Consider the following 55164-nt stretch of genomic DNA (forward strand, 5'->3'; position numbering starts at 1 on the left):
CGCACTTCCCCTGTCTCACCCTTATATTATTGGGGAAAATCTCCAGGACGATATCTTCCTCCTCTTCCTCAAGCTCCTTCTGCACGCAGTCAGTAAACTGGTTAATGTACCGCACAGGAATCCACTCCGTAAAGAACACCCAGACATGATATCCTCTGAATCCTGTATCCTCCACATAGCATGTCAGCCCTATCCTCCTGAGTACTTTGCATAACTGTCGGGCAAAGCCGGCCGCTTTTTGCTTGTATGCTGTGAATTCAGCGCTTCCATAGCTGTACTGCAGCAGTATCCTTTTAGAAATATCAATGTCAAAGACTGTGTATTTTGCTGTACTGTTTGGCCGCTGGACATAAGACTCTACTGTCATCTCTCCCGCCAGATGTCGCCTGATCACTTCTTCCGTAAGGGGCTCCATCACCTGTTCCGCAATCCTCTTTCCTCCCGGGCCAGGCATCTCTACCGCATAGGTATCTTCTCTCCCTGCAAAGAGCTCCGTGTATTCCTGTATATCAATTTTCGCCTTGCTATTGTCTGTTAAATTCGTCATATCCAGGGCTTTTCTGTCGTCCGCCCAGGAGTCCACAGATGATTTCTGTGAATATCTGACCTTCATCTCCCAAAAACAGGATGCCTTTTCATATTCGCCCATATCTGAGTACAGCTGCACAATGTCCGCACAGAGCTCATCGGAGGGCTCTGTCAGAAGTCTCTCATAACATTTTGCCAGTTCTCCGGAAAATCTTACATACTTTTGGTCATGCTCCTTATCCGTCCCCGATTTCCCCGGCTCCTCCGGAACCTGATAAAACTGCTCATATTCTCTCAGCGCAAAGCTAAGCTTCTCTCTTCCAATCCAGTAATCCGCCATATATTTTGCGATATCCTTATAGTAATTAACCTGTGCAAATCTCTGTTCCTCTATTTTTTCACGTATCTCCTTCTCTTTGTTTTGAACCATGGAGAGAATAATCACATATTCAATCATACTGTCCGGTTTCCTCTCGCCGCGATAGTACTGCTCCCATCCTCCAAGGATTTCCTGGCCTTTCTTTATTTTTTTATCCAGTTCAAGTCCGGACGTAAGCCACATAGTCTCCAGCCGTGATGTCAGTGAAGACACTGCTTTTGCAGGCACAGCTTTTCCATTGACAGTAAAGCGATAACCGAGATACGTAAATCCCTCTCTCCCGAGACGCTGGAGTCTGGTCTTGCTTTCTTTTAGCTCCAGCCCCATTTTCCCAAGATAAAGTCTGGAATATTCAAAGAGCCGGCCTGCATTTTCTTCGCTGGGCTCCAGGACGAGAATATCGTCAGAATAACGTATATAAAAGCTGCTCCTCTTTTCCATTTCCCTGTCATAATCCATAAGATAAATGTTCGACAGCAGCGGCGCACAGGAAGACCCCTGGTAAATTCCAATCTGATTCTCACTGAGATCTCCTGTGTTTTCATCTAGTACCTTTGCTTTTAAAATTGCTTTCACCACTTCCAGCACATCGTTTTCCCTGATTTGTCTGCTTAGTATACGAAGCAGCTCCTCATGTGGGATATGGTCGAAGAAAGCGGAGATATCCATCTGAAGAACCCACAGATCATCCCGTCCCTTTGTCTTCTCTTCGATGACGTTTATGGCTTCCAGCGCCGACTGCCCAGGCCGGTATGCATAGGTGCTCGATGAGAAGAGAGGCTCATATCACGATCACAGGCTCTGTCGCTTGCTCTGTCATGGAAGCGACCTGCCCTATTGTAAGGATCTTATCCTCACAATTTCCGCATATAGAATAAAAGCGTATACTCCCCTCCTTTGCGCCTGCCATCAGCTCCAGCAATTTTCCATACAGCTCTTTATACTTCTTTTCTGTCAGCCTGCACTCAAATACGCTGTACTGTATCCGTATTCCATAGCCTTCCAGTATTTTGGCCGCTTTGCCTCGCAGACGGTCCGAAGAAATGTCATAGCTTACCACGTACATCATGCACCCCCAGTCTGAACGGGATATACCGAACGTCTTTCTGAATACACTGCTTTAAAAGTCCGACCTGCCTGCGTATGGCGCCCCGAAATCCAGACGCATTTTCACCTCCTGCTTTTCCGGACATCCACTTCTCATATTCCGCACAGAATTTTCGAAAGCCCTCTGTGTTCAGAATTACTCTGTCCTCCTCCATATCAAAATCATACTTTGAGAGCATCCTCTTATTGAAAAGCTTCAAGGTCATACGGTCAATGACCGGCTGGCGGAATTCCTCAATAATATCCAGAGCAAGCGATTTCCGACCATAGCGTATGCCGTGAAGCAGACCCAGGTACGGTTCAAATGACTCCGCCTCCAGAGCAGCACAGATTTCCTTTGTGAGGAACGTATATCCCAGACTGATGATCACATTGACCGGGTCCCTGGGAGGGCGCCGGTTTCTTCCGTGAAACTCAAATTCACAGCAGAACATATGGCCAAATGCGCGAAAATAAATGTTACTGCACATTCCCTCTATGCCCAGCAATTCATTTGCCGTCTCTGCAGAACAGACCTTCTCTTTCATTTTGCGGATCCGGGCAGCATCTTCCTTCCACTCCGGATACCCCTCCCAGCGATGACTGCGGAGCATTTCAAGCTGGTTCTCTATTTTATTCGCCACAATGTCTTTCGCAAACTCCAGCCTCTTTATCTCATTGTTGTAAAGCTCATATTGGGAAAATCGTAAGAATATATTTTTTGAAGATTCTGCCGCGGTCTGGCCCAGATACTGACCGCCGTACGTATAATGGCTGATGTCAATGCCTTGCTGAAGAAGAAAATGAAGTGCCTGTGCGGTAATCTGCACATTGCCCATGAGAGCAATCCCCTCTATATTTGAAACCGGAAATTCCATGAGAGGCTGCGAATTCTTGCTCACCGCGATCCGTCCGCCCTTTTTCTGAACAAAGCTTCCCTGCTCTTTCATGTAGATCACCGCCATGGCTCCGCCTCCTCCATACGCACATAATTCTTCGAGTGCAGCGGATTCAGCCACTCCATATCCCGGGAATAGCTGTCAAAGTCAATCTTCTCAACCTCGCAGAACTCCCTGAATATTTCAAGCACAAAGCCTCTGAATTTCAGAAAATCCTCTTCCGATACCGGCCCCAGCCCATGTGCGAAAATACTGTTGTTCCGCAAATACACCATGGAGCGGACACGCCTGAGCTTATCAATTGGCTGTCCGGCTCTCGCCTCCGATATCTCGTCATTCAGCGCCAGAAGAAGGATAAAGCCCTCCAGAAGTGATATCTGATCCAGAAGATAGCGATTGACATTTCTCTTGAAAAGCTGCCGCCTGATATCGTACACCGTCTTCTCCAGCAACCGCTTTCTTTCATCGGCGTCTTTTCCCTCCATCTCGGGGCAGCGCTCCGTATTATAAATAATGTCCCTGTAATTCATCTGAGAAATATAAAGGTTGTAGACAGCCAGTCGTCTTTGCTCTATCATTTCCAGAAGCCTGTACAGCAGCAATGTAGCCATATCGTACTTCTTCTGCTTTCTCCGGATTTCAGCGTTTTCATACATCGTAAACATAAGCGGGACAATATATTCTGTTCCCCTTAAAATGTCCATATTCTTCTTTTCTTTCAGCAAACCGGACAGCTCATCAAGCTGCTTCAGCACTGCCTCCTGTCTCTTCAGCGCCGGCAGGAAATCCATCATAAGGAAGTCAGGGTTGAGCCGGGAATCCCGCTCCAAATCCTTTGTCAATGAACACATCGCCTTGTAAGCCTGCGGAAACTCCAGCGCATCCCAATATTCATAAACCATTGCAAGATCATGTACAAATGAAAGCTGCTGCCTGATATCGGGGGCGGGCACTGTTTCCTTCAGCTCTCTCAGCTTTTCTCTGGCTCCCGCATAATTATATTTGTCGAACAGCTCTAACGCCTTCTCTATCTCCAGGTCTCCAAATATCTCTATTGGATTGGAAATATAGTACAGTCTCTCTGAGCCCGGCTCCGGCTTCCTGAAATCTGTGAGATACTGCTCAGATCCGATATAGATAAGCTGAACCTTGATAACCGAGCCCGCCATCGCAGCTGCTGCGGACATGGCCTTTGTGCCGCCTGTAAAGTCGATGTACAGCTTGTCCGGACGATTCCACTTTAAATACGCGGCTTTGATTTCCCTGTAGACATCCAGCGGATCCGTCTCATTGACCTGTCTTTTGGAATAGCGCACCGGATCCAGCTGGCAGTATTTCGCTATCTTGTTCAAGACACTCTCCGTTGTCTCTGTATAGAGAAAAAGAATCCGCCTGGGCTGCAATAATTGGATATCCAGCACAAGCGGTTCGTATGACGTCCCCACGGACATGATCAAATATTCAACTTTCTCATAGACCTTTTCGCTATTGTTTGCTATAAATTCTTCTTCGATAAGCTTCATGAGCTTTGTCTCATAAAAATTATCAGCCTTTTCCCTCTGCTTTACGGTCTTTCGCTCTAATCCCTTCCACTTCTCTGTCATAGTAATCAGTTCCTGTTTCATATATTACCTCCTTAGAATAATGATTATGCATTGCTTTCATCCCGCACCTCCTCTCCGCTCTGCATATTGTGAAGAGCTGGCAATACAACGCCCTGGACGGGCTCTTCTCATTTCTACGGTCCTAGCTGCAACTAGAACCTTACATAAAGGGGTGTGTCAATGCCCTAAACGGGCTTCTTTCATTTCTACTTATACATTGACCTATGATGAATCTTTTGTATATTCTGTGTCAACGCCCTAAACGGGCTTCTTTCATTTCTACAGAGGAAATCGGATGATGAAATAGAAGACACATATTGTGGTGTCAACGCCCTAAACGGGCTCTCTTCATTTCCACTGGGGAATCTGTCCGCCTGAAGGTGACAGGGTATGGGTGTGTCAACGCCCTAAACGGGCTCTCTTCATTTCCACGGCAATGACAGCAACAAATGCCGCAGCGCAGGGGCTGTGTGTCAACGCCCTAAACGGGCTCTCTTCATTTCCACTGTAAAATACACCCTTGATGATGGGTACGAAATGGAGTGTCAACGCCCTAAACGGGCTCTCTTCATTTCCACTCGACCAAATAAGCTTTATGGATATGGCAATGATGTGTCAACGCCCTAAACGGGCTCTCTTCATTTCCACAGTACCCTTCTGAACCCCGCATAAACACTGGCTTCCCAGGCTCATTTTTGCAGGGATTTATCAGAATATTCTGATATCAACTGTTTTTCCAACATTTTTTGGCATGTTTACAATTTGTTCATATTTGCAGTTGCTTTTGCGCTGCCTCCTTACAGGTATTATACCTCTTCGCTTTCCGGAAAGTCAGCTCCCTTTTTGTTTCTTTACGCACATTTCAATGCCTTGTATGATGGTTTGCCGGCAGGCCAGAAATGGCCTGCTGCCAAACCACATACATCTATAGCTGCACTATCGCTTCAGGTTAAAAATCCCATCTTTAAACTTCACTGCTTCCACCTCATCTCCCGGCTTCAGAAATATTTTCTTCTTTGCAGTAATAATATTACTTTTCTTGTTTAGAGCCGGTTCACTCAGAACTTCTATATCATACTCATAGAAATATTCATTTCTTGCCGGTCGGCTCTGAGAGGTAATCCGCACTCTATAGGTTTTCTTTGGCTCCCATGCAGTACGATCCTTTTCCTTCTTCCTGTTGTCATTTCTGCCTTTATCCGGCTTTTTTTCACTCACCGCCTGAGGATCAGACGGAAGCCAGGGCACCTCGCCTCCATCCAGTGTGGGCAGGCTGGTTTTTACCTCCATCTGAATTCTGGCCGCCGCAACTCCTCCTGGGTCCACAAAGCCAACTTGTCTTGTCTTTTTATCATACTTATGATACACCTTATTCTTCATAAACCATTGGAAGCCCTCTTCGTCCTCCTTATCGCCTGTTCTCGGATAGTGGATGCATGCCATCTCCTCGGCCCTGAGGTATCTTGTGATCAGCTCAAAGGGCTTCTCCGTCCTGGTATCCATTCCAAGCTCCTCAAAGGTACTTTGATGGATCTTTTCCAGATCATCCATGTGCGTGCAGTGATAGCCCTTCTCGTCAAACATGCGGATTGAGACGTCCCGTGCATTATCTATAGACAGCTCCACGCTTCCAAGGCCGAGCGGCTTACCGGTTCCCAGCTTGTACCCGTGTTTTCCATCGGACGTATACATCAGGATATAGAGCAGCTGATCCAGCTGTCTTTTACTGATACCATCAAAATATATGGTTCCTGTAAATTCCACTCCCGGGCGGACTGTCCTCACTGTTCTGTTAAGAGCCGTCTTCTTCCCACAGTCTCTCGCCGGGGTCAAATTATTCCAGTAAAACTTTCTGCCTGATATCTGAGGCTGGTACGACTTGACAATGACCTGGTTGTTCCTGTTTTTCACCGTGTAGTAGTCATAGGTCCAGAACCATACCTCTCCGTCCGGATCAATTGGCTTTGCTTCCGGTTTTTTGAGATAGAACTCTGTGTTTTCCGGGTGGGGAACCGCCAGCGGATCCAGCGTCAGCAGCTTTTTGTCATAGTATTCCCGACAATCTCTTTTCGCAGACGGGTGCAGATCCGAGAACCGGATCCTGCTGCCCTGCGCGACATCGGAATTCACAATACCAAAGAGCCGGCATGCGGGACACAGCTCTCTCTCCCTGGAATTGCACCTTCTGTATTCATCTACCAGTGTATTTACTGTATTTTTATAGACCTCTCTTGTAATGCAGGCGGGAGAGAGCATGACATAGTCCGTGTCATCCAGCCTGGAATAATATACGGGAAGGCCGTCCGCTTTACCTGCCATAAACTCCTTATAGGAGATCTCATACTCCCTGTAGGAATCCGGATCCTCCTTCATATACTGCTCCAGCACGAGGCGCAGCGTCTCCATGCTTGCCGTGTTCAGGCGGAAAGAACTGTCTGTGTCGGGTGGTATATAGAACACATGGGCGCAGTGCTTTTCAGCCAGAAAGCAGTGCTCCACTTTGCTGTCCCTGTTTCCCGGACATTTTCCCCTCTGGCGCATCACGCATGAACCGCATTTACTGTTCTTGTTCGGCACGATCTCCGGGCTGTGCTTTTTCCCCTGGTTCCCCTTCAGGATATACCCTTCATGAGGATATTTCCCCGGCGTCTCCGAGATCTCCTCCACATCCGGTTTGGCAAAGGCATTGCCACTTTCCTTTTTAGCCAGCGAGAAGCTCACCTTCATACCGTCCCGTATCTGACAAGAAAGATGCTTTTTGTCGGAGAAATCCGACCGGTCCCTGTACAGAGCCTCCCCCTTTGGCCTGCCCCTTTTATCCAGCACATCATGCAGATAGATATGGCCGTGCTCCCACTTCAGCACTGCGGGCTTAAAATGCTCCACTGTCCTTTTCCCGATCCTCTTTTCTCCGTCCATCACAGGCAGGCAGGAATTGGTCAGCGTCTCATAGATGCTCCGGAGCATCCCCCTGACCTCGCTTCCCGGAATGACAGGCTCAAAACACTTCCCGTCATACACCTTGTCCGGGTCGAGGATCTCATAGGAGAAAAAGTCATACAGCCCGTGCTCGTTTCTCGGATCATCCTCCTTGTCAGGAGTGTAGGAAAAGGCTTTGTTGCTGCTGGTGTTTGGTATAAAAAGGCTGGAGCGGGTGCGCAGCCTGTATGTGACAGAGCCGGTGTACTTTTGTCCCTCAGCCTCCTGCTGCCGCTGGGGCTTATCTGAGAGTGATATAAAATTATATGGATTTATGAACCTCTGCATTGTTACACCTCCCTGTCGTCCTTCCATTCGCCAAATCCGGCCAGCCGCCAGTCCTCCACGTACAGCTCACCGGTGTCCGGATCCTCCCCGAGATAATTTCTTATCCGTATCTTTGCGTCAGTCCCCGCTTCTATGGGCAGAGGATATTTGCCTCCGCCTGTGGCATAGACACAGCCAGCCTCAAGCGCTCCGCTTTTCCTCGCATCCTCTGTTCTTTGCGTGTCAATATCCAGATACTGGGACTCATCCCAGTGATGAAGCCTGTCTTTTTCTGTCTCCTCGCCGTCCCGCCTCTTGCGGAAGCGAAACGGTCTGTCTATGCCTGTGCGGAACCACTTTGCCTCGCTTTTTTCGTCAAAGATCCGGATCTCCAGTCCACTGTCAAAAAGCTCCTTTCTGTCAAAGGACTCTCTTTGGGCCTCACAGAAGCCGATTTCCTCGGTTGTCATGACAAATATATACCTTGTACCGGCCGCGGCGTCCTGTCCCGCAAGCACTTTGCTGTCGAAATCAGCACAGAACATCTCCTCGTCGCCCGGGCCGTATTTCTTTATCTCCACGCTCATTTACCTTTCCTCCTCCCCTGCTATCGCCTTCACAAGCTCGGCGAAGATTTCCTCTGGCTCCGGGCTCTGTCCGGCCTTTCTGTCCAAGATCAGCTTTTCATCCACAGCGATCTGCTCCACGCGGAACATTCCTCTTCCCACTGCTGTCAGTCCACCGACTGCCATATAGCCGGCGTCCAGATCCAGAACTGCGGCGGACAGCACCCTGGCCAGATGTCTTCTGTCTTGTTCCTCGACCTTTCCCTCTCCCCTGTCACTGAAATCACAGGTGATGGTCAGCTCCGTCTCCCCGTTGTAATATGTCTTTTCTGAGTAAAGCGCTCCCTCTACGGTTCCTCCGGTAAACCGGTCAATGGCATTTCGGGTATACGCAACCCATTTGCCCCCGGTGATCCGGCTCTCTGAAAATCCGATCCGGCTCTTGCCGCTCTTTTCCTGCCGCTGTCCCCTGGCCTTGCCAAAGAACAGCTCCGCAGACGGCTGTCCCTTCCCGAACCCGGGATCCAGCCGTCCCATCTGGGCACGGAAGGCTCCCGCCCAGGATGTGCCGGGAACAACCGGCGTCCCCTCTGCTCCATTCTCACGCTCTTCACCGGAGACCGGTCTGGTCGTGAGCTGCCGGTAATCCTCCTCGTCCACATTCGTTGTATACTGGCGTATCGAAATTCCGCCCCGCTGGGCAAGACGCAGCCTGACTGTGCGCTTCTCCTCCTCTGCCAGAAAAATCTTCATGGCAAGGCAGGCGCCTTTTATCCTGTCATATTCCGGGGAGGATGGCTCCGCCGCACCAAGACAGCTGTCGTCGCAATCCACCGCTGTGCAGCCGCCTTCCCATTCATCCGCATACATGTCAAAGGCAAGCCAGTCCTCCAACTGCTCCGGACTGTCAAGCTCATACATCGCTGACTCCGCCCTGATGCCCTTTGTGTGTCCGTAGCCTCTCTCTGTCTTTGCGCCGACGGCAATCCGTCCCCGCATCCAGGCATGGGCGATCTCATTGATCACATACTGCTGATCCGGGCTGTCCATATTCTGTTCGATATATGTGACGAACCTTACGCCCGGCTCCAGAACCTCAAAATCAAACTTTGCCCCCGGGATGGCCGTCTTATATTCATCCAGCGCGACCATATCTCTCTTTGCTGTTTCTTTTCCATATTTTGTCTGCGAAGGCATCTCCATCTGAGCATCGTATACGACAATCCTGCTCTCTGTCAGCACGTTTTTCCCTCCGGCGGAAGACTCCTCTATCTTCTTAGATGTGAGCTCCGCTCCGAAATAGAGTCCGTCAGTCGGGGATGAGAACAGACTCCTGTATATCCCCGCCAGCGAGCTCCCCGGAATATAGGGAACTCCCCTGCTGTCTCTGACGATATCCCGGTCTGTCACATAGCTTTCCCCGTTTCCCACAGTCAGGGGAGAGGTCAGCTCAAAGGTGATCCTGTAATATTTTTTTATCAGCTTTTTCTTGTTCCAATCATCTCTCTGTCCCATGGCTGCCCTCCTTCTGCTTCAGACTGTATTTTTCCTGCACAAATGCTGCCATGAGATAGGTGCTCCACAGCCTGTACATTTCTTTGTCAAACGCATCCTCCGAATGTCCGTCCCTGAGGAGGCCGTCATACAGCTCTCTTAAATCCTCCACATACTCTGCATATTTCAGGCCGCCTTCGTAGCCCTCCGGGCCGCAGATCCACTCCCGCAGGGCGCCATCTGCCTTATCTCTCGGATCAGTGGATTTGATAGAGGAGATCCGCCGGGAGAAATCCTCATACTGACCCCGGGAATCATCCGGCCAGGCATTGACACTCTCCGAGAGCATCAGCATGATCCTCCCAAGAGCCGCCGGGTTGGCAAGCTCCAGTCTCTTCTGGGACGCCTGGAGCAGCAGCCGCTCCCTGGCCTCTTCGACAATGATCCGTCGGAAAAGCTCGGCGGCTCGCTCTGGAGGCTCTGCTGTCGTTCTCTCCCCTTCCTCCGAGAGCTCCACGCGGCAGTCCCCGGCATTGTTGTCCACAATACGCAGCCTTCCGAAGCCCTCTCCGTTATTTCCCCCTGTCCACAGGGCGTCCTCTTCTACAGACAACTCCTCCTCCAGCTTAAACTCAAAGGTACTTCCCGCCTTCACGACCGGCACGGCCGGCCTTTGCAGATTCCATTTGGAATAGTAGCCGGAGAGAAGCCCTGTCTCGATCTCCGCATAGATCTCCTCGTCTGTCTCTGTGCAGGCTTTCTCTTTCACGCCAAGGCTCTCTTTTATCTGTTCCCTGACCTCATCACACCTGACTGTATAGCCGTATGGGCCGGTAAAGATCGCATCGCTCTCCAGCACCGCCAGGATCCGGTTCCCGCCCTTATATGTCCTCTTCTCTCCCTTTGCCCTCAGGATCACAGGCCTGTCTGCCAGCACACAGGTCCCGTACTGGGCGCTTTTTGACTTGCCAAATCGAAGCGTGCTTCCCTCCAGAAGCTCTGCCAGAAGCCTGATATACCTTCCGCTGCCTCTGATCTCACCTGCAAATAGCTGGCCTGCCCGGAGCACCTCGGCTGTATAGAGCAAATTGCCGTCTGAAGACCTCTGTTTTTTTGACTTCTTTGTATGGTGATACACGATATCAGTGTCCGGCTCCTTTACAAGGATCTTCGCCGCTCCCTGCCCCGTTTCCTTAAGGCAGATAAATTTCCCCTTCAGCCTCTTAGGCTGATTTCCATTGCCTGAGGCACAGGCCGCTTCCACCCCAAGGCGGTCTGCCTCCTCCTCTGTGCGGGGGATTTTCTTGCTGACATTTACATATCTTTTTGTCTTCTTCAGCTGGTTTATGTATGAGGGAGCCGGATAAAAAATGTCCGCTTTCTCTCCCTGCGGCTTTCCGGCAGGATAAAGTCCGCCAAACTTCACTTTACTCCTCAGGAAAATATCTCTGAACTCCTCATCCTCCGCGCTTTTCCCATCCAGGCGCAGGTAGGCGCCTGCAAAAAAACCGAGAACGCTGCGCCCGCTGATATATTTCTCAGTTTTCAGATCACTTGCCGCGCTCATGGCCAGGGGGGCCGTATTTCTGACGCAGTATTTCAGGATGTAGTCTCCATCTTCCTCTACGTTCACAGGACCTGCGCCCGCAGCAGAGCTGCCTTCACAGGGCAGAAGCCTGCAGCTTACGCTTCCCAGCCCTCTGTTTCTGTTCATTCCTATGTGGCGAAGCGCCTTCGCGATCCTCTCCATCGGCTGCAGCCACTGCTCCTCCCGGCCCTCCGGCAGCGTCACTCTGGCATAAAACCGCATCTCCTTGTCCCGATCTGACGGTGAATAATGGTTGACTGTACGGATATACCGAAGGGATCCATCCTTCGCAACGCCGTTCTTCTCAATCCTTGTCTGCGCTTTTACTGTCGTAAACTGCGCCAGTATGCTCTGGGGCGTGATATACCTCCGGTATTTTTCTTCCAGCATTTCATAATCTCTGCGCAGCTCTCCATAATTCTCTATATATGCGTTGTCAATATGTATGCCTTTGACAGCATCTTCCCCTGGGTTTCCGAAAAGCTCTCCTGTTTCACGGCTCTTTAGCCCGATCAGCTCCGCCGCCTCTCTGAGGCATCCCTTCAGCCATCTTGCCGCAATGTACGGAAACCCATATGCGTCATAGCAGACATCGCTGTCGATAATCCCGGCATAGGCGTAGCCGGACCCGGCACACAGGTCTGATTTCAATGTGATAACCAGCTCATACTCTCTGCCGCTCATCCTGTTCTCCCCCTTCTTTCGTACTTTCTTTTACGTTCGTATCATCAAACCACAGGTCGTAGACAAGCACCATGTCATAGATCAGCTTCCGCTGCATCTCATCGTCCAGCCTTCCCCCCAGCGTGAAATCAATCTGCTTCTCCTGCTGGTGAGCCCGGATCCTCTCCACCTCAGACTTGAACTCTGCCCGGCTCCTCTTTGCGCTCAGAGCCAGATTTTTTATATTGCTTCTCCCTGCCCGGCTCAGCATCTCACGCATCATCTCAACGATCCTGCTGGAAACACAGACTCCTTTTACAGGGAAGTCGTCCGTTATCTCCCTGCCATCCTCATAACAGTTTACAAACCAGGGCCTGCTGCTCTGCTCCGTGTCTTCCGCGCGCCGGATCTCCTCCAGAGAGGTTCCGAAGGCGCCCTGGCAGTAGTGGAAATCGATCAGGGACGCGTTCTCAATCCCCTCCGCTTTCAGCAGCTTCTTGCCCGACTCACAGCACTCCTCCGCGATCCTGTAGGCCTCACGGAAGGGCGCATGGCTGTGGAAGATCGCAATTCCGGCGCAGGAGGTTCTGGGCTGCCCCTCAGGCGCCTCCTCTGCCAGCCTTGTCAGGTATTCCACCGCCACGTCATATGCGTTTCTCGCATTGCAGATAAAGGTCACCTCGTCCCCGGCATAGACTACGAACCGCCTTCTCCCGTTCTCCTTCTGCTCCAGAAGAGCGTCCACATCCTGGATCCGCCTGTCAATATAGTGCTCCTGGATCTCATCCGAGAATTTCCTGAGAGCCCTTACGCAGGAGACATAGGATCGGTCCTCCTCGCCGTCCGCTGTCCGGAGTTGCTTCAGACAGCTCTCCACCCGGGCTCCCATGCTGTTGCCGTCTATATAGACGACCGCCAGGAGACTCTCCTCCCCTTTCTCTGTTATCAGCTTGTCCAGTATCTCGCTTCCCTCCATCTGGATCTGTATCTCATAGCTTCTGGAATCCTTTTTGACCTTCTCGTATTTTTCATATTTCTTCTTGCTCTCATAGCTTACCTTTTCCATGCGCTCTCCGATCCTCTGGAGAGCCTCCAGGGGCATGGATGTCCCGTAATCCGTCTGGACGACGGGCAGCGTATTCACCGGACCTGTCATACTCTCCCTCTGCTCTCTTCTTCTGTGCTTTTCGTACAGGCTCCTCTGATCATACCGGTAATCGTCAAAGTGGACTTCATCAATACAGGTAGTCAGAACACGCAGAGAATAGGTTCCATCCAGAAGCCTGTGATAGAAGCGCCTGTTCACCTCTCGGTAAACCTCCCTGTCTCTGTACAGTACAAAGAAATTGCCGCCCCCGTCATAGATCACTTCCCCGATGTAGCCTCGGCGGATGCGGTCCGCAAAATTCTCAGGGGTAAATTCTGCCGGCTCCCCGGTATCCCCCGTCCCTCTGTAGCTGAATATCCCTTTTCCCTGGCCGCTTCCCAGCTCTTCCTCAGACGCCTCCCTGGCCGCCGGGAAAAGGAAGTCGTCAAAGCAGTCCTTAATAATATAGGATCCCCCGACAATCTCCTTGATCCTGCTGCTCCTGTAAATGTAATCCTGTTTTCCCCGAATGTCATACATTGCAAGGATATAGCTGTTACTCATGTCCTCTGTGCTCCTTTCCCTCTCTGCTGATCGTATATTTTCCAAATCCAAAGCTCGTATTTCTTCCAATGTGGGTCAGCTCGCCGGCGATCAGATAGTCCAGACATTCCTCCGGCATATCACGGAATGACACTGCTCCGACAATCCCCCACAGCGTCATATGCATGTCCTTTGTGGCGGAGTAGCGCTTCACCGTCTCCCAGGCAGCTGTCTGCCCCACAATGTCCGGATAATGTGGAAGCTCCGGCACGGCTGCCTCTGTCCCCATATAGAAGTCAAGCATCTGCACTCTTCTGGCCGCTCCCTTTACCAGCGCTTCGCTGTAAAAGCAGCTCATATATTCCTGCTGATATTTCATACACAGCGGCGTTGTGAACGTCAGCCACCATTCTCCGTCACCGCCCAGCAGCTCTTTCCTTCTGTCTCTGATATAATCGCTGATTTTCCCTACCCGGTAGCGGCTCATATCGACCTCATTCTCCTTTACGACCAGCTCTCCCTGGGTATTGCGCACCTCTTTGATATGGAAACGGGCCTTTTCTCTTCCCAGTCCGGTCATGCCAAGCTGACAGAAGGCCTGCAGATATATGTTAAAGAAGACAATGCTCTCTCCAAACAGGACCAGGTCGAATACAAAACAGCTGCCCCTCCTGAATTTCGTGCGGTTATCTGTACACTCGATCAGATACCCCACGCTTTCCGGCCCTGTCACATAGGCCGGCTTTTTTTCCATATAAGAATAAAAGGTGTGCCTTACGACACAGGCTTTGCTGAATTGGCAGTCCTCGCATTTTCTGTCCATCACGCAATTCTGTCTGAGGAGCATCTCCCCCATTCCACCCCGCAGAGCCGCCGTCTTGGCTGCGGGCATACCTGTGTCAGCCAGGATTTCCGACCGAAAGCAAAGCCTGATATATGGTATATCAAATGATATCTTTTGTTCCATTGCGGTTCCTCCCCGGGATCTGTCAGTACCTTCTGAATCTTTCAAAGCAAAAGAGCACCTCCTTTCGCGTGCTTCCGTCCGGATTCACAGTCTCCACAGCCTTCCGACTGCTGCAGGCCGCAAAAACAGGAATTCCTCTCTCCTTCAGCCTGCTGACAATGGCGTAGGAGAGGGTGAATTCCCCCTGACACATGACTGCCGCCACATTGTACTGACAGATTTTCCTGCATATATTCTCAGCCTCTTCGCCTATCCTCTCCTCCGGCCATGCCGGATCCACCTCCGGGAACGGAACATCTACAATTTCCCCGTATTTTTCCGCCTCTTCCCTTTGCCTTTCTCCCCATCTCTTTGAAGGATGGTTCGAGCAGTTGATAAAAACCACTGCCCCGTCCCGGCAATACTCTCCTGTCTTTTTCCGCTGCTGGATTCCGCTCATTTTCCCTCCCTCTGGTTTTTCTGTATTTCACCATAAGCTGTATTGTAAATATTATACAATCCACAACCTGTTCTTTCCAGTATAATTGTCACTTTTTTATAATCTGACTGCCATTTTTGTTCAAAAAGATCCACGGCGCTCCCAGACGGAGCCCCGTGGATCTTCACAGGCCTTATGATATTCATTGTAAAACTGTATCTTACAGTATTTTTCAGTACTACAGCTGCAGTACCCCGAAGATCACTGCCGTCAGCACGACGATGGCGTTGGTCACCGTCTGGATGGGCACAGCCTTTTTACAGTAGTGCTGCACATCCGTCTCTGTCAGGGCGCAGCCTGTGTAAGTGGATGAGTTGGTGGGCGTGGAGCTGGTAGCCAGTGACAGGTTGCAGACAAAAGGCGCGATGACTGCCACAGCCGGAATGCCAAATCCTGCCCCGATGGAAATGAAGATCGGGTACAGTGCGTTGAAGATCTGGAAGGGGATCACGTAGATGATCACAACACACAGAAGCAGCAGGATGATATGGATGTAGCGGAGCAGGAACTCGGGACAGAACTGCATGAGAGCGTCCGAGATGGCTCCCACCATTCCGGTGTTGTTGAACACCGCCTGGTACACGTTGATGGCGATCAGCATAACAAGGATGTTCAGGTACATGGGGCCCACCTTGGCAAAGATCTCGCCGAAATTCTTCGGGTAGTTGATCATGGCTGTCACAACCGTCGCCACGATGAACACGAAGTAGGGGTCAACGCCAAACACGCCCAGTGCCGCCAGTGCAATCACAAAGATAAAAAGATTGACCCAGAAAAGTTTTGGCCGAAGATTGGGATTCTCCTCTTTCTTTTCCATTGCCGTCTCCACCTCTGCCACAGCCTGGAAAGTGCCCACACGCTTTTTGTGCTTCCATCCAAAGTACACCCACTGCAGGATGATGGCCGGGATGAAGCAAAGGCCCCATGGCATGGAAGCCGCAGCCAGCTCATTGGCGTCCAGGCCGGCAGAAGAAGCCGTGTAGGCCATACCAATTCCCCAGGGAATAAAGCACAGGGCGGACATGGCTGTCTGGGCGATAATGAAGGCCGCCTCCCTGTCAAAGTCAAACTTCTTGTACAATGGTACAAGGATGGGGAATGTGATCAGATAGGCAGGGGTAAAGTTACCTGTCAGAATGCTGAAACCTCCGATCACGGTTGTCAAAACCATGATCACGATAACATTCATCTTATTTCCCAGTTTTGTCGTCACGGCGGTCACAATGGTGTCAAATACACCGGCTTCCGTTAGCATCTGGAAATACAAAAAGGCAAACAAAAGCATAAATCCTGCCGACTGCATCATGGAGGAAAGCTGTTCCACAACAAAGGTGCTTGTCTCCTCCACGCTGTATCCCAAAAGCAAGGCACAGACAATGGGCACAATGAGAAGCACAAAGTTAAAGGGAACTTTCTTTGTGATAACCGTGGCCACCACGATCAGGATCAGAACGATAGCCATTAATAAAACCGTATTCATATCTGCCGCTCCTCCCCTTTATCTGCTGATATGTTTCCGGATAAATCCGTCTACAATATCCATATTTTTCTCTGTCCAGAATGCAACGTCCCCGTGGGAGGCATTTTCTACAAGATAGAATTCCACATCCTTTCCCTCCTCAAGAAATTTCTTGTACAGGCGGATACTCTGGTTGCAGGAAACCGTGTCGTCGGCCGTACCGTGCATCATGAGAACCGGCGGGATCTCTTTCTCCGCTTTCACATAGTTTGAAAGGATAACCGGGCCGGAAAGCTCCGGATGCTCATACACATTGTTGCCGCCGATCAGCATACCTTCCGGGCTGTCCGCCTCCCCCTGGTTTGGCGTGGTGGGGAAATCTCCCTTCTGGCAGATGTCCGTCACACCGTACAGGTCCACAATGGCTTTTACGGCGCAGGACACATCCTGGTACACATCGGTATCCATGCAGTCATCTCCTGCAGTCATGCCTGCTGCCAGAGCTGTATGTCCGCCGCTGGAGTCTCCCATGATAACAATGTTGTCCGGGTCAATGTGGTATTCCTCTGCGTGCTTTCTCAGGAAACGTACGCCCGTCTTGGCATCCTCCACCGGTGCCGGATAGGAGGCAAGGGCGCTCTCCCTGTACTGGAGGATGGCTGTCACATATCCTCTCTGAGCCAGCCTTGCCATCACACCCAGGCGCTTGTAATTGTCCTGCTTCATCCAGGCAGAACCCTGGACATACAGGATAGCCGGGTAAGTATACTTTTTGTCCGGCTTCATCTCCGGCACGATCATCTGCAGCGTGCGCTGTATGCCGTCTCTTTCCACATAACACACATCATGCTTGTAAAGGCCGTACACCTCTGTGCCGTCGGCTTTCAGAACATGCACTTCTCCCATCGATGGAAGCGCTGCCTTGAACACTTCAAAATCCATGCTTTTTACCTCTTCACGCGTCATGTCTCTTCCTTCCTTTCTTCGTGATCACCTGTGGATCCTTTCAATCGTTTTTTGATATTGTTAATTTTATAACTATCTATCGCTTTCATGTCAATCTTCTACTCATTCTCAAAATCTATATTTTCATCCGCTTTTTGCATTATTATATTTGCATTTTCTATGGTTTCGGACTGATTTCTTCTCTCACACAACCGATTAAGGCGCAAAAAAACTGCAACCTGTAAGCAGCTTACAGGTTGCAGTCTGTATTTCTTTTTCGGAATTCTTTTTTCTGATCAATCCAGCGGAATAAATATTTTAAAATAGTTCCAGTCGTTTTCTTCCTTGTCGTAGGTGATCTTCAGCCTTACGCCGAAGGCCTCCGGCGGCGTGCCGGGGCGGAACATGCGATAAGCCTCTGCTATCTCCCTTGCCATGGAACCGTCCGACACATAGGGGCCTGTGATCTTCAGGCAGAGCACAAACGCCCGCCCGGCAGGGACGTGCCTGTATCCTTTTTTCTCTCTGATCCAGTCCCTGTCCTCCCCGGGGAAAATACCCATTCCCCAGGAGTAGCCGCTTCTTCCTCCGGACAGATACTCACGGTCCATCCACACAGTGGTCTTGCTGACAGGCAGGCGGTCGGCAAGGTTGAGGCCGTCGGCCTCCAGGTAGTCCCCGCCGTCATAATTCAGTTCTTTTGTCTGGGAGCGGAAATAAAAATCGTCGTATTCCTCGATATACCATTTCCCGATCCTCTTTTCCAGATCCCGGATCTCGCGGCTGAAGATTTCCAGCCTCTTTTTCTGCTCCGTCAACGCCCGGATCTCCTCTTCTATCTGAAGTCTCCGCTCTTCCAGAAGCTCCTCCAGCCTCCTGTCGTCCGCCTCTTTTACCAGTTCCTTCGTCTCTTTCAGCGGAAATCCCATATTTCTGTACTTGACGCACTCGTAGATATCCGTGCAGATACGCATGTCATAGGACCGGTAATTGGAGTGTTCATTCCGGCTGGACTCAAGGAGCCCGATCTTTTCATAGTATTTGATTGTGTGGGCCGGGATGCCGGTAAATTTTGACAGCGTCCCGATGGTTTTCTCACTCATTGTCTCTTCCTCTTACGAAATCCCCTTCATGGTAAGCTGGATCCGCTTTTTCTTCAGATCCACGCTCATCACTTTCACATCCACGACATCTCCCACACTCACCACTTCCAGGGGATGTTTGATAAACTTTTTATCCGTGATCTGGGAAATATGCACAAGCCCGTCCTGGTGTACGCCGATATCCACGAACACACCGAAGTCAATGACATTTCGCACAGTTCCCTTCAAGATCATGCCCTCTTTCAGATCTTTCATTTCCAGCACGTCGGTGCGCAGGATGGGCCTTGGCATCTCATCTCTCGGGTCTCTGGCCGGTTTCTCCAGCTCCTTCACGATGTCATGCAGGGTGATCTCCCCGATGCCCAGCTCCTGTGCCAGCCCCTTCTCATTTTTGATGGTAAGGGACAGGCCTGCCAGTCTTCCCTTGGACACATCTTCCGGGGTAAATCCCTGCTTCGCAAGAAGGCTCTGCGCCGCCTCGTATGTCTCCGGGTGGACGCTTGTGGCATCCAGAGGGTTCGTCCCTCCCGTGATCCGCATAAATCCTGCGCTCTGCTCAAAAGCTTTCGGCCCCAGCCCCCGCACCTTGAGAAGCTGCCTTCTGTCCGTGAATTTTCCGTTCTCCTCACGGTAGGCCACAATGTTTTTTGCGATGGTCCCGCTGATGCCGGATATGTAGGACAAAAGCGGAGCGGAGGCTGTATTCAGATCCACACCCACTTTATTGACGCAGTCCTCCACCACGCCGGAGAGGGTGTCGTTTAATTTCTTCTGGTTCATATCGTGCTGGTACTGACCCACGCCGATGGATTTTGGATCGATCTTCACCAGTTCCGCCAGGGGATCCTGCAGTCTTCTGGCGATGGACGCGGCGCTTCTCTGTCCCACATCAAACTTGGGGAACTCTTCCGATGCCAGCTTGCTGGCTGAATACACGGAAGCTCCCGCCTCGTTGACAATCACATACTCCACCTTCTGGGGAATTTCCTTTAACAGCTCCACGATGAACTGCTCTGACTCTCTGGAGGCTGTTCCGTTTCCAAGAGAGATCAGAGAAATGTTATACTTCGAAATGATCTTTTTCAGCAGATCCTTGGACGCCTGGATCTTGGCAGGCGTGGTGGGCGCTGTGGGGTAGATCACCGTGGTTCCGATGACCTTTCCTGTAGGATCCACTACCGCCAGCTTGCATCCTGTACGGAAAGCAGGATCCCACCCAAGGACCGTCCGCCCTGCGATAGGCGGCTGCATGAGAAGCTGCTGCAGATTTTTGCCGAACACCTTAATGGCGCCGTCCTCTGCGCTCTCTGTCAGCTCGCTGCGGATCTCCCGCTCAATAGCCGGAGCAATGAGCCTTTTATAGCTGTCCTCCACTGCCTCTTTAAGAACCGGGGAGGTGTAGGGGTTATTCCTGTGGATGGTCTTCTTCTCCAGGTACCTCAGGATATCCTCCTGGGGCGCCTCGATCTTCACTGTCAGGAATTTTTCTTTCTCCCCTCTGTTGACAGCCAGGATCCGATGCCCTGCCAGCTTCGTCACCGGCTCCTCAAAGTCATAGTACATCTCATACACGGACTCCGCCTCTTCATCCTTTGCTTTGGATACCATTTTCCCCTTCTGCCTTGTCAGCTTCCGGATATGGCTTCTGTAGTCCGCATCGTCGGAAATACTCTCCGCGATAATGTCCCTCGCTCCGGCGATGGCGTCCTCCGGCGTCTGTACATCCTTCCCAGGATCCACATACTTCTGTGCCTCCATCTCCAACGGCTCCTTAGCGCTCTGCAGCATGATAAATACAGCCAGCGGCTCCAGTCCCTTCTCCTTTGCAATGATGGCCCTTGTCCTTCGCTTCGGACGGTAAGGGCGGTAGAGATCCTCCACCTCCACCAGGGTTTGTGAGGCCAGGATCTGTTTTTTCAGTTCCTCCGTCAGTTTTCCCTGTTCCTCTATGGTAGAGAGCACCTGCTCCTTCTTCTCCTCCAGTCCCCGCAGATACTGAAGCCTCTCATGCAGCGTCCTAAGCTGCGCGTCGTTCAGCGTCCCGGTGGCTTCCTTTCTGTATCTGGCAATAAAGGGGATGGTATTTCCCTCATCGATGAGCTTGACTGCTGCATCCACCTGCCATCTTTTCACCCCAAGCTCATCTGTAATCTTCTGATTAATATCCATTCTGTCTTTTAACCTCATTTCATAAATCCGCCTCACCGCCGCATGAGCCGCAGACGCTCCCGGGGGCAGGCATGTATCAGAGTTTATTATATAGGAAATCCCCTTGATACGCAACGCGCAGCACAATACCGAGTTCACTCTGTTTTCTTGAAAGTACCCGGGAAATGTGCTATGATACAAGAAAATACACTGGAACGTAAAAGGGGATTTATTCATATGGAAGAAACACAGGAATTATCCAGACAACAGCAGAAATCAAAGGAGACAAAGGACCGGATCTTCCAGGCGGCCAAGACGATTCTGCGAAAAAAAGGATATGAGGGACTGTCCATCAAAAATATATGCGAGGAGGCCGGGGTCTCCAACGGAAGCTTCTACCACCATTTTAAGACAAAGGATGATCTTTTGTCCTACTATATCGAGGAGCAGCCCAGCGTGGATGCTGACTGTCTGGAGCTTCCGGCCAATGCGGAGGAGGCCAAAACTGCCATCATCCACGTATATCTGAACTATGTGAAATACTGCCGGGAGCTGGGGCTGGACTTCGTGTCCAACTACTACACCCCCAAGAACCAGTCACTGAACCCGGATATCCGAACCGAGCGCCCCTACCCCATCGTCACTGTGCAGAATTATCTGCAGCGCGCCCTGGACGCAGGCGTGATCCAGATGAAATACCCGCTGGAGGAAGTGACAAGCGACATCCGCACCATTGTCATCGGCGTTGTGTTTGACTGGTGTCTGAAGATCGGTAAGTCAGATTTCGAGGGAAATATGCGCCGTCTTCTCACCACTTATCTGGACGGACTTTTTTGATCTTAAAGCAAAAAGCTGCCGGGCCACAGACCTGTATCTGTGACCCGGCAGTTTTTTTGTAAAAATTTCTATCATGCGTCTTCCTCAAGAAGCGCTTTTTGCTCCTCCGGCGTCAGCCGTATGATACCGATATTCAGATAGCCGAATATGGTGAGCATAATCGGCGGTACCCAGCACATAAACGCATAGGGCAGGTATTCCGCGGCAGATACTCCGATCATACCGAACATAACGATACCGCATGTATTCCACGGAATCAGCGGGGATGTGATAGCCGCACTTTCCGCCAGGCATTTTGAGAGATTCAGAGGATGCAGTCCTCTCTGAATATAGGCTTTGCGGAACATATTTCCAGTGATTACCGCCGTCACATAATTATCCACAGCAATCATATTCAGAATAATGGAGCTGACGATCGTAGTAAAAATAAGGGAACCATCTTTTTTCACAATACCAAGGATCTTTCCGATCAGAATTCTCAGCGTGCCTGTAGCCTCCAGAACACCGCCGTAGGAAATCGCGCAGAAGATCAGGGAAGCCGTGCCAAGCATGGACGAAAGGCCGCCTCTGGTCAGAAGCGAGTCCACAGACTCCACACCTGTATTTCCCACATAGCCTGTATGGATGGAAGTGATCACGGAGCCAAGGTCCGCACCCTGCACGAAAACTCCGCACAGAGCGCCCACAAGCGCCATGAGAAAGATACCCGGAATCGCAGGGATCTTAAAGACGATCATTGCCACTACCATCAATACCGGCAGTATTAGCAGAGGACTGATCACAAAGGTTTCATCCAGTGTGGTGGTGATGGTCTCAATGGACTCCATGCTGACCCTGTCACTGGCAGAATATCTCATGCCCACGATGGCTGTAAGGATCACTGCGACGATATACATAGGGATGGTTGTCTTTAAAATATTTTTAAAGTTGTCAAACAGATTTACACGGCAGATCGCACAGTGCAGATTGGGCGTGTCAGAAAGAGGGGAGAACTTGTCTCCAAAATAGCCGGCTCCCACTGCAGCGCCTGCGGTGATCGGCGCCGGAATCCCCAGGCCCTCGCCTATTCCCATGGCTGCCACACCTAACGTTCCCACGATTGTCCAGGATGATCCGGTGGCCACTGAACAGATACTCATTACCACAAAGATGGTCACAAGAAAAATATTGGGATTGATCAGTTCCAGTCCGTAATAAATCAGAGAAGGTACGATACCTCCCTGTATCCATGAACCAATTACCATACCTACCATCATCAGGATAATGACCGCCTGAAAAATGGAGGCGATGGAATCGAGAATTTTCTTTTCCAGGTCTGCCCACGTATGTCCCATCCGTATTGCCATCAAAGATGTCAGGGCAATGACCACTACAAAAGGAATATGGGCTTCCACTCCTAAAACAAGCAGGGAAAAGGAAAGCACCACGATCAGAATTGCCAGGATAACCACGATCTCCCACATATAAGGATCTCGTATTTCTCTTTTTTTCACTTCTTTATTTTCCATAGAACCCTTCTCCTCATTTTGTTCCCGGGGCCGCCGCGTACAGGATCCTTTATCCCTGCACACAGCAGCCCCGGCCAGTTCTTATTTATTTAATCCAGCATGGAAAGCTCAAACGGAACACATGCTCTCTCATGGTTTCTTGCACACTCGTCGTCCACTACCTGTCCATGTAAGGTACAGATAGATTTTTTCAGGCACGGATCATCTTCAAAGGCTTTCTTCAGTCCCTTGTTGGCAATAGCCTGGATATACGGACCGGATACGATCAGCAGAGCCTTTGTGGAAGTCTTGGGACAGAGAGCCGGCATGTTGGCCACATTGTAGTGAAGGATGCCTTCCTCATAGTAGATCGGATCTTCCAGGGAAGTATAGTGCACAGTCTCAATAACGCCTACACCTACGATATCCACGATCACTGCGTCCTTCTTCATCTGCTGTACAACGCTTCTTGGAACCAGACAGGGCTGATTCGGCTGCGGATAGATCGTGTTCAGCAGAACATCTGCCTCTTTAATGTAGTTGAATGCAGTCTCATCTTCCCACGCAACCACTTCTGCGCCCGGGATCATATAGCGGAGCTCTGCAATCCTCTTCCAGTAGTTCTCGATGATCGTTACGCGAAGTCCAAGTCCCAGCGCGATCTCAGCAGCATTTAAGCCAGCATGTCCGCCGCCGATGATGACCACTCTCGGAGCCGGCAGTCCGGATAATTTTCTGAACAGATTTCCTTTTCCGCCACGGTCAACCAGACCATATTTCACTGCCTCCAGCATAGCCAGACTTCCTGCGATCTCACTCATAGGTTTGATGGTTGGTCTTGTGCCGTCTGGGAGTTTGATCAGCTCCATGCCAAGTCCGATCGTTCCGTGCTCCAGCATGGCATTGAGCATATCGTGATCCACATCCTCTGCCAGATGGAACCAGGCCATAACGATCTGATCCTTCTGCAGCAGGTCGAATTCTTCCGGCATTAACTCTTTTACTTTTGCTACAAATTCCGCGTTTTTATATACGTCCTCAATTGTAGGAACGATCTTTCCGCCGACGGCCACGTACTCCTCATCCGGGAATCCGCTGGCAAGTCCTGCGTTTGTCTGAATCAGCACTTCATGGCCGTCACTCACCAGATTCCGCACCCATTCCGGTGTGAGCGCCACTCTTGTTTCTCCAATTTTCATTTCTTTTGGACATCCGATAATCATAATTTTTTTCTCCTTTCATAAAGAAAAATTTTTTGTTTTATTTTGCTCATATATAGAGCAAGTTCTGTGCCAATTCGGTTTCACCCTATTTTCCGCAAAAAATGTATGATTTCCTCAAAAAAAGCGCAAAAAAATTGCAGTAAACACTGCAATTTTTTGCACTTTCTATATTTTATGCATTTTTTTCATCTGCTTCACATCAATACCGTATTCTTTCAGTTTATAGAAAAGCTGTCTCTCACCGATCCCTAACTGCTCCGCTGTCTCTTTGATCCTGTAATCATTTTCTCTCAGTGCGTTCTGTATCGCCTCTTTTTCTGCCTGAGCTCTGATCTCCTTCAGCGAGCCGCCTGTACTCTTTTTCTGAACAGGCTGTGAGAAAAACTGTTCCGGCAGGTCTTCCGCCAGTATTTCCCCGTTCTCCGACAGTACCACCAGTCTCTCTATAATATTTCTCAGCTCTCTCACATTTCCTTTGTAGGAGTAGGACAGCAGCGCATCCCATACTTCCTGTGACGGCTCCTGCATCTCTTTTTGCTGCTCCTCCCCATATTTTTCCAGGAAAAACCGGATCAGGGACGGAAGGTCTTCTTTTCGCTCCCGCAGCGGAGGAACCACCACGGTAATGGTGCAGAGACGGTAATACAGATCGCTGCGGAACCTTTCCTCTTCAATGGCGTTTTCTATATCCACATTGGTGGCGCTGACCAGCCGGAAGTCCACCGGTATGCTTCTGGTGCTTCCCACCCGCTCAATGGTCCTGGTCTCCAGAACACGGAGAAGTTTTGACTGTACATGCAGGGGGATGTCCCCGATCTCATCCAGAAACAGGGTGCCTCCCTCCACAGCCTCAAAGCGGCCCTTGTATGTCCCCACCGCGCCTGTAAACGCTCCCTTCTCGTGTCCGAACAGTTCCGATTCCATCAATGAATCAGACAGTGCATGACAGTTGACTCCGATAAACTTTTTATCCGGTCTGCTGATCTGATGTACATAGTCCGCCAGAACTTCTTTGCCGACCCCCGACTCTCCCAGGATCAGAATATTGGCCGAGCTTTTTGCAGCCCGCTCAAGGATCCGTATGACTTTCTGAAACTTCTCGTTCCGGGTCTCCAGCATGTATTTCTTCCCTTTGAAACCTTCTTTCATCTGGCCTTTATACTTTGCTTCGTGGGCTTTCTGAAGCTTTCGCAGTTCCTCCAGAAGCTTTTCCGGACCCTGGCCTTTTATAAAATAGAACCATGCACCTTTTTTCATGGCTTCCACAGCATTTTCAATGCTTCCGTACCCGGTAAGCAGAATCACCTTACAGGCTTTATATTTCTCCAGAACAGATTCCAGAAGTTCTATCCCGTCTTTCTCTCCCATCCGCAGATCCGTGATTACAATATCTGCCTCTTCTTCATCCATTCTTTTTAATGCTTCGTCTGCACTGTTGGCTGTCCTGACATAATATCCCTCGCTGGTCAGAAGGATCTTCAGAATCTTACACTGCTTTTCTTCATCGTCCACCACCAGGATATTCAGCCTGCTTTTATCTGTATTCATCTATCCCTTCTCCCTCCTCCTTTGATAATGGAAAGTAAATGCGAAAAAGGCTGCCTTCTCCTTCCCTGCTGGATACCTGGATCTCGCCGCCCATCTCGTGTATCTGCTGGTACACCAGATACAGTCCAAGTCCGGTACCGGAAACTTTCGTTGTATAAAAGGGATTAAAGATTTTTTCAATCTCCTGCTCACTCATTCCTTTTCCTGTATCCCTGATCTCCACTCTGGCAGATTCCATTTCCCGCACAGCCGTGATCTCAATGCTGCCGGCTTCCCCCTTCGCCTCTATGGCTTCCGCCCCGTTGGTCAGAAGGTTTATGATGATCATCTTGATCCCCTCGGGATTGCAGCGTACCGCCAGATCGTCTTCACAGGAACATGTGACCTGGATCTTCTTTTTGCGGAAAACCGGCTCCTGGATCCTCAGGATATTTTCCAGCACAGGTTTCAGCTCTGTATCGCTGACGTCTCCCGGCGCCATTCTTGCAAAGGACAGAAGGCTCTCTACGATTTTGTTGGCTGACTCCGCCTCCTCTTCTATCACCTGGACCGTATCCGCAACCTCTTCCGGTGTGTGCAGGATTCCCTTTTTCAAGGCATAGCAGTAATTGCAGATGATTTCCAGAGGATTTTTCAGCTCATGAGAAATGCCGGAGGCAAGCTGTCCAATAGCGATCATCTTCTCATTCTGGCGGTTCTTTCTCTCATGGATCCGGGACAGGGTGATATCCTCTGCCACAAGGATCCGGTTCTCACTCTCCTGCTTCCCCAGAATGCTGCTGCCGATGATCCGGTACCAGCGCTCCCCTATCTCCACTTCCTGACATACATAGCTCTTTTCCGGGATCTCATCCAGAATATCCATGACCTGTCTCTCCTGGATCTTCATTCCCTCTTCATCGCATGTGGCGATCTGCCGGTCAGACAGCGCCTGCCTTACATGCTGGTTTGCCATGACAACCCTGCCCTCCGGCGACACTTCAAGCACGTACTGGGGAATGGAGTCCAGGATTCTCTGCACTCTCACCCGCTCCCGTTCCAGCTCCTTAGTCCTTTGCTTCACCAGAGTCCTTGTGTGCATATGAATGTAACCAAAAAGCCAGATATAAAATGCGGCAATCCCGACAACCAGGACAATTCCCCAGAAATACAGGACCTCCCTGGGCGGCACCTCATAGAGAACGGAAGTCAGAAACCATTTTTTCTGGATCTTTTCCAGAACATCTTTGTTTCTCATCTGATAAACTGCCTTGTCAAGGATCTTTCCCAGCTCCTCATCTGACTTTCTCACAGCAAAGACAACGTCAGCCTCATAGACGTTCTCCTCCACCATATAGTAGTCCTGGAACAGTTTCTCCCCCTGCATGTAATACATCAGATTCTGTTCATCCGCCACAATGCCGTCCACCTGCTTTTCCCTTAAAAGCTGTGCGCACTCTGCAATATTGTCACACTCCACCACATCCGCTCCCGGACATTTTTTCTCCAGTTCCAGGAGCGCGTAGTCTTCCTTTATTCCCGCCAGTTTCCTGCCTTTCAGCTCCTTTAATTCTGTCACTTCCGCCCCGGTGTTTTCCATGAAAACCACGCCTCTGTTCCGGTAAACAGGGGCTGTCAGATAATACTTCTCCGCCCGTTCCTCCGAGTAGGAGATCTGGATCACATCAACCTCTCCCTGCTCCAGCTTGTCAAAAACCTCCGGCCACTCCACAGCCTGGAACGTCATATCAGCCCCCAGCTCCCACTCCATCTGTTCCATCAGATCAATGGCAAACCCATTCTCTTCCTGCAAAGATTCATCGTAGATCTGCGCGGGAAAAGAATCCAGTGTCTCCCCGTATATAAGAGGCCCCTGTCCCTTTAAAAATTCCCGCTCTTCCTCCGTGATCTCGTTGTTTCCGGACAGTACATAGAACAGATTGCCCCCGTACATCATATGACAGTACTGGTCTGCCATAAGCCAGAGGAACACCAGCATTGCCACGAACCACAGGACAAAATCAAAACCAATGGTCCACTTTTTTTCCTTCATCGCCTTCCTTTTTTCCCTCTCTTCATTCGTTTTCTCTTCCCGATAAAACTATGATACAGGCAGGCAGACCGGTTGTCAATTCTCCCGCCCGCACCGCATTGCAACGGATTTTTCCACATGCTATACTGTCTTTACAGACACTTACTTTTTTAGTTATATTTTGTATTTATTCAGAGGAGAAAAAATATGGATTTCCGTGTACTTCCGGTTTTGGAACAAAAACAGAACATGTCTGCGAACCAGGTGATGTCCCTGGAGATTCTGACTTACACCAGCCAGGAGCTGGAGAATTTTCTGATGAAAGAATATCTGGAAAACCCCATGCTGGAAAGCTCCGGTAAGAAAGAAAACGAAATGTTTACAGATATTGAATCCCTCTACGAAAAGGGAAAATCCTACCGCGATTACTATCTGGAAGAATCCGCGGACCAGGAAGACCGGCGAAGCGATGTTGCCGCAAAATCCTCCGATGAGCTAAAGCGCTCTCTTCTTGATCAGCTTCACCAGAAAACCTACACTCCGCGGCAGTGGCTCTGCATGAACTTTCTCATCGACTGTCTGGAGCCCACAGGATACCTGACCATGGATCTGGATGAACTCTCCCGCACTCCTGTAAACGGCGCAGACTGCTTTACAGCAGCGGAGCTGGAAGCTGCCCTGGCTGTTCTGAAAACACTGGAGCCTGCCGGGATTTTCGCCGGAGATCTTCCGGAATGCCTTATTCTTCAGTTAGAGAGAAAAGGCGTGGAAGACCCGGTTCTCTTCTGCCTGATCCGGGATCATATGGAAGCTCTGACAAGAGGACAGTTAAGCGGCATCTCCCGGAAGCTGAAAGTCTCAACCGGACAGCTGAAGCAATACATTCACGAGATCAGCCTTCTCAGTCCCCGTCCCATCCTGGATGTGTCAGAAGACGAAGCTCACTACATCATACCCGACATAATCGTCTCCAGATCCCGGGACTCCTGGGACATCACCATAAATGATTCCTGGACAGGAGAATATTCCTACAACCAGTATTACATCCAGATGATGCAGGAGACAACTGATCTTCAGTTAAAACAGTATTTCAAGGAAAAGCTGGAACGCGCCCGCCTTATTATAAACAGCGTGGAGCAAAGAAGACAGACTCTGATCCGGATTGTCAGATTCCTTCTGGAATACCAGCAGGACTATTTTGAGTCGGGCGGCAACCTGAAACCCTTAACCCAGGAACAGGCGGCCGAAGCTCTCGGACTGCACCCCTCCACCATCAGCCGGTCCATAAAGGGAAAATATATCCAGTATCGGCAGACTGTCCTTATGAAATCCCTCTTTTCTGCCGCCGTGTCTTCCTCAGAAGACGCCGGCTCCTCTTCCTTTTCTCCGCAGGCTGTAAAGGAAAGGATCCGGCAGCTCATCGAACAGGAGCAGGCCCCTCTCAGCGACCAGAAACTGTCGGAGCTGCTGGCACAGGAAGGGATCCGGATTTCCAGAAGAGGCGTGGCAAAATACCGGATGGAACTGGGGATTGCCGATTCACGCCAGAGAAAGCTTCTTAAATAAATCAGATCCGGCCCCGGCTGCGCCGCTTACAGCGCATACCTTCCCATCTGCTTCTGGTCTGTTTCCCGAAATTCTGTATATAATCGATCAGAACCGAGGAAATGGTTACTGTTATGAGTGAAAATACAATGCGCGCAGCCGGAATGTAGGTCAGCGAAAGTCCCAGCACAAGCAGATCTGTAAAAAGGTAGCAGCGGGACAACTGCCAGTTCGTGACATGGGAGATGCAGAGCGCCAGGGCGTCATCTCCTCCACTGGAACCGCCCTGTCTCACGATCAGCCCCACTCCCACACCCACAAAAATACCGCCGCTCACAGCAGCCAGCAGCGGATAGGAAGAAAGATCCGGCAGCATCATGGGCAGGGACTCCCACAGTTTAAAAAACATCGAGACGCCTGCTGTAGACAGGATAGATATTTTTATAAATCCTGCCCCCAGGAACTTCAACGCCAGCAGGTAGCAGGAAATATCCAGTACAGGGGTAATGATGGCAGGCGAGATCCCCAGCCAGTGCTCGATCAGAAGCATCGTACCGATCACGCCGCCTTCCGTGATGCCCGCCTGCTGATGGATATTGTGTATGCCGAAGGAGCAGACAGCCGCTCCAAGCATGATCAAGGCAACCTTTCTCCACGACAGGCCTTCCGCAAGTTGATACATAAAAGTCGAGAAAGATTTTTTAAGCAAAATAAAACCTCCTTAGTGAATTGTTTTTTCTTATTTACATAGATATAATAAAGGCTATAGTAACTATAATGTCAAGAGGTAAATATGGATAATCTATTTTCTATCGGTGAACTGGCCGACTATCAGAACATCTCCAAACAGACCCTGATCTACTATGACAAGATCGGTCTGTTCCGCCCTGCCTGGGTTGATCCGGACAATGGATACCGCTATTACAGCGCCAAACAGATCGACTATCTGGACACCATTCTGATCATGAAAAAGGCTGGATTTTCACTCAATGAAATCCGGGAGCACATGCAGAACTACAATATTGACAGCAGTCTCTCCATTCTGGGAAAACAGATCTCTGTCATCAACCGCCAGATCCAGCAGCTCCAGCTCATCCAGAGCCGTCTGAGCCACCGCTGCAGGCAGATAGAAAAAGCCCGGATCTATATGGATACGGAGAGCGCTATTATGCTGGAGGAAGCTGAAGAGCGGTATATCCTCACCAGAAAAGTGGAGGAGCCATACAGTCTGCGTGAGATCAGCATAGCCGCCAAGCAGTGCTTTTCTTACGCCTTTGAAAAAAATCTCCCTGTGTTTTTCCAGTGCGGTGTCATCGTGCCGCTGGAGCGCATCCGGGCGGGACGTTTTGTGGAGGCTTCCGATGCTTTCCTGTCTGTGGAAAAGACAGAGCAGATGAATGAGCAGATCCGCCTGCTCCCCGCCGGGCAGTGCGTGTGCACCTACCACATAGGCAACTACCTGTCTATCGGCCAGTCCTACACAAAGCTTCTGGATTACTGTGAAGCCAACTCTCTCCAGATCATATCTGACTCCTACGAGTTCTGCATCAACGATCATATCACAACGGACGACGAGGACGAGTATATCACCAAGATCATGTTCTACATCCGCCGGTAACCGCATCTGCTGTTGCCGGCAAAAAATATCTCCGCAGACCGTACAGCCTGCGGAGTTTTTCTATCGCTTTTCTATCCTTCCGCATACTTCCTGATATTGGAAGCGTTGGTCAGCTTCTCCACCCCGTCTTTCTTGATCACCACCAGGGTCGGCGCTGACATGATCTTGTATTTCTGCGCCAGATCTTTATGTTTTTCCGCATCCACCACTTTGTACTCCATGTGGGCGTCCTCCAGCGCCTTCTTTGCGATGGCGCAGTTTGGACAGGTGCTGGTTGTGAAAAGCAGTTTCACCGGAGCTTCGACAACATCCACCGCTGCCGTTTTTTCCCCAATCCCGGTCTCCGCCGCCTCTGTCTGAAAGTGAGCATGGAAATGGGAGTGGCTCAGGTCGTAGACTTTTCTGTCCTTGAACTCCTGTGTCTTTCCGTCGTTCCAGTTCTGCACCGGGCGGTAGTAGCCTGTGATACGGCTGTACACTTCCGTCTTACCTCCGCACTCCGGACAGGTGTAGTGCTCCCCTGCAATGTAACCGTGGTCCTTGCAGATGGAATATGTCGGCGAGAGCGTGTAGTAGGGCAGCTTGTAGTTCTCCGCGATCTTGCGCACCAGGGCTGCCGCTGATTTCCAGGAAGGCAGCTTCTCCCCCAGGAACGCGTGAAATACGGTTCCCGACGTGTACAGTGTCTGCAGATCGTCCTGGATATCCAGAGCGTCAAAAATATCCTCTGTGTACCCCACCGGCAGATGGGAACTGTTTGTATAGTAGGGCGTTCCGTTTCCTTCCGCCGCTGTGATGATATCCGGGAACTGCTCCACATCGTGTTTTGCAAACCGGTAGGCAGTGGACTCCGCCGGGGTAGCCTCCAGATTGTACAGGTCGCCGTACTGCTCCTGGTAGCCGGAGAGCCGCTCCCGCATATGGTTCAGCACCCTCTTGGAAAATTCCTGGGTCTCCGGGTGGGTCATGTCTTTTTGTATCCATTTTGCGTTCAGTCCGGCCTCGTTCATTCCCACAAGTCCGATAGTGGAGAAGTGGTTCTCAAAGCTGCCCAGATATCTCTTTGTGTAGGGGTACAGCCCGCCCTCCAGAAGTTTTGTGATAACAGTCCGCTTCACATGAAGGGATCTGGCGGAGATGTCCATAAGCCGGTCCAGCCGCTCCATGAACTCTTCCTCATTCTCCGACTGGTAGGCAAGCCGGGGCATGTTGATGGTAACTACGCCCACAGAACCGGTACTCTCCCCGCTTCCAAAGAAGCCGCCGGACTTTTTCCGCAGTTCCCTAAGGTCCAGCCGGAGTCGGCAGCACATGCTGCGCACATCGCTGGGCTCCATGTCGCTGTTGATATAGTTGGAGAAATAGGGGGTTCCGTATTTGGACGTCATCTCAAAGAGAAGACGGTTGTTCTCTGTGTCTGACCAGTCAAAATCACTGGTGATGGAGTAGGTGGGGATGGGGTACTGGAAACCTCTTCCGTGAGCATCCCCCTCGATCATGATCTCGATAAACGCTTTGTTGATCATGTCCATCTCTTTTTTGCAGTCCCCGTAGGTGAAATCCATCTCCTTTCCCCCTACGATAGCCGGAAGGTTGGCCAGGTCATCGGGCACCGTCCAGTCCAGAGTGATGTTGGAGAAAGGCGCCTGGGTTCCCCAGCGGGAAGGTGTATTCACGCCGTAGATGAAGGACTCGATGCACTTCTTCACGCCCTCGTAGTCCAGGTGGTCTGCCCGCACAAAGGGCGCCAGGTATGTATCAAAGGAGGAGAAAGCCTGGGCTCCTGCCCACTCGTTCTGCATGATGCCAAGGAAGTTCACCATCTGGTTGCACAGCACGCTCAGATGCTTTGCCGGGGAGGAAGAGATCTTGCCCGGAATGCCTCCTAAGCCCTCCTGGATCAGCTGCTTTAATGACCAGCCCGCGCAGTAGCCTGTCAGCATGGAGAGGTCATGGATGTGGATGTCCGCGTTCCGGTGGGCCTGGCCGATCTCCTGGTCATAGATCTCCGAGAGCCAGTAGTTGGCTGTGATGGCTCCCGAGTTGCTTAAGATGAGACCTCCTACCGAGTAGGTGACAGTGGAGTTCTCTTTCACCCGCCAGTCATTGATATTGACATAGTTATCCACAATCTCTTTATAGTTCAGCATGGTGGAACCCAGATTGCGGATCTTCTCCCGGTTCTTCCGGTAGAGAATGTAGGCTTTGGCCACGTCCGCGTAGCCTGCCTGGACCAGCACCCGCTCCACACTGTCCTGGATCTGCTCCACCTGGATCAGATCATCTTTGATCTTCGGCTCAAAATCCGCCGTCACTTTCAGAGCCATCATGTCAATGATGGATGGGTGATACTGTTTCTGCTGTGCTTCAAAGGCTTTTGTGATGGCCGCGCTGATCTTGTCTATATGAAAATCCGCGATCTGCCCGTCCCTTTTTACTACCTGGTACATACGACAACCTCCCCTTTTTATCTTTCTTAATCTCACTGTATTTATTTTCGTCCCAGTTCCTATATCATATCACCCTGCCCTTGATGCAGTCAATAAAAATAACAATATATTGTGTGTTTATTTTTCCATCTCACACAACATATTGTTATTATGTATTCTTTACGTAATGATCACAATCCCCGGATCTGCGCGGTTTTCACGTACTTTTTCACGATCTCCAGAGCCTGTAAAAGGATCTTTTCATCGTAGGCGTGAAGGCCGGGGGCGATCACATGCCCCGAGTCCATGAACTGCTGGAGGAAATACTGATCCGCTCCCTCTATCCACCTGCCCATTTCCTCAAAATCTGCCTTCTGGTGAAACTCCCTCACCACAGTGGTGCGGAATTCATAGGGGATCTCCCCGCCCATGAGAAACCGGATACTCCGGTCAATGTTCCCCACATCATACGCCTCCGCTCCGATGGTACGTCCGTAATGCTCTGGTGAATTTTTCAGATCCATGGCCACATAGTCCAGAAGTCCCTTTTCCGCCAGACTCTCCAGCTTATCCGGCATACTTCCGTTAGTGTCCAGCTTCACACTGTACCCCAGCGAGCGCACCCCTCTTATAAAATCCTCCAGATCCGGCTGCAGCAGAGGTTCCCCGCCGCTGATGCACACCCCGTCCAGCAGCCCCTGCCTTTTTCTCAGAAACCGGAAGATTTCTTCCCCGGTTACAGTCACCTCAGGTTTTCCAGTCACCAGATCCGCGTTGTGGCAGAACGGACAACGGAAGTTGCAGCCGCCTGTAAAAATTGTACATGCCACCTTTCCCGGGTAGTCCAGAAGAGTCAGTTTCTGAATGCCGCAAATGACCATGATCTGTCGCCTCCTCATCTTATTTAAGACCTACTATAGCACAAATTTTTCAAATGAGGAATGACAAACCAAAAGAACTGTCTTATAATGGACCCTATATCATGAAATTAAAGAAGGAGGAAAACGAATGGATAAAATCAGAAAACAGATCCTGCTCACCCTTGAGACAAACAGCAGGATCGATCTGAAGGAGCTGGCTGTACTTCTCGGAACCGACGAAGTCACTATCGCAAACGAAGTGGCAGCCATGGAAAAAGAACATATTATATGCGGATATCACACGCTGATCGACTGGGACAAGGCAGGAGTGGAGCTTGTCAACGCCCTCATCGAAGTGCGTGTCACCCCGCAGAGGGATCAGGGATTTGACAAGATCGCCGAGCGCATCTACAACTATCCCGAGGTGTCCGCCACATATCTGATCTCCGGCGGCTATGACCTGCTTGTCACCATCGAAGGACGAACTCTGCAGGAAATTTCCCGCTTTGTCTCCAGCAAGTTGTCTCCTATCGACGAGGTGGTCAGCACAGCCACCTATTTTATTCTGAAAAAATATAAAGACCACGGAACAATCCTGGCCAATAAAACAAAAGGAGAAAGGATGCTGATTACACCATGACAAGAAACCCACTCTCAAAAAAAGCAGTCTCTCTGGCCCCCTCGGGCATCCGGAAATTCTTTGACATCGTAAGCGAGATGGAGGACGCCATCTCCCTGGGTGTGGGGGAACCGGATTTTGACACCCCCTGGCGTGTCCGCGAGGAAGGAATCTACTCTCTGGAGAGGGGCCGCACTTTCTATACATCCAACGCAGGTCTGAAGGAGCTGAAGATCGAGATCAGCCGCTACCTGGAACGGACCATCCACGTCACCTACAACCATGCCAGCGAAGTGCTGGTGACTGTAGGCGGCAGCGAGGCCATCGACCTGGCTTTCCGCGCTATGCTGGATTCCGGAGATGAAGTGCTCATCCCCCAGCCCAGCTATGTGTCCTACCTGCCCTGCGCCGTGCTGGCAGACGGCGTCCCGGTGACCATACCGCTGAAGCATGAAAATGCCTTCAGACTGACCCGAGAGGAACTGGAGGCCGCCATCACTCCCAGGACAAAGATCCTTGTGCTTCCGTTTCCAAATAATCCCACCGGGTCGGTCATGACAAGGGAAGATCTGGAACCCATCGCAGAGGTAGTCAAAGAACACGATCTCTACGTAGTCTCCGATGAGATTTACTCTGAGCTTACCTACAGCGGACAGCACTGCTCCATCGCTTCCCTTCCGGGCATGCGGGAGCGGACTCTTGTCATCAATGGTTTCTCCAAGGGCTTTGCCATGACAGGCTGGCGTCTGGGCTACGTCTGCGGACCTGCCCCCATTGTGGAACAGATGACAAAGATCCATCAGTACGCCATCATGTGCGCTCCCACCACAAGCCAGTATGCCGCTGTGGAGGCCCTTCGCAACTGCGGAAAAGACGTGGAGAACATGCGGGAGTCCTACAACCAGAGACGCCGGTTCCTTATGAACGAATTCCGGAAAATGGGCCTTCAGTGCTTTGAGCCCTTCGGCGCCTTCTACGCCTTCCCCTCCATCCGGGAGTTCGGCATGACTTCCGAGGAATTCGCCACCCGGCTCCTCCAGGAAGAGAAAGTAGCTGTGGTACCCGGGACGGCCTTTGGGGACTGCGGCGAAGGGTTCTTGCGTATCTCCTACGCCTACTCTCTTGAAGATTTAAAAGAAGCCATCGGACGACTGGAGAAGTTCGTCAGACGTCTGAGAGGATAAAATCATTTTTATAACATTTACAAGTAGAATTGTATAAAATCGCTCCATAAACAACGCAAGGCCAGCCTGTTACAGCCAGCCTTGAAAAAATATTTTATCCACTTATTTATTTCTGTTCTTTCTCACAGACATGCGGAACAGGATCAGGCCTGCCACAAACACCACCGCCAGCACAGACACGCCCAGGTTTGTGCTGCCTGTAAGCTGGGATACCACTCCCACAAGCGTAGTACCGATAAAGGACGCGCCCTTGCCGCAGATATCCAGAAGTCCGAAGTACTCCCCGGATTTCTCCGGCGGGATCAGCTTGGCAAAGTGAGATCTTGAGAGCGCCTGTATGCCTCCCTGAAACAGTCCCACGCAGACCGCCAGTATCCAGAACTGAAACTGGCTCTCCATAAACATGGCAAAGATGGCAATGCCGGTGTAAGCCAGGATACAGACAGTGATCAGATTGGCAGATGGATATTTCTTTGTCAGTTTTCCGAAGATGATGGCAGACGGGAAGGCCACGATCTGGGTCACCAGCAGGGCCAGGAGAAGTCCTGTCGTGTCCAGTCCCAGGGCGGTGCCGTAGGCTGTCGCCATGTCAATGATGGTGTACACACCGTCTATATAAAAGAAGTAAGCCACAAGGAAGATCAGAATCTTCCTGTCTTTCATCAGCTCCTTCAGCGTCCGCCACAGCCTGCCAAAGCTCTCTCTGACCATGCCCGGTTCTTTCTCCACATAGTGGATCTGACGGTACTTACGCAGAAGCGGTGTTGAGGACAGGAACCACCACACGGCCACAATGAGGAAGGAGATCCCCATAGCTGCCTGCATAGAAAGTCCCAGGCTCCCTGCCCCCAGCACCACGCCCAGGCTCACAATAAACGGGATGCAGCTTCCTATGTATCCCCAGGCGTACCCCTGGGATGAGATATCATCCAGACGTTCCGGCTCCGTCACATCGTGAAGCATGGAATCGTAGAACACAAGGCTGGAAGAATAGCCGATCTTTGCGATGACAAAAATGATCAGGAAGGCAAGCCATGTGGATGCAAATCCCATGGCCACGCATCCGATCACTCCCACCAGAAGCGTGACAAGAAAAACCGGTTTCTTGTAATTCTTCGTGTCAGCCACGGCGCCGAATACCGGCCCGATAAAGGCAACCGCAAGTGTAGCCACGGAGGCAGCGTACCCCCAGTAGGCCAGATAGGTCACAGAAGAAAGCCCGGCCTCCTCTGCCAGATAGTTAAAGTAGATGGGAATGATGGTGGACACAAGCAGGGTGAAGGCAGAGTTGCCTACATCGTACAGGATCCACGCTCTTTCCAGCGAAGTATATTTTTTCATATTCCTTTCTCTCCTTTTTCCAGGCGGCCGCCTCTGTCCGGCTGCAGACCGCAAAATCACATCTCTACAAGTATACCCCCGGTTTGTCAATTTGCAAACAGAAAAAAGTAAAGTTCCTGTAAAGTATTTCTATTTTCCGCCCCGTATGTTATAATAAATAAAATTTACGTACTGATTGTAAAGGGTGACACCTGAGCAAAAAGGCGCATTTACAAATGGACAAGCGGGAGTATTTTATACTTTTTTAGTCTGCGCCTCGGCGCAGACTTTTTTGTTCCCGGACCCAGTCCCGGAAATGGTCTGCCTGATGCCGGGACAAGTAAGGACAGGCCGCTGACAGGGAGGACATATGGGCACAGAAGAGCTGATTCGCAAACTGCACAGAGACCAGACACTCTCAGAGGAAGAGTGGATACAAGTTATCGACGGCCGCACTCCGAAGGCGGCAGAGTACCTTTTTCGCCTCGCCCGCCAGGTGCGGCATGCATACTACGGAAGGGATGTCTATATCCGGGGGCTGATCGAGTTCACCAACTTCTGCCGGAATGACTGTTTCTACTGCGGTATCCGCAGGAGCAATCCCCACGTCCGCCGCTACCGGCTTACGGAGGATGAGATCCTGGACTGCTGCCGCCAGGGCTATGGGCTGGGCATGCGCACATTTGTGCTCCAGGGCGGGGAGGACAGTTTCTTCACGGACCAGCGGCTGACCGGCCTGATTCGCCAGATCAAAGCCGCCTTTCCCGACTGTGCCCTGACCCTCTCTGTGGGGGAAAGGAGCCGCGCTTCCTACCAGGCCTTTCTTGATGCCGGGGCAGACCGGTATCTTCTGCGCCACGAGACCTGCAATGCCGGCCACTATGCAAAGCTCCACCCTGCCCAGATGAGCGCCGCCCACAGGCAGGCCTGCCTCTTTGACCTGAAGTCCATCGGCTTCCAGACAGGAGCCGGGTTTATGGTTGGTTCTCCTTTTCAGGAGACGAGGCACCTGGTACAGGACATGCTCTTTCTGAAGCAGCTTCATCCCCACATGGTAGGCATAGGCCCCTTCATTCCCCACAGGGATACCTCCTTTGCAGGGGAAAAGGCGGGCACACTGGAGCTGACTCTGTACATGCTGGGCCTTCTGCGCCTCATGCTGCCGGACGTTCTTCTCCCTGCCACCACAGCCCTTGGCTCCATCTGTGACAACGGGCGGGAGCTGGGCATCCTTGCCGGGGCCAATGTGGTCATGCCAAACCTCTCCCCCAGATGCCACAGAAAGGACTATTCACTCTACAACAACAAGCTGGACACAGGGGCCGAGTCAGCGGAGGGGCTTTCGGAACTTGCCAGGCGCATGGAACAGATCGGTTACCGCATAACAGTCCACAGGGGCGACTGGCGTCCCTGCCCTGATCAGGCGTAAATATACGGCCTTCCCGGACAGGGAGGGACTTACCCCAAGGAGGATAAAAAAAATGTATGATGTAAATTCCAAACACCCGGACGACTTTATCAACCACCAGGAGATCCTGGAGACGCTTGCCTTTGCGGAGGAGAACAAGCACAATGAAGCCCTGATCACAGAGATCATCGAGAAGGCAAAAAAGAGAAAAGGTCTCTCCCACAGGGAGGCCGCTGTTCTTCTGGACTGCGACATTGAGGAGAAGAACCAGGAAATCTACCGGCTGGCAGAGCAGATCAAGAAAGACTTCTACGGCAACCGGATTGTCATGTTCGCCCCTCTGTATCTGTCCAACTACTGCATCAACGGCTGCACCTACTGTCCTTACCACAGCAAGAACAAACATATTGCCAGAAAGCAGCTCTCCCAGGAAGAGATCAAAAGAGAGGTCATCGCCCTCCAGGACATGGGCCACAAGCGCCTGGCCCTGGAAGCAGGGGAGGACCCGGTCCACAATACCATGGACTACTACCTGGACAGCATCAACACCATCTACAGCATCAAGCATAAAAACGGCGCCATCCGCAGGGTCAACATCAACATTGCCGCCACCACCGTGGACAACTACCGGCTTCTCAAGGAGGCAGGCATCGGCACCTACATCCTCTTCCAGGAGACCTACCACAAAGAGAGTTATCTCCAGCTCCACCCCACAGGGCCCAAGCACGACTATGACTACCACACGACGGCCATGGACCGCGCCATGGAAGGAGGGATCGACGATGTGGGCATCGGCGTCCTCTTCGGTCTGGACAAATACCGCTACGAGTTCACCGGCCTTCTCATGCACGCCGAGCACCTGGAGGCAGCCTTCGGCGTAGGCCCCCACACCATCAGCGTACCCCGCCTTCGGGACGCCGATGACATCGACTCCAGCTCCTTTACAAACGGCATCGACGACGACACTTTCGCCAAGCTGGTGGCCTGTATCCGCATCGCTGTCCCCTACACCGGCATGATCATCTCCACCAGGGAGAGCCAGAAGTGCAGGGAGCGAGTGCTCCACCTTGGCATCTCACAGATCAGCGGCGGCTCCCGCACAAGCGTGGGCGGCTACTGTGAACCAGAGCCGGAAGATGCCCGCTCCGAACAGTTTGACGTGATAGACAACCGCACACTGGACGAAGTGGTGCGCTGGCTCATGGAGATGGACTACATCCCCAGCTTCTGCACCGCCTGCTACCGCGAGGGACGCACCGGCGACCGTTTCATGTCCCTGTGCAAGAGCGGCCAGATCCAGAACTGCTGCCACCCCAACGCCCTTATGACGCTGGAGGAGTATCTGATGGACTACGCCTCCCCGGAGACAAAGGCCATCGGCGACCGTCTCATTGACCGTGAGATCCTGAATGTTCCCAACCCGAAAGCCAGGGCTGTTGTGGAGGAAAATCTGCGCCTTATCCGCGAGAACAACCGGCGTGATTTCCGTTTCTAGGAGACACAGCCCCGCACACTTTGCAAACACAAAATATCTCCAGAAGAACAGGAGGACTCTATGAGCTTGAACAACACGCCCGCCGCCGAGCGGGTCCACATCGGCATCTTCGGGCGGCGAAACGCCGGGAAATCCAGCCTCATCAATGCCCTCACCTCCCAGGACCTTGCCATCGTCTCCGATGTAAAAGGCACCACCACCGACCCGGTGGCCAAATCCATGGAACTGCTGCCTTTGGGCCCGGTGGTCCTCATCGACACCCCGGGCCTGGACGATACAGGAGATCTGGGTGCGCTGCGGGTGCAGAAGGCCCACCAGACACTGAACAAGACCGATATCGCCATCCTCGTGGTGGACGCCTCTTCCGGCATCACCGCGGAGGATCAAAAGATCCTCTCCCGGATCAAAGAGAAAAAGATCCCCTGCCTTGTGGCAGTGAATAAGTCTGATCTTGACAGCGCAGGGGAAATCCCAAAGCTCCCGGACAGCAGCGCCATAGAAGTGCTGCCAGTCAGCGCAAAGACCGGCCAGGGTATAGAAAAGCTGAAGGAGCGGATCGCTGCCCTGGCTCCGAAGGAGGAGGAGAACCGCCGCATTGTGGGGGATCTTCTCTCCCCCGGGGATCTTGTCTGTCTCGTCATCCCCATCGACAAGGCCGCCCCCAAGGGAAGGCTCATCCTTCCCCAGCAGCAGACCATACGAGATATCCTGGACACAGGCGCTTTGGCTCTTGCCGTCCGGGATACAGAGCTGAAGGCCGCTCTGGAAGGCCAGGACGGCAGACCGGGGTTCCATCCGGCCCTGGTCATCACCGACAGCCAGGCCTTCGCCAGTGTGGCCTCCATAGTGCCGCCCCAGATCCCTCTGACTTCTTTCTCCATCCTCTTTGCCCGCTACAAGGGCAGTTTAAAAGCCCTGGCAGAAGGCGCCAGAGCTCTGGATACACTGAAAAAAGGGGATCATATACTGGTCAGCGAAGGCTGCACTCACCACCGGCAGTGCGGGGACATCGGCACAGTCAAGCTTCCCGCCCTGATCCGGAGACACACAGGTCTTGCCGCGCCGGAAGATCTTCACTTCTCCTTCACAAGCGGCACAGAATTCCCGGAGGATCTGTCCGGATACCGGATGGTCATCCACTGCGGCGGCTGCATGCTGAATGAGCGGGAAATGAAGTTCCGAATGGCGTGTGCCAGGGACGCCGGCGTTCCCATGACAAACTATGGCACTGCCATCGCCCACATGAACGGGATCCTGGAGCGGAGCCTTGCCCCCTTCGCCGGCCTGTGATCCTTTTCCATACGGACTGCTGCCAAGGACCCATAAACAACGAAAACTAATATGGCATCATATACCTCATCATGGCGCCAAAAGACACGATGCACATGATCACGCCGATCACGAGAATGTAGGCGCTGACTCCCAGAAGGGCGAGCAGCGTCTTTTTCTTTTCCCGTGGGAACAGCCCCTTTTCATAGCCTGGCTGGCCCCTGTGGATCAGATAATTGCCGACGTAGATCAGGAAGGGAGCGCCGCAGGCGTATATCATATACACTGCCACAGAGAAAAGCGGCAGGTGACTCGACATCGCAGTCTGCACAGCCTCCATCTCCCCTGCTCCTCCCTGTTCCGGCAGAAAGCTCAGAAGCCCCAGAAGCAGCACCGGCACCGCATTATTGACAAAGTGGAACAACATGCTGTAGAACAGATTGTCTGTCTCCACCAGCAGATAGCCCAGAGCCACTCCCAGGATGGCGGTGGGGATGAACCTCCAGATGCTGCCGTGAAAAGCGCCGAACACAGCGGCCACGATCAGGATCCCTGCCCATTTGCTCTTCATCCCCCGCAGGCAGGCCAAAAACCCGCCCCGGAACGCCATCTCCTCACAGATAGCTGGTGTCAGCGCCACCAGGAACAAAGAGAGCAGCACCGGCACACTCACCACGATATCCTGCACGCCCTGGCTGGCTCCCAGCACTTCCTCCGGAAAGAAGTAGGAGACAAGCATCGTCACGGCCATGGCCGCAAGAAAGGTCCCAAGCCACAGGATCAGCGTGCCCGCCACCTTTGACGCCCGGGGCCACTTAAAGGGGAATACTCTCTTCAGGTCCGCCCGGAACAGAGCTGCCAGCAGGACCGCCAGCACCGCAAGAATAATCTCGTGGAGCAGTGTGCCCCACACTCCGAACCACATGCCCAAAAAGCCGCTCAGCACAAAAATATCCAGAGCAAATGCCAGTACAAACACAACAGCCATCCAGGGCTTTAAATTCTTTTTTTCCATTTGAACAACCTTCTTCTTTCTTCTGGGATAAGATTTCTTACTGTCTGTCAGGATCCGGGAAACAATATATGAAAAAGCATAAAGAGCATGACAATGATAACAAGGACCTTGCACACCAGCGCCCCGGTCCCGTACTCGTCAAACACCCGGTTCTCCTCAAAGATTCCCGGATCGCTCTTCCTCTCCTTCCACTGGAAATCATCCATATAGTGTTTCCAGCCGGTCCTGTCCGTGTACACTGTCACCTCGGGCGAAGCCAGATAGCGGTGGATAGGTCTGCTGTAGGCCGGGCTCTCCATCCGGTTTATGACCCCTGTCACCAGATCCGCCACCTCCGCCTCCAGAAAGTAATATCGGCGATATCTGGTTCTGTGATGACTGTCCTCATAGGGAGAGCTTTTCATGATCACATTGACAATACGGCCCCGGGACACATTCCCCGCCGCCTTGATCTCCTCCCTCTGCCTGCGGTAAAACAGGGCCCGCCGGACTGTCTGCACAGCGGTAAAAAGCGGGATGAGACCTGCTGCCAGAAAGAGCATATAGCTGCTCTGAAAGCCGCTGGTCAGAATCCCCCGCAGCAATCCTGCATACCAGATCAGCAGAAAGAGTGCGCTGTAGAGCACTCCCGTCATTTCCTCCTGGGCCGGTCGGATCTTCCTTTTAAACATTGTCTTCCCTCCCCGTATGCATAGAAACGTGTGAACAGTTTTTATTATGTATACAATTTTCTCTAATATAGCATCTCGCGCAGAAGATGTCAAGGAACCCTGCCTGCTAAAACCTGCTGCCAATCCAAACGAAGCTGGTGTAAAAAAGCGTCATCTGTGTTATCATATGTGTGGGTCATATCCGACTCTCTTCAGAAGATAAAATCCCAAAGGAGAAACCTATGTATACATTCATCATAAACCCGGCTTCCCGGTCCGGCCTGGGGAAGCAGGTATGGGAAACGCTGGAACCAGTGCTCAAAGAGCGGGGCATTTCCTATCAGGTCCATATGACCGGATACCAGCGTCACGCCACCCGGCTGGCAAGAGAGATCACAGGGGACAAAGGAGAACACACCCTGGTGGTCCTGGGAGGGGACGGCACGGTCAACGAAGTCATAAATGGGATCGAGGATCTGTCCCGGATTACCCTGGGCTATATCCCCGTGGGTTCCGGCAACGACTTTGCCAGATTCTTCCGCCTTCCCCCGGATCCCGGGGCCGCCCTTAACCTGATCCTCTCCCCACCCGGCTTTGCCCACATGGATGTGGGCCGCATCGCGTACCGGGATCACACCAGGCGGTTTGCTGTCAGCACAGGCCTTGGGTTTGACGCAGCCATCTGCCACCAGGCTGTCATATCTAAATTAAAGCCGCTGCTCAACAAGCTGCACCTGGGAAAGCTCACCTACGCCCTTATCGCCCTGGACAGGCTGCATTTTCTGAGGCCTGCCCGCCTGCGGATGACACTGGATGAAGGTCCCTCCCTCTCCTTTACAAATGTCCTGTTCGCCACAGTCATGAACCATCCTTTCGAAGGTGGCGGCTTCAAGTTCTGCCCGGAGGCAGATCCCTGTGACGGCAGACTAAATGTACTGGTGGCGTCCGGCATCTCCCGGCCGAGGGCTCTTTGTCTTCTGCCCCTGGCACTAAATGGGGCGCACACAAAGGCACGGGGAATCTGCCTGCGCTCCTGCAGGCGCGTCCTGATCGAGAGCGACATGCCCCTCCCCGTGCACACCGACGGGGAGCCCATCTTCCTGCAGCGGCAGATGGAGGTGTCTCTGGAAGAGGAAAAGCTCCGGGTCATCGTCCCTGCCGGCGACGGGAAACATATACATAAGAAAGGATGGTAATGTCTATGCGTATTCTGCTTTTTGCTGCCATCATACTGGCGGTCGTGGCAGCCCTGTATCTCTTCTCCATCTCGCCCCGGCGCTCCCGGCTCCGGGAGATGCGGAAATTCAGGGCAACCAAATTTGCCCACAGGGGATACCACTGCGCCGCCAAACGGATACCTGAGAACTCCCTGGCCGCCTTCCGGGCTGCCCTGGACTGCCGCTATGGCATTGAGCTGGATGTGCACCTGACAAAAGACGGGCAGGTGGCTGTCTTCCACGACGACACACTGGAGAGGGTGTGCGGGGTGCCCGGCTCTGTAGAGTCCCACACTTACAATGAACTGAAGAAGCTCTTTCTTCTGCACACCACCGAGCGGATCCCTCTCCTTGTGGATGTCCTTTCCTGTGTCAATGGAAAAGTCCCTCTTCTCATTGAGCTGAAACTGCCCGGCAGATCACTGAAGCTGTGCGAGAAGACTTATGAACTGCTGAAAAACTACAAAGGCCCCTGCCTGATCCAGTCTTTCAACACGCTGGGACTGCGGTGGTTCCGCCTCCACGCGCCCCACATCCTGCGGGGGCAGCTGTCCTCCAACCTGACAGCGGACGACGACACAGCGCCCTACATCCTTCGGTTTTTAGTCAAGCACATGCTGTCCAATTTCCTGGGCAGGCCGGACTTTATCTCCTACAAGCTGAAAGACCTTCCGGAGCCGGGTGTCTGGCTGTGCCGGGTCCTCTTCCGCACCCCGGTTGCTGTGTGGACGCTGAACTCTGAACACGCCATGCGAAGAGGCATGGCAGGCTATGAAATGCAGATTTTTGAAAAAGAGTCTGAATTTTATTAAGAAACCGTGAACCGCCTTGTTGAATATTTTTTTTCGTGTTATAATCCGATTGAACTAAAAATATATCTTTTATATGGAGATTTTGCACCATATCGGAAGGACGTATCTATATGTTTGAAAAGGCAAAAAACCTCATTAAAAAGTATCGTCACGCATGGGTGCTGCTGTACGTTTTTATTTATCTGCCCTGGTTTGTCTACCTTGAAAAAGCCGTACAGCACGATTACTACCTGATCCACTCCCCTCTGGATGATTACATTCCTTTTGTGGAGTTTTTTATCGTGCCGTACTTTTTATGGTTTATATTTATTGCAGTGACTATGGCCTACTTCTTCTTTACGGACAGGAAGGGCTTCTACAAACTGTGCGCGTTCATGTTCACAGGAATGACCATATTCCTGATCATATGCACGATTTTCCCAAACGGGCTGGATCTGCGGCCAACGGTCTTTCCGCGGGATAATATTTTTACAGATGCAGTAAAATGGCTTTACCAGACAGACACATCCACAAATGTACTGCCAAGTATCCACGTGTTCAACTCCCTGGCCGCCGCATTTGCCATCGGCCACAGCCATGCGTTGAAAAAGAAGAAGTGGGTACAGCCGGCAGCCTATGTGCTGGCCACTCTGATCATTCTGTCCACCATGTTCCTGAAGCAGCATTCAGTGACAGATGTATTTGCAGCCATGGTCATGGCGGGAGTCATTTATCCGTTTGTGTATGTACCTTCATCCAGAAAGGCGCCCAGCCTTTCCCACCAGCCGGTGTGATCACGATACAAAGGGTCTGATACCTTTGCCATAAATGTATACTTTAAGGAGGAAAAATTATGTATGCAGAATTTACAGATAATCTGGTAACAGGAAATGAGATGATCGACTCTCAGCACAAAGAGCTCATCGAGAAGATCAACGCAGTCATGGAGAGCTGCGAGCAGAGCAATGACAAGTCCGTGGCTGTCAAGACGCTGGACTATCTGGAGGACTACACAAACTACCACTTCTCCGCTGAGGAGCAGCTCCAGAGGGAGATCGACTACCCTGGCTTCCAGAAGCATAAAGAGCAGCATGAGATCTTTAAGCAGACCATCGCTGACCTGCAGGATATGCTGCAGGAGGAGGAAGGACCTTCACCGGCTTTCGTTGCAAAGGTGCAGGAGAAAGTCATCGAGTGGCTCTATGTCCACATCCAGGGATTCGACCGTTCTGTGGCTGAGTACAAGTTCATGCGCGAGAACAACGAGCGCCTGTAAAGAGGATCAGGGTTCCTACACACTGGAAATCCAATAAAAAGTAAGCAAATAGCTTCCGCAGAATAAAGCGGAAGCTATTTTTTATGTTTTTCTTTTATTTGTCTCTGTATTTTTCATTTCCGAGCCGTATCTTCAGATACTCGGCATACTTTTCAAACGCTGATGGGATCGCGTACTCCTCCTCCGCGGTCTTTGGATGGATGAAGATCATCTCATCCCGGCAGGATTTCTCCAGCTCATCCACCTGCACCAGATACCCGATCATGTCCCACTCCACATGGCTGAAGATATGTCTGGCCTCCCCCAGCTCTTTTACCCGGACAGGGGCCAGACCTATCCCCTTGCTGTAGGCAACCGCCTCCTCCATAGTCAGGTGTCCCTCTGTATTGGGGAGCTCATAAAGGCCCGCCAGGAGTCCCTTTGCCGGGCGCTTGCGGATGGCCGCTGCCTCGCCGTCCCGGAAGATGAATACGGTCTTTTTCTCCACCCGCCTCTTCTTCGCCTTGGTCCGCACCGGCAGCTCTCCCTGGGTGCCCTCCCTCTTTGCCCTGCAAAGGCCGGCCAGCGGGCACTGGCTGCACTTTGGCTCCCCGCCGGGCAGACACACAAGGGCTCCCAGCTCAATGAGCCCCTGGTCAAAGTCGCTGGCCGCCTCCGGCGGGATCACCTCCAGAAGCTCCTCCTCCGTCTTCCTGCGCACAGAGGCCTTCATAATATCCTCCCTGCTCCCCAGAAGGCGGGAGATCACCCGAAGTACATTTCCGTCCACCGCGGGCCTTGGAAGCCCGTATGCAAAGGCACTGACTGCCCCCGCTGTGTAACTTCCGATCCCGGCAAGGGAGAGAATATCCTCGTATCGGTCCGGGAACACACCCCCGTACTCCTCCATGATCTGCCGGGCTGCTTTTTGCATGTTCCGCACCCGGTTGTAGTAGCCCAGGCCCTCCCACAGTTTCAGCAGCACATCTTCCGGTGCCTCTGCCAGTGCCTTCACGTCCGGCAGAGCAGCAAGGAAGCGCTCGTAGTAAGGTTTAACTGCCTCCACCCGGGTCTGCTGCAACATGATCTCAGACACCCACACGCGGTAGGCGTCCGGGTTCTCCCTCCAGGGAAGATCCCTTTTATTTTCCCGGTACCAGTGGATCAGGGGCCTGCGGATCTCATAGAGGGTCCTCTCCCCCAGCACCACAGGCACCTCTCTTTGGATCGAGATGCTGCTGCTCTCCACATGGCAGTCCCATGCCGTCACTTTCACACCTGCCGCAGCCGCCCTCTTGAGAGCCTCTCCAAAGGCAGGGTGGGTATCTGTGTTGGGAGTAAAAAAGTCCACTCCCTCCATCTGCACCACAAAAAAGGCCACCGCCTCATACCCTTTTTTCACAGCAGCGGCCAGCTCCTCCACATGCTTCACAGCCCGTTCGCTGGGGGCATCCGGAAACCGCACCACACCGTCTTCTTCCAGAGTGACCCCCTTCACTTCTATGAGGACTTTCCTGTCCCCCGCCTCCGCGTAGAGGTCGATCCTGGAATTTCCAAAAGTGAACTCCGGCTTCAGGTACGTCACCCCGGGCAGAAAGGCGCGCCCTTCCTCCGTCTCCTCCAGCCATTCCCGCACAAGTGCGTTGGGGATCTGGGAGTCCATGTTGATCAGGCGCCGGCCCTTCCACACAGCAATGAGATCCCATTTTGTCTTCCTTTCCGGATTATCTGACTTCTGCACATAGACTCTGGCGCCGGGCACCAGCAGTTCTGCACATCTGCCCGTATTTTTCACATGGACGGTCTCCCTGCTGCCGTCAATCTCTATATATGCTATAAAACGGTTGGGTCTCTCCAGGAAGATCCCCTCGTATATCCTATCGTACTTCATGTTTGTCTCCTGTCTCTTCATCTGCTGCCATTTCAAATCCCCATCTCACCCAGAAATGCCGGCAGCTCACGGAGGCTTTCAAGCTCTCCGTCTATAAGCCCTGCAAGCTCTTTATCCGCCCCTGTCAAGTCCGGCACCATCACCACATGGCAGCCTGCTCCCCGGGCTGAACGGATCCCATTGGGAGCGTCCTCCACAGCCAGGCACTCCTCTGGCTTACATCCGGTCACCTGGCAGGCATACTCGTATACATCCGGGTAGGGTTTTCCCCTCTCCACCATCGTGGCGCAGACCAGCCTGTCAAAATATCCGATGATCCCGGTGCTGGTCAGGTACTGACGGGTCCTCTCCTCGTCTGTGGCCGTCACAACGGCCAGCAGATAGCCCGCCTCCTTCAGCTTCTCCAGTGTCTCCTCCACAAAAGGCTTCTTCTCAATGCCGTTCTCCTCCAGATGGCGGCTCATCAGCTCCTTCCGGCGCTCCCTGATCTCCCAGTATTCCGCCTCCCGGCCAAAGCGCTCCGCAAACCACTGGCTTGCATAGCGGCTGGCAAAACTCCGCAGCGCGCAGGAGTCCTCCACTGTCATCTCCACCCCGTGCTCCCTGGCTGCCTGCCGCCAGAAGCGGGTCAGATATTTCTCTGTATCGATCAATGTGCCATCCATATCAAAAAGGACTGCTTTTATCATCTGTTTTTCTCCCCTTCCATAAGATCTATTTCATTGTCCATGTTTTTTCCCGCAATGTCAAATGATTTGTCCCCACAGCACAAAAAAACGGATATACACTCTGAGCATGTATATCCGCTGTTCTTTCGATATTAAAGTACCTTTGACAGGAATTCCTGAAGTCTCGGATCCTTCGGGTTCGTAAAGAACTCCTCAGGATCCGCCTCTTCCCTGATCTGCCCGGCATCCATAAAGATCACTCTTGTCCCCACCTCCCGGGCAAAGCCCATCTCGTGGGTGACAACAACCATAGTCATGCCGTCCTTGGCGAGCTGCTTCATCAGGTCCAGAACTTCCCCTACCATCTCCGGGTCCAGGGCTGATGTTGGCTCGTCAAAGAGCATCACGTCCGGCTCCATGGCCAAAGAGCGGACAATGGCGATACGCTGCTTCTGTCCGCCGGAGAGCTGGGACGGGTAAGAATGTGCCTTCTCCTCCAGCCCTACAAGCTGCAGGAGCTCCATGGCCTGCTTCTCCGCCTCTTCCTTGCTCTTCCTGCGCACCTTGACGGGCGCCAGCGTAATATTCTCCAGGATCGTCTTGTGAGGGAACAGATTGAAGTGCTGGAACACCATTCCCATCTTCTGACGATGCTGGTCAATGTTCACCTTCTTATCCGTGATGTCCACACCTTCAAAATAAATCTTTCCGCTGGACGGAACCTCCAGGAGGTTCAGTGAACGCAGGAAGGTGGACTTGCCGGAACCGGAAGGTCCCACGACAACCACCACTTCCCCTTTGCGGATCTCTGTGGTGATACCGTTCAGTGCATGGAGGGCACCACCGAACACCTTATGTACATCTTCAACTCTGATCAGAACTTCTCCGTTAGTGATCACTGTTTCTCAGCCTCCTTTCCAGCAGGCTTACCAGCTTGCTGAATATCAGTACCACGATAAGGTAGATCAGTGCCACTGCGATGAGAGGCATGAATGCGTCGTATGTCCGGCTACGGATGATATCGCCGCCCTTTGTCAGATCCTGCAGGGCAATATAGCCGGATACAGAAGTCTCCTTCAGAAGGGAGATGAACTCATTTCCAAGTGCAGGGAGCACATTCTTGAATGCCTGAGGCATGACAATATAGATCATGGTCTGCCGGTAGTTAAAGCCAAGGCTTCTGCCCGCCTCAAACTGTCCGTTGTCGATGGACATGATACCGGACCGGAAAATCTCCGCCACATAGGCTCCCGAGTTGATACCGAAAGCCATGACTGCCACGGCTACCTTGTTTACAGTCGCGCTTGCGAATATACCGTAATAGATGAGCATAAGCTGAACAACCACCGGTGTTCCCCGGATCACTGTAAGATAAATCTGACAGATGGCATTCAGTATTTTCATTTTGCCGGTGCGGTCATGGGTAGCACGCACCATTCCCACCAGAAAACCGAGAACAATACCAACGATCACGGCGCACAGTGTAATCTGTAGCGTCACAATGAGACCGTCTGTCAAATACTGCCACCGATTGTCTGTTATAAAATTGTTTATAAATTTTGACTGCAAATCCTGCAACATCTCTTACACCTTTTCTCTTTTACTCAGCGTCAGCTTCACTGTCCGCAGTGATGTATTTCGCAATGATCTCATCCAGCTCACCGGACTCTTTCAGTGTAGCCAGGGCATCGTTGATCTTATCTACCAGCTCTGTGTTATCCTTTGCTACCGCGATGGCGTAATCTTCCTCTGTAAATGCCTCGTCCAGGATCTTCAGCCCCTCGGCCTCTGCCACGAACTCTTTTGCCGGCTCGCCGTCGATGATAACCGCATCGATCTTATCCTGTGTCAGTGCCTGCACAGCCTCAAATCCCTTGTTGTACTGCTCTACTGTGGCATCCTCGATGTCTGTAGCGTAGATATCGCCTGTTGTCCCAAGCTGTACGCCGATGGTCTTTCCTGTCAGATCATCCGGGCCTGCAATCTCGCTGTCCTCTTTCACGATGATGACCTGTGTGGCGTGAGCGTAAGTGTCTGTGAAAGCCACGCTCTCCTCACGATCCGGTGTGACAGTCATGCCTGCTGCCCCGATATCTGCTTTTCCGCTTGTAACTGCCGGGATGATAGCGTCAAACGCCATATCCTCCACCTGCAGCTCCATGCCAAGCTCCTCGGCAATAGCCGCAGCGATATCCACATCGATACCTACCACTTCGTCACCCTCATGGTACTCATAGGGCGGGAACTCTGCGTTTGTAGCCATGACAAGTGTGTTGTCCTCCTCTGATCCTCCCTCAGAACTTCCTCCGCAGGCTGCAAGCCCCATCGTACATGCAGCTACCAGCAGCATGCTCATTACTTTTTTCATCTTCATAATCCTTTCCCTCCAGAATATATTTTTTCACATTTAATGCATAAAGATACACGTCAGTAAATATTCTAACATGTTCCGAACAAAAAACAAGTGGCTTTTTCTATATAATTCATAGAAAAAACCACTAATTTTTTATGCAATGATCATCTGAACGATGGCCGCGATTATAATAATCGCACCAAGGACGATCCTGTAGTAACCAAACACTTTGAAATCATGATTCTTGATGTATCCCATCAGGAACTTGATCGCCAATACAGACACGCCGAAGGAAACCACGCAACCCAGGATGAGAAGGCCCGCCTCCTTCGCCGTGAAGGAGAGTCCAAAGCCGATCAGCTTCAGGAAGCTTGCGCCGAACATGACCGGAATGGCAAGGAAGAAGGTGAACTCTGCCGCCACGCCCCTCGATATCCCGATCATAAGGGCGCCCACAATAGTAGCGCCGGATCTGGATGTTCCGGGGATGAGTGCCAGCATCTGGAACACGCCGATCCAGACCAGCATCTGGACGGACAGCTCTGAGATCTTTGTCACCTTCGGGCGAACGTGTTTGTTCCGGTTCTCCACCACGATGAAAAGGACACCGTATACGATCAGCATGACCGCCACCGGAAGAGGCTTATAGAAGATGGCATCCAGGTAATCGTTAAACAGAAGACCCACCACTGCTGCCGGCACGGAGGCGATCAGCACCTTGATCCACATCTGCCATGTCAGGAGCTTCTGCTTCTGCGTCTTTTTCGGAGAGAACGGATTCAGCTTGTGGAAATAGAGCACCACGACCGCCATGATGGCGCCAAGCTGAATGACCACGTTGAACATCTCCATAAAGGCATCGCTCAGATCCGGCTGAAGGATGTCTCCCACAAGAATCAGGTGACCGGTGCTGCTGACCGGAAGCCACTCTGTAATTCCTTCCACTATGCCAAGGATAATGACTTTGATAATATCTAACATTTTCTATCTCCTTTATTTTTTATCATTCTATGCATTCTTCCGCAGCGCCTGCAGGACGTACTTCTCGATCGCCGCCGCAGCGCCCTCCTGGTCGTTGGAAAGCGTGACCACATCCGCCGCAGCCTTCACGGCCTCCGTAGCATTTTCCATGGCAACGCCAAGCCCCGCTTCCCTGAGCATGGCAATATCGTTGGAGCCGTCTCCCACTGCCATGATTTCCTCTCTGTGTATTCCCAGGAGCTCTCCCAGGATCATAAGTCCTCTGCCCTTGTTCACGCCTTTCGCATTCACTTCTATATTATTGCTCAAAGCGCCTGTTATTTCAATATCAGGGATTTCTTTTTCTACCTCTTTCCAGGCTTTTTTACATTCCTCTGTCGTCCGGAACAGAGCCTGGACCTTGTCAGTGGGAGCCTTCCTCTCCTCATGCATGGCTCTGACGTCCGCCACCGGGCGCCTGGAGGATGCTATATAGCGGGCCATCGGGAGTCTGGGCACGTACTCGTCCAGATGCTTCAGCTTCTCCTCCTCCGCATATCCCACCCCGTCATAGTATATCTCCAGCATCGAGTCATAGCGGCTGCATATTTCCAACACTCTGCGCCCTGTCTCATAGGGGACAAGGTCCTCATAGAGCACCCGGCTCTCCTTAAGATCCACGATCCTGGCGCCGTTTGAGGCCACAGCATACCGCACCCCGGGAAACTTAAGCACTTCCTCAGGAATTCCTGCCAGAGGGCGCCCCGTGGCGGGGAGCACTACGACTCCCCTGTCAATGGCCTCCCGCAGCACCTCCCTCGTGTGCTCTGTCAGCTCCTTTTCTGTTGTCAGGAGGGTACCGTCCATGTCCAGCCCTATCATCCTGATCCTGTACCCGTTAGTGCTGCACTTTGTCATATGCCAGTAATTCCTTCCCTTCTTTTGTAAAGATCATCAGGTTTCTGCTCACCTTGTCGTCACTCCTGTCATAGGCCTCTTTGCCGAACTCGACCATCCGCTCCAGCTTCTCCTCCTCTTTTGCAGGCACAAAGAGCACCATATCCTTGGAGGGAGCCATGATCACCAGGTCATCGTCCAGCTTCTGCGCACACACATCCCATATATGCCGCAGGCACAGGGAGCTGGCCTCATGGTGTCCGTCTGCCAGGACAGCATAGCCTCCGTACCAGGTGTGGCCGAAGATAAATTCCACATCTCTGGCAAGATTTTCGCATGCCTTGTAGTAGAGCCTCTCTATGTCGCAGTCCGGCGGAAGCATATTGTCCTTTATGATCTCATATGCGTCTTCTCCCCTCTGTATGACCAGAAGTACTGTCAGGTCCCCCACAAAGGAGATCAGGGGGGTGTCCCTCTCGGAAATATTTTTCCCGTTCAGTGCGTGGCTGTCGCGCAGCTCTTCCTTCACCCACGGGTAAATCTTGTCTTCTATGTTTTCCATCCTGTACTTTTCTTCTTCATATTTTTTCATAAACTCCGCTACCTCCCGGGTCTGTTTTATTCTCTAAAATAATTCTTAATTATCATAACAAAAATTGCGTAATAAAGCAATTTGTTGTATAATAGTTAAGCGTCCGGATACGGAAAATTTTGTATGCGGGCACAGGGAACTCGCCGAGAGAAAGGAAATGTATATATGATGAGTACGAAATTCAAGCGCATGCTGCGGGCCGGCGTTGTGGCCGGATGTGTCGTAGCCATGGGGTGTACAGGCACTCTGGTATACGCAGAACCTTCTACGGAAGAACTGGAAGAACAAAAGGGCGCCCTCGAAGATGAGGTCAGCAGCCTGAACAATGAACTGAATAGTCTGGGCAGCGATATCGAAGAGCTCTCGGCCAAAATGGAAGAGACCGCCGCTGCCATGGAAGAAACGCAGAAACAGATGGATGAAGCACAGAAGAAAGGCGAGGAACAGTACGAGGCAATGAAGCTCCGCATCAAATATATGTATGAGGCGGGCGACACCACATTCCTTGAGCTCTTATGCTCAGCGGAAGATATGACTGATTTTCTGAACAAGACCGATTTTGTTCAGAATGTCAGTGAATACGACAGGGATATGCTCCAGGAACTGGAAGATACCCAGAAAGAAATCAAAGAACAGGGCGATGCCCTCCAGGAACAGCAGGCATCTCTGGCAGAGATGGAGGAAGAACTGAACACGAAACGGTCAGAACTTGAACAGCAGATCGCTTCAAAATCCGATCAGATCTCAGAGTACAACAGCCAGATCCAGAAAGCTAAAGAGGCGGAAGCACTTCTCGCCCAGCAGCGGGCTGAGGCTGAAAAAGCAGCTTCCAGCGGAAGCGGAGGCGGCAGCACCGGCGGAGGCAACGTATCCACCGATGGCAAGCAGAGTCTTGGAAGGTTCAGGATCACCCACTACTGTCCCTGTTTCTACTGCACAGGCAGCTGGGGAGGCAGCAGCACAGCCAGCGGCACCGTTCCCACAGCAGGGCGGACTATCGCGGTAGATCCCAGTGTCATCCCTCTTGGCTCACAGGTCATCATTAACGGCCATGTCTACACCGCCGAGGATACCGGCGGCGCCATCAAGGGTAATGTGATCGATATTTTTGTAAATGACCACGGAACGGCATTGGCTTCCGGCGTCTATTACGCAGAAGTGTATAGAGCAAATTAATAGCAAAGAAGGGGTTGTCGGTTAATACCGAATTTTAACCCCTGACATGCAAGGAAGAGACAA

The 55164-nt window shown here is 51.8% G+C and carries 47 protein-coding genes and 1 CRISPR repeat array; of the genes, 13 read left to right on the plus strand and 34 right to left on the minus strand.

The features are described from left to right. The 16 genes from Q5911_RS09660 to Q5911_RS09735 all read right to left on the minus strand — a co-directional run. On the minus strand, positions 1-1639 hold a 1639-nt coding region (locus Q5911_RS09660; protein WP_331592318.1), incomplete at its 3' end, for a reverse transcriptase domain-containing protein. A 49-nt stretch (positions 1640-1688) separates the two neighbouring features. Beyond that, positions 1689-1976: a CRISPR-associated endonuclease Cas2 gene (gene cas2, locus Q5911_RS09665; protein ID WP_303182542.1), complete on the minus strand. Its 288-nt coding sequence runs from the start codon at positions 1974-1976 to the stop codon at positions 1689-1691. After that, positions 1954-2958, minus strand: coding sequence for a CRISPR-associated endonuclease Cas1 (cas1, locus tag Q5911_RS09670; RefSeq protein WP_303182543.1), 1005 nt, complete (start codon positions 2956-2958; stop codon positions 1954-1956). Before cas1 ends, cas2 begins: the two co-directional genes overlap by 23 nt. After that, entirely contained in the window at positions 2949-4517 is a 1569-nt protein-coding gene (locus tag Q5911_RS09675; protein WP_303182544.1) for a TIGR02710 family CRISPR-associated CARF protein, read from the minus strand. The genes cas1 and Q5911_RS09675 overlap by 10 nt, the downstream gene beginning before the upstream one ends. Positions 4518-4670: 153 nt before the next feature. After that, a CRISPR array of direct repeats spans positions 4671-5144; the repeat unit is 36 nt; unit sequence GTGTCAACGCCCTAAACGGGCTCTCTTCATTTCCAC. 288 nt (positions 5145-5432) lie between these two features. After that, a complete protein-coding gene (locus tag Q5911_RS09680; RefSeq protein WP_303182545.1) occupies positions 5433-7763 on the minus strand; it encodes a TIGR03986 family type III CRISPR-associated RAMP protein in 2331 nt (776 codons plus the stop codon). A gap of 2 nt (positions 7764-7765) precedes the next feature. Continuing rightward, complete coding sequence (gene csx19 / locus Q5911_RS09685) at positions 7766-8329, minus strand: type III-D CRISPR-associated protein Csx19 (protein WP_087174229.1); 564 nt, start codon at positions 8327-8329, stop codon at positions 7766-7768. Further along, positions 8330-9823 carry an RAMP superfamily CRISPR-associated protein gene (locus Q5911_RS09690; RefSeq protein ID WP_303182546.1) on the minus strand — a complete coding sequence of 498 codons (1494 nt, stop codon included), beginning with the start codon at positions 9821-9823 and terminating at the stop codon, positions 8330-8332. Beyond that, positions 9807-12074 (minus strand): RAMP superfamily CRISPR-associated protein, encoded by a 2268-nt coding sequence (locus Q5911_RS09695; RefSeq protein ID WP_303182547.1) that lies wholly within the window; start codon positions 12072-12074, stop codon positions 9807-9809. Before Q5911_RS09695 ends, Q5911_RS09690 begins: the two co-directional genes overlap by 17 nt. Next, entirely contained in the window at positions 12055-13704 is a 1650-nt protein-coding gene (locus Q5911_RS09700) for a Cas10/Cmr2 second palm domain-containing protein (RefSeq protein WP_303182548.1), read from the minus strand. The genes Q5911_RS09695 and Q5911_RS09700 overlap by 20 nt, the downstream gene beginning before the upstream one ends. Continuing rightward, the gene (gene cas6 / locus Q5911_RS09705; RefSeq protein WP_303182549.1) at positions 13697-14650 is read right to left on the minus strand and encodes a CRISPR system precrRNA processing endoribonuclease RAMP protein Cas6; all 954 of its coding nucleotides are present in this window, start codon (positions 14648-14650) and stop codon (positions 13697-13699) included. The genes Q5911_RS09700 and cas6 overlap by 8 nt, the downstream gene beginning before the upstream one ends. 22 nt (positions 14651-14672) lie before the next feature. Then, complete coding sequence (locus Q5911_RS09710) at positions 14673-15089, minus strand: hypothetical protein (protein WP_303182550.1); 417 nt, start codon at positions 15087-15089, stop codon at positions 14673-14675. Next, positions 15086-15274, minus strand: a complete 189-nt coding sequence (locus Q5911_RS09715) for a hypothetical protein (protein ID WP_303182551.1) — start codon at positions 15272-15274, stop codon at positions 15086-15088. The genes Q5911_RS09710 and Q5911_RS09715 overlap by 4 nt, the downstream gene beginning before the upstream one ends. A gap of 32 nt (positions 15275-15306) precedes the next feature. Continuing rightward, positions 15307-16608 (minus strand): SLC13 family permease, encoded by a 1302-nt coding sequence (locus Q5911_RS09720; RefSeq protein ID WP_303182552.1) that lies wholly within the window; start codon positions 16606-16608, stop codon positions 15307-15309. 18 nt (positions 16609-16626) lie between these two features. Next, on the minus strand, positions 16627-17553 hold the full coding sequence (locus Q5911_RS09725; RefSeq protein WP_076780632.1) for an alpha/beta hydrolase: 927 nt from the start codon (positions 17551-17553) through the stop codon (positions 16627-16629). A gap of 275 nt (positions 17554-17828) precedes the next feature. Further along, entirely contained in the window at positions 17829-18635 is an 807-nt protein-coding gene (locus Q5911_RS09730) for a helix-turn-helix domain-containing protein (RefSeq protein ID WP_303182553.1), read from the minus strand. Between the two features lie 12 nt (positions 18636-18647). Then, a complete protein-coding gene (locus Q5911_RS09735; RefSeq protein WP_303182578.1) occupies positions 18648-20804 on the minus strand; it encodes a Tex family protein in 2157 nt (718 codons plus the stop codon). Between the two features lie 216 nt (positions 20805-21020). Here Q5911_RS09735 and Q5911_RS09740 point away from each other — a divergent pair, with 216 nt between their 5' ends. Next, entirely contained in the window at positions 21021-21620 is a 600-nt protein-coding gene (locus Q5911_RS09740; RefSeq protein ID WP_303182554.1) for a TetR/AcrR family transcriptional regulator, read from the plus strand. Between the two features lie 71 nt (positions 21621-21691). Here the strand turns inward: Q5911_RS09740 and nhaC are convergent, their stop codons facing one another. From nhaC to Q5911_RS09760, 4 genes are all read right to left on the minus strand, one after another. Then, on the minus strand, positions 21692-23128 hold the full coding sequence (gene nhaC, locus Q5911_RS09745; RefSeq protein WP_303182555.1) for a Na+/H+ antiporter NhaC: 1437 nt from the start codon (positions 23126-23128) through the stop codon (positions 21692-21694). A gap of 89 nt (positions 23129-23217) precedes the next feature. Next, positions 23218-24330 carry an FAD-dependent oxidoreductase gene (locus tag Q5911_RS09750; protein WP_303182556.1) on the minus strand — a complete coding sequence of 371 codons (1113 nt, stop codon included), beginning with the start codon at positions 24328-24330 and terminating at the stop codon, positions 23218-23220. A gap of 165 nt (positions 24331-24495) precedes the next feature. Next, complete coding sequence (locus Q5911_RS09755; RefSeq protein ID WP_303182557.1) at positions 24496-25878, minus strand: sigma-54-dependent transcriptional regulator; 1383 nt, start codon at positions 25876-25878, stop codon at positions 24496-24498. Then, on the minus strand, positions 25865-27910 hold the full coding sequence (locus tag Q5911_RS09760) for an ATP-binding protein (protein WP_303182558.1): 2046 nt from the start codon (positions 27908-27910) through the stop codon (positions 25865-25867). The genes Q5911_RS09755 and Q5911_RS09760 overlap by 14 nt, the downstream gene beginning before the upstream one ends. A gap of 186 nt (positions 27911-28096) precedes the next feature. Here Q5911_RS09760 and rpoN point away from each other — a divergent pair, with 186 nt between their 5' ends. Beyond that, entirely contained in the window at positions 28097-29455 is a 1359-nt protein-coding gene (gene rpoN, locus Q5911_RS09765; protein ID WP_303182559.1) for an RNA polymerase factor sigma-54, read from the plus strand. A 1-nt stretch (position 29456) separates the two neighbouring features. On the opposite strand, the gene Q5911_RS09770 is transcribed toward rpoN, so the two are convergent. Then, positions 29457-30116 carry a YitT family protein gene (locus Q5911_RS09770; RefSeq protein ID WP_442913483.1) on the minus strand — a complete coding sequence of 220 codons (660 nt, stop codon included), beginning with the start codon at positions 30114-30116 and terminating at the stop codon, positions 29457-29459. Between the two features lie 111 nt (positions 30117-30227). On the opposite strand from Q5911_RS09770, the gene Q5911_RS09775 reads away from it, so the two are divergent. Continuing rightward, positions 30228-31052, plus strand: coding sequence for a MerR family transcriptional regulator (locus Q5911_RS09775; RefSeq protein WP_303182561.1), 825 nt, complete (start codon positions 30228-30230; stop codon positions 31050-31052). A gap of 71 nt (positions 31053-31123) precedes the next feature. Here the strand turns inward: Q5911_RS09775 and Q5911_RS09780 are convergent, their stop codons facing one another. Both Q5911_RS09780 and Q5911_RS09785 read right to left on the minus strand, forming a co-directional pair. Then, positions 31124-33502: a ribonucleoside triphosphate reductase gene (locus Q5911_RS09780; protein ID WP_303182562.1), complete on the minus strand. Its 2379-nt coding sequence runs from the start codon at positions 33500-33502 to the stop codon at positions 31124-31126. 170 nt (positions 33503-33672) lie between these two features. Beyond that, positions 33673-34362, minus strand: a complete 690-nt coding sequence (locus tag Q5911_RS09785; RefSeq protein ID WP_303182563.1) for an anaerobic ribonucleoside-triphosphate reductase activating protein — start codon at positions 34360-34362, stop codon at positions 33673-33675. 127 nt (positions 34363-34489) lie between these two features. On the opposite strand from Q5911_RS09785, the gene Q5911_RS09790 reads away from it, so the two are divergent. Beyond that, positions 34490-34981: an Lrp/AsnC family transcriptional regulator gene (locus Q5911_RS09790; protein WP_076780613.1), complete on the plus strand. Its 492-nt coding sequence runs from the start codon at positions 34490-34492 to the stop codon at positions 34979-34981. Next, on the plus strand, positions 34978-36144 hold the full coding sequence (locus tag Q5911_RS09795) for an aminotransferase class I/II-fold pyridoxal phosphate-dependent enzyme (RefSeq protein ID WP_303182564.1): 1167 nt from the start codon (positions 34978-34980) through the stop codon (positions 36142-36144). Before Q5911_RS09790 ends, Q5911_RS09795 begins: the two co-directional genes overlap by 4 nt. 102 nt (positions 36145-36246) lie before the next feature. Here Q5911_RS09795 and Q5911_RS09800 read toward each other — a convergent pair whose 3' ends face one another. Beyond that, positions 36247-37485, minus strand: coding sequence for an MFS transporter (locus tag Q5911_RS09800; RefSeq protein ID WP_076780611.1), 1239 nt, complete (start codon positions 37483-37485; stop codon positions 36247-36249). Positions 37486-37834: 349 nt separating this feature from the next. On the opposite strand from Q5911_RS09800, the gene hydE reads away from it, so the two are divergent. Genes hydE through hydF form a run of 3 tightly spaced genes read left to right on the plus strand, consistent with a single transcriptional unit; the run spans position 37835 to position 41657 of the window. Further along, positions 37835-38893 (plus strand): [FeFe] hydrogenase H-cluster radical SAM maturase HydE, encoded by a 1059-nt coding sequence (gene hydE / locus Q5911_RS09805; RefSeq protein WP_303182565.1) that lies wholly within the window; start codon positions 37835-37837, stop codon positions 38891-38893. Between the two features lie 52 nt (positions 38894-38945). After that, positions 38946-40367: a [FeFe] hydrogenase H-cluster radical SAM maturase HydG gene (gene hydG / locus Q5911_RS09810; protein WP_303182566.1), complete on the plus strand. Its 1422-nt coding sequence runs from the start codon at positions 38946-38948 to the stop codon at positions 40365-40367. 60 nt (positions 40368-40427) lie between these two features. After that, the gene (gene hydF, locus Q5911_RS09815) at positions 40428-41657 is read left to right on the plus strand and encodes a [FeFe] hydrogenase H-cluster maturation GTPase HydF (protein ID WP_303182567.1); all 1230 of its coding nucleotides are present in this window, start codon (positions 40428-40430) and stop codon (positions 41655-41657) included. Between the two features lie 46 nt (positions 41658-41703). Here hydF and Q5911_RS09820 read toward each other — a convergent pair whose 3' ends face one another. Next, positions 41704-42651, minus strand: coding sequence for a type II CAAX endopeptidase family protein (locus Q5911_RS09820; protein WP_076780607.1), 948 nt, complete (start codon positions 42649-42651; stop codon positions 41704-41706). A gap of 47 nt (positions 42652-42698) precedes the next feature. Next, positions 42699-43322: a hypothetical protein gene (locus Q5911_RS09825; protein WP_303182568.1), complete on the minus strand. Its 624-nt coding sequence runs from the start codon at positions 43320-43322 to the stop codon at positions 42699-42701. A gap of 221 nt (positions 43323-43543) precedes the next feature. On the opposite strand from Q5911_RS09825, the gene Q5911_RS09830 reads away from it, so the two are divergent. The 4 genes from Q5911_RS09830 to Q5911_RS09845 all read left to right on the plus strand — a co-directional run bounded on the left by Q5911_RS09830 (position 43544) and on the right by Q5911_RS09845 (position 46585). Then, positions 43544-44497 (plus strand): diacylglycerol/lipid kinase family protein, encoded by a 954-nt coding sequence (locus Q5911_RS09830; protein WP_303182569.1) that lies wholly within the window; start codon positions 43544-43546, stop codon positions 44495-44497. A gap of 5 nt (positions 44498-44502) precedes the next feature. After that, complete coding sequence (locus Q5911_RS09835; RefSeq protein WP_303182570.1) at positions 44503-45330, plus strand: glycerophosphodiester phosphodiesterase; 828 nt, start codon at positions 44503-44505, stop codon at positions 45328-45330. A 110-nt stretch (positions 45331-45440) separates the two neighbouring features. Further along, positions 45441-46103, plus strand: coding sequence for a phosphatase PAP2 family protein (locus Q5911_RS09840; protein ID WP_076780601.1), 663 nt, complete (start codon positions 45441-45443; stop codon positions 46101-46103). 59 nt (positions 46104-46162) lie between these two features. Beyond that, positions 46163-46585, plus strand: a complete 423-nt coding sequence (locus Q5911_RS09845) for a bacteriohemerythrin (RefSeq protein WP_226394372.1) — start codon at positions 46163-46165, stop codon at positions 46583-46585. 94 nt (positions 46586-46679) lie between these two features. Here the strand turns inward: Q5911_RS09845 and mutY are convergent, their stop codons facing one another. From mutY to Q5911_RS09885, 8 genes are all read right to left on the minus strand, one after another. Beyond that, entirely contained in the window at positions 46680-48455 is a 1776-nt protein-coding gene (gene mutY / locus Q5911_RS09850; protein WP_303182571.1) for an A/G-specific adenine glycosylase, read from the minus strand. Positions 48456-48487: 32 nt separating this feature from the next. Next, positions 48488-49144, minus strand: a complete 657-nt coding sequence (locus Q5911_RS09855) for an HAD family hydrolase (protein WP_303182572.1) — start codon at positions 49142-49144, stop codon at positions 48488-48490. Between the two features lie 131 nt (positions 49145-49275). After that, entirely contained in the window at positions 49276-50022 is a 747-nt protein-coding gene (locus Q5911_RS09860; RefSeq protein WP_303182573.1) for an amino acid ABC transporter ATP-binding protein, read from the minus strand. After that, positions 50012-50704 (minus strand): amino acid ABC transporter permease, encoded by a 693-nt coding sequence (locus Q5911_RS09865; RefSeq protein WP_226394375.1) that lies wholly within the window; start codon positions 50702-50704, stop codon positions 50012-50014. The genes Q5911_RS09860 and Q5911_RS09865 overlap by 11 nt, the downstream gene beginning before the upstream one ends. Positions 50705-50723: 19 nt before the next feature. Beyond that, the gene (locus tag Q5911_RS09870; RefSeq protein ID WP_303182574.1) at positions 50724-51497 is read right to left on the minus strand and encodes a basic amino acid ABC transporter substrate-binding protein; all 774 of its coding nucleotides are present in this window, start codon (positions 51495-51497) and stop codon (positions 50724-50726) included. 132 nt (positions 51498-51629) lie between these two features. After that, positions 51630-52457, minus strand: coding sequence for an undecaprenyl-diphosphate phosphatase (locus Q5911_RS09875; protein WP_076780592.1), 828 nt, complete (start codon positions 52455-52457; stop codon positions 51630-51632). Between the two features lie 27 nt (positions 52458-52484). Then, entirely contained in the window at positions 52485-53354 is an 870-nt protein-coding gene (locus Q5911_RS09880) for a Cof-type HAD-IIB family hydrolase (protein WP_076780590.1), read from the minus strand. After that, a complete protein-coding gene (locus tag Q5911_RS09885; RefSeq protein WP_303182575.1) occupies positions 53335-53925 on the minus strand; it encodes a hypothetical protein in 591 nt (196 codons plus the stop codon). Before Q5911_RS09885 ends, Q5911_RS09880 begins: the two co-directional genes overlap by 20 nt. A gap of 165 nt (positions 53926-54090) precedes the next feature. Between Q5911_RS09885 and Q5911_RS09890 the strand changes: the two genes are divergently transcribed. Then, the gene (locus Q5911_RS09890) at positions 54091-55101 is read left to right on the plus strand and encodes a 3D domain-containing protein (protein WP_303182576.1); all 1011 of its coding nucleotides are present in this window, start codon (positions 54091-54093) and stop codon (positions 55099-55101) included. Positions 55102-55164 lie beyond the last annotated feature (63 nt).

This window comes from Lachnoclostridium phocaeense (genome assembly GCF_959599685.1).
Lineage (GTDB): Bacteria > Bacillota > Clostridia > Lachnospirales > Lachnospiraceae > Claveliimonas > Claveliimonas monacensis.

Excerpts from the sequence above, each read along its gene's own strand:
- cas2 (WP_303182542.1), bottom strand. The coding sequence starts at position 1,976 with ATGATGTACGTGGTAAGCTATGACATTTCTTCGGACCGTCTGCGAGGC.
- cas1 (WP_303182543.1), bottom strand. The coding sequence starts at position 2,958 with ATGGCGGTGATCTACATGAAAGAGCAGGGAAGCTTTGTTCAGAAAAAG.
- Q5911_RS09675 (WP_303182544.1), bottom strand. The coding sequence starts at position 4,517 with ATGAAACAGGAACTGATTACTATGACAGAGAAGTGGAAGGGATTAGAG.
- Q5911_RS09680 (WP_303182545.1), bottom strand. The coding sequence starts at position 7,763 with ATGCAGAGGTTCATAAATCCATATAATTTTATATCACTCTCAGATAAG.
- csx19 (WP_087174229.1), bottom strand. The coding sequence starts at position 8,329 with ATGAGCGTGGAGATAAAGAAATACGGCCCGGGCGACGAGGAGATGTTC.
- Q5911_RS09690 (WP_303182546.1), bottom strand. The coding sequence starts at position 9,823 with ATGGGACAGAGAGATGATTGGAACAAGAAAAAGCTGATAAAAAAATAT.
- Q5911_RS09695 (WP_303182547.1), bottom strand. The coding sequence starts at position 12,074 with ATGAGCGGCAGAGAGTATGAGCTGGTTATCACATTGAAATCAGACCTG.
- Q5911_RS09700 (WP_303182548.1), bottom strand. The coding sequence starts at position 13,704 with ATGAGTAACAGCTATATCCTTGCAATGTATGACATTCGGGGAAAACAG.
- cas6 (WP_303182549.1), bottom strand. The coding sequence starts at position 14,650 with ATGGAACAAAAGATATCATTTGATATACCATATATCAGGCTTTGCTTT.
- Q5911_RS09710 (WP_303182550.1), bottom strand. The coding sequence starts at position 15,089 with ATGAGCGGAATCCAGCAGCGGAAAAAGACAGGAGAGTATTGCCGGGAC.
- Q5911_RS09715 (WP_303182551.1), bottom strand. The coding sequence starts at position 15,274 with ATGAATATCATAAGGCCTGTGAAGATCCACGGGGCTCCGTCTGGGAGC.
- Q5911_RS09720 (WP_303182552.1), bottom strand. The coding sequence starts at position 16,608 with ATGAATACGGTTTTATTAATGGCTATCGTTCTGATCCTGATCGTGGTG.
- Q5911_RS09725 (WP_076780632.1), bottom strand. The coding sequence starts at position 17,553 with ATGACGCGTGAAGAGGTAAAAAGCATGGATTTTGAAGTGTTCAAGGCA.
- Q5911_RS09730 (WP_303182553.1), bottom strand. The coding sequence starts at position 18,635 with ATGAGTGAGAAAACCATCGGGACGCTGTCAAAATTTACCGGCATCCCG.
- Q5911_RS09735 (WP_303182578.1), bottom strand. The coding sequence starts at position 20,804 with ATGGATATTAATCAGAAGATTACAGATGAGCTTGGGGTGAAAAGATGG.
- Q5911_RS09740 (WP_303182554.1), top strand. The coding sequence starts at position 21,021 with ATGGAAGAAACACAGGAATTATCCAGACAACAGCAGAAATCAAAGGAG.
- nhaC (WP_303182555.1), bottom strand. The coding sequence starts at position 23,128 with ATGGAAAATAAAGAAGTGAAAAAAAGAGAAATACGAGATCCTTATATG.
- Q5911_RS09750 (WP_303182556.1), bottom strand. The coding sequence starts at position 24,330 with ATGATTATCGGATGTCCAAAAGAAATGAAAATTGGAGAAACAAGAGTG.
- Q5911_RS09755 (WP_303182557.1), bottom strand. The coding sequence starts at position 25,878 with ATGAATACAGATAAAAGCAGGCTGAATATCCTGGTGGTGGACGATGAA.
- Q5911_RS09760 (WP_303182558.1), bottom strand. The coding sequence starts at position 27,910 with ATGAAGGAAAAAAAGTGGACCATTGGTTTTGATTTTGTCCTGTGGTTC.
- rpoN (WP_303182559.1), top strand. The coding sequence starts at position 28,097 with ATGGATTTCCGTGTACTTCCGGTTTTGGAACAAAAACAGAACATGTCT.
- Q5911_RS09770 (WP_442913483.1), bottom strand. The coding sequence starts at position 30,116 with ATGTATCAACTTGCGGAAGGCCTGTCGTGGAGAAAGGTTGCCTTGATC.
- Q5911_RS09775 (WP_303182561.1), top strand. The coding sequence starts at position 30,228 with ATGGATAATCTATTTTCTATCGGTGAACTGGCCGACTATCAGAACATC.
- Q5911_RS09780 (WP_303182562.1), bottom strand. The coding sequence starts at position 33,502 with ATGTACCAGGTAGTAAAAAGGGACGGGCAGATCGCGGATTTTCATATA.
- Q5911_RS09785 (WP_303182563.1), bottom strand. The coding sequence starts at position 34,362 with ATGGTCATTTGCGGCATTCAGAAACTGACTCTTCTGGACTACCCGGGA.
- Q5911_RS09790 (WP_076780613.1), top strand. The coding sequence starts at position 34,490 with ATGGATAAAATCAGAAAACAGATCCTGCTCACCCTTGAGACAAACAGC.
- Q5911_RS09795 (WP_303182564.1), top strand. The coding sequence starts at position 34,978 with ATGACAAGAAACCCACTCTCAAAAAAAGCAGTCTCTCTGGCCCCCTCG.
- Q5911_RS09800 (WP_076780611.1), bottom strand. The coding sequence starts at position 37,485 with ATGAAAAAATATACTTCGCTGGAAAGAGCGTGGATCCTGTACGATGTA.
- hydE (WP_303182565.1), top strand. The coding sequence starts at position 37,835 with ATGGGCACAGAAGAGCTGATTCGCAAACTGCACAGAGACCAGACACTC.
- hydG (WP_303182566.1), top strand. The coding sequence starts at position 38,946 with ATGTATGATGTAAATTCCAAACACCCGGACGACTTTATCAACCACCAG.
- hydF (WP_303182567.1), top strand. The coding sequence starts at position 40,428 with ATGAGCTTGAACAACACGCCCGCCGCCGAGCGGGTCCACATCGGCATC.
- Q5911_RS09820 (WP_076780607.1), bottom strand. The coding sequence starts at position 42,651 with ATGGAAAAAAAGAATTTAAAGCCCTGGATGGCTGTTGTGTTTGTACTG.
- Q5911_RS09825 (WP_303182568.1), bottom strand. The coding sequence starts at position 43,322 with ATGTTTAAAAGGAAGATCCGACCGGCCCAGGAGGAAATGACGGGAGTG.
- Q5911_RS09830 (WP_303182569.1), top strand. The coding sequence starts at position 43,544 with ATGTATACATTCATCATAAACCCGGCTTCCCGGTCCGGCCTGGGGAAG.
- Q5911_RS09835 (WP_303182570.1), top strand. The coding sequence starts at position 44,503 with ATGCGTATTCTGCTTTTTGCTGCCATCATACTGGCGGTCGTGGCAGCC.
- Q5911_RS09840 (WP_076780601.1), top strand. The coding sequence starts at position 45,441 with ATGTTTGAAAAGGCAAAAAACCTCATTAAAAAGTATCGTCACGCATGG.
- Q5911_RS09845 (WP_226394372.1), top strand. The coding sequence starts at position 46,163 with ATGTATGCAGAATTTACAGATAATCTGGTAACAGGAAATGAGATGATC.
- mutY (WP_303182571.1), bottom strand. The coding sequence starts at position 48,455 with ATGAAGTACGATAGGATATACGAGGGGATCTTCCTGGAGAGACCCAAC.
- Q5911_RS09855 (WP_303182572.1), bottom strand. The coding sequence starts at position 49,144 with ATGATAAAAGCAGTCCTTTTTGATATGGATGGCACATTGATCGATACA.
- Q5911_RS09865 (WP_226394375.1), bottom strand. The coding sequence starts at position 50,704 with ATGTTGCAGGATTTGCAGTCAAAATTTATAAACAATTTTATAACAGAC.
- Q5911_RS09870 (WP_303182574.1), bottom strand. The coding sequence starts at position 51,497 with ATGAAGATGAAAAAAGTAATGAGCATGCTGCTGGTAGCTGCATGTACG.
- Q5911_RS09875 (WP_076780592.1), bottom strand. The coding sequence starts at position 52,457 with ATGTTAGATATTATCAAAGTCATTATCCTTGGCATAGTGGAAGGAATT.
- Q5911_RS09880 (WP_076780590.1), bottom strand. The coding sequence starts at position 53,354 with ATGACAAAGTGCAGCACTAACGGGTACAGGATCAGGATGATAGGGCTG.
- Q5911_RS09885 (WP_303182575.1), bottom strand. The coding sequence starts at position 53,925 with ATGAAAAAATATGAAGAAGAAAAGTACAGGATGGAAAACATAGAAGAC.
- Q5911_RS09890 (WP_303182576.1), top strand. The coding sequence starts at position 54,091 with ATGATGAGTACGAAATTCAAGCGCATGCTGCGGGCCGGCGTTGTGGCC.